Origin of the sequence: Xenorhabdus sp. KJ12.1 (assembly GCF_963876495.1) — a bacterium.
Lineage (GTDB): Bacteria > Pseudomonadota > Gammaproteobacteria > Enterobacterales > Enterobacteriaceae > Xenorhabdus > Xenorhabdus stockiae.
In genome coordinates this window covers 71,650-124,763 of sequence record NZ_CAWNQH010000116.1, presented here as the reverse complement: position 1 = coordinate 124,763, position 53,114 = coordinate 71,650, and the positions used below count along the sequence as shown (strand labels likewise).

At 45.1% G+C, this 53,114-nt stretch carries 40 protein-coding genes and 1 riboswitch; of the genes, 16 read left to right on the top strand and 24 right to left on the bottom strand.

What is annotated here, in order from left to right; genetic code table 11:
- The first annotated feature begins 250 nt into the window (after positions 1 to 250).
- From AACS92_RS19480 to purD, 3 genes are all read left to right on the top strand, one after another.
- A complete protein-coding gene (locus AACS92_RS19480; protein WP_193756892.1) occupies positions 251 to 517 on the top strand; it encodes a hypothetical protein in 267 nt (88 codons plus the stop codon).
- Between the two features lie 194 nt (positions 518 to 711).
- Positions 712 to 2,301: a bifunctional phosphoribosylaminoimidazolecarboxamide formyltransferase/IMP cyclohydrolase gene (gene purH, locus AACS92_RS19475; RefSeq protein ID WP_099109286.1), complete on the top strand. Its 1,590-nt coding sequence runs from the start codon at positions 712 to 714 to the stop codon at positions 2,299 to 2,301.
- A gap of 156 nt (positions 2,302 to 2,457) precedes the next feature.
- Positions 2,458 to 3,756, top strand: coding sequence for a phosphoribosylamine--glycine ligase (purD, locus tag AACS92_RS19470; RefSeq protein WP_099109279.1), 1,299 nt, complete (start codon positions 2,458 to 2,460; stop codon positions 3,754 to 3,756).
- 50 nt (positions 3,757 to 3,806) lie between these two features.
- Here purD and AACS92_RS19465 read toward each other — a convergent pair whose 3' ends face one another.
- The 5 genes from AACS92_RS19465 to hemE form a co-directional block, all read right to left on the bottom strand.
- Positions 3,807 to 4,460, bottom strand: coding sequence for a DUF1481 domain-containing protein (locus AACS92_RS19465; protein ID WP_099109278.1), 654 nt, complete (start codon positions 4,458 to 4,460; stop codon positions 3,807 to 3,809).
- A gap of 50 nt (positions 4,461 to 4,510) precedes the next feature.
- Positions 4,511 to 4,783, bottom strand: a complete 273-nt coding sequence (hupA, locus tag AACS92_RS19460; RefSeq protein ID WP_099109277.1) for a nucleoid-associated protein HU-alpha — start codon at positions 4,781 to 4,783, stop codon at positions 4,511 to 4,513.
- A 184-nt stretch (positions 4,784 to 4,967) separates the two neighbouring features.
- Positions 4,968 to 5,558, bottom strand: coding sequence for a YjaG family protein (locus AACS92_RS19455; protein WP_099109276.1), 591 nt, complete (start codon positions 5,556 to 5,558; stop codon positions 4,968 to 4,970).
- A gap of 76 nt (positions 5,559 to 5,634) precedes the next feature.
- Positions 5,635 to 6,312: a deoxyribonuclease V gene (gene nfi, locus AACS92_RS19450; protein ID WP_099109275.1), complete on the bottom strand. Its 678-nt coding sequence runs from the start codon at positions 6,310 to 6,312 to the stop codon at positions 5,635 to 5,637.
- 5 nt (positions 6,313 to 6,317) lie between these two features.
- Positions 6,318 to 7,382 carry a uroporphyrinogen decarboxylase gene (hemE, locus tag AACS92_RS19445; protein WP_099109274.1) on the bottom strand — a complete coding sequence of 355 codons (1,065 nt, stop codon included), beginning with the start codon at positions 7,380 to 7,382 and terminating at the stop codon, positions 6,318 to 6,320.
- A 425-nt stretch (positions 7,383 to 7,807) separates the two neighbouring features.
- On the opposite strand from hemE, the gene dcp reads away from it, so the two are divergent.
- Entirely contained in the window at positions 7,808 to 10,006 is a 2,199-nt protein-coding gene (gene dcp / locus AACS92_RS19440) for a peptidyl-dipeptidase Dcp (protein WP_099109273.1), read from the top strand.
- Positions 10,007 to 10,081: 75 nt separating this feature from the next.
- Here the strand turns inward: dcp and nudC are convergent, their stop codons facing one another.
- Positions 10,082 to 10,861 carry an NAD(+) diphosphatase gene (gene nudC / locus AACS92_RS19435; protein ID WP_099109272.1) on the bottom strand — a complete coding sequence of 260 codons (780 nt, stop codon included), beginning with the start codon at positions 10,859 to 10,861 and terminating at the stop codon, positions 10,082 to 10,084.
- Positions 10,862 to 11,120: 259 nt separating this feature from the next.
- Between nudC and AACS92_RS19430 the strand changes: the two genes are divergently transcribed.
- The 7 genes from AACS92_RS19430 (at position 11,121) to thiH (ending at position 17,760) form a co-directional block, all read left to right on the top strand.
- Positions 11,121 to 11,795: an HAD family hydrolase gene (locus AACS92_RS19430; protein WP_099109271.1), complete on the top strand. Its 675-nt coding sequence runs from the start codon at positions 11,121 to 11,123 to the stop codon at positions 11,793 to 11,795.
- 81 nt (positions 11,796 to 11,876) lie between these two features.
- Positions 11,877 to 12,001: riboswitch (TPP riboswitch) on the top strand.
- A gap of 142 nt (positions 12,002 to 12,143) precedes the next feature.
- On the top strand, positions 12,144 to 14,129 hold the full coding sequence (gene thiC / locus AACS92_RS19425) for a phosphomethylpyrimidine synthase ThiC (RefSeq protein WP_099109270.1): 1,986 nt from the start codon (positions 12,144 to 12,146) through the stop codon (positions 14,127 to 14,129).
- Positions 14,113 to 14,826 carry a thiamine phosphate synthase gene (gene thiE, locus AACS92_RS19420; protein WP_099109269.1) on the top strand — a complete coding sequence of 238 codons (714 nt, stop codon included), beginning with the start codon at positions 14,113 to 14,115 and terminating at the stop codon, positions 14,824 to 14,826. The genes thiC and thiE overlap by 17 nt, the downstream gene beginning before the upstream one ends.
- Positions 14,820 to 15,623, top strand: coding sequence for a HesA/MoeB/ThiF family protein (locus AACS92_RS19415; RefSeq protein WP_099109268.1), 804 nt, complete (start codon positions 14,820 to 14,822; stop codon positions 15,621 to 15,623). The genes thiE and AACS92_RS19415 overlap by 7 nt, the downstream gene beginning before the upstream one ends.
- Positions 15,620 to 15,832 carry a sulfur carrier protein ThiS gene (thiS, locus tag AACS92_RS19410; protein WP_099109267.1) on the top strand — a complete coding sequence of 71 codons (213 nt, stop codon included), beginning with the start codon at positions 15,620 to 15,622 and terminating at the stop codon, positions 15,830 to 15,832. Before AACS92_RS19415 ends, thiS begins: the two co-directional genes overlap by 4 nt.
- Positions 15,833 to 15,847: 15 nt before the next feature.
- The gene (locus AACS92_RS19405) at positions 15,848 to 16,615 is read left to right on the top strand and encodes a thiazole synthase (protein WP_099109266.1); all 768 of its coding nucleotides are present in this window, start codon (positions 15,848 to 15,850) and stop codon (positions 16,613 to 16,615) included.
- Positions 16,612 to 17,760, top strand: a complete 1,149-nt coding sequence (gene thiH / locus AACS92_RS19400; RefSeq protein WP_099109265.1) for a 2-iminoacetate synthase ThiH — start codon at positions 16,612 to 16,614, stop codon at positions 17,758 to 17,760. Before AACS92_RS19405 ends, thiH begins: the two co-directional genes overlap by 4 nt.
- 425 nt (positions 17,761 to 18,185) lie before the next feature.
- On the opposite strand, the gene AACS92_RS19395 is transcribed toward thiH, so the two are convergent.
- Together AACS92_RS19395 and malT are read right to left on the bottom strand one after the other, a co-directional pair.
- A complete protein-coding gene (locus AACS92_RS19395; RefSeq protein ID WP_099109263.1) occupies positions 18,186 to 18,791 on the bottom strand; it encodes a DUF1349 domain-containing protein in 606 nt (201 codons plus the stop codon).
- Between the two features lie 53 nt (positions 18,792 to 18,844).
- The gene (gene malT, locus AACS92_RS19390) at positions 18,845 to 21,562 is read right to left on the bottom strand and encodes an HTH-type transcriptional regulator MalT (protein WP_099109262.1); all 2,718 of its coding nucleotides are present in this window, start codon (positions 21,560 to 21,562) and stop codon (positions 18,845 to 18,847) included.
- Positions 21,563 to 21,919: 357 nt separating this feature from the next.
- Between malT and malP the strand changes: the two genes are divergently transcribed.
- Together malP and malQ are read left to right on the top strand one after the other, a co-directional pair.
- Positions 21,920 to 24,364 carry a maltodextrin phosphorylase gene (gene malP / locus AACS92_RS19385; RefSeq protein ID WP_099109261.1) on the top strand — a complete coding sequence of 815 codons (2,445 nt, stop codon included), beginning with the start codon at positions 21,920 to 21,922 and terminating at the stop codon, positions 24,362 to 24,364.
- 9 nt (positions 24,365 to 24,373) lie between these two features.
- Entirely contained in the window at positions 24,374 to 26,509 is a 2,136-nt protein-coding gene (malQ, locus tag AACS92_RS19380; RefSeq protein ID WP_099109260.1) for a 4-alpha-glucanotransferase, read from the top strand.
- Positions 26,510 to 26,608: 99 nt separating this feature from the next.
- Here malQ and malG read toward each other — a convergent pair whose 3' ends face one another.
- The 3 genes from malG to malE all read right to left on the bottom strand — a co-directional run bounded on the left by malG (position 26,609) and on the right by malE (position 30,406).
- The gene (malG, locus tag AACS92_RS19375) at positions 26,609 to 27,499 is read right to left on the bottom strand and encodes a maltose ABC transporter permease MalG (protein WP_099109259.1); all 891 of its coding nucleotides are present in this window, start codon (positions 27,497 to 27,499) and stop codon (positions 26,609 to 26,611) included.
- Between the two features lie 16 nt (positions 27,500 to 27,515).
- A complete protein-coding gene (gene malF / locus AACS92_RS19370; RefSeq protein WP_099109258.1) occupies positions 27,516 to 29,072 on the bottom strand; it encodes a maltose ABC transporter permease MalF in 1,557 nt (518 codons plus the stop codon).
- Positions 29,073 to 29,206: 134 nt separating this feature from the next.
- Positions 29,207 to 30,406: a maltose/maltodextrin ABC transporter substrate-binding protein MalE gene (gene malE / locus AACS92_RS19365; RefSeq protein WP_099109257.1), complete on the bottom strand. Its 1,200-nt coding sequence runs from the start codon at positions 30,404 to 30,406 to the stop codon at positions 29,207 to 29,209.
- 377 nt (positions 30,407 to 30,783) lie between these two features.
- Here malE and malK point away from each other — a divergent pair, with 377 nt between their 5' ends.
- Genes malK through AACS92_RS19350 form a run of 3 tightly spaced genes read left to right on the top strand, consistent with a single transcriptional unit; the run spans position 30,784 to position 34,110 of the window.
- Positions 30,784 to 31,893, top strand: coding sequence for a maltose/maltodextrin ABC transporter ATP-binding protein MalK (gene malK, locus AACS92_RS19360; RefSeq protein WP_099109256.1), 1,110 nt, complete (start codon positions 30,784 to 30,786; stop codon positions 31,891 to 31,893).
- A 34-nt stretch (positions 31,894 to 31,927) separates the two neighbouring features.
- Positions 31,928 to 33,205, top strand: a complete 1,278-nt coding sequence (locus tag AACS92_RS19355; protein ID WP_099109255.1) for a maltoporin — start codon at positions 31,928 to 31,930, stop codon at positions 33,203 to 33,205.
- Positions 33,206 to 33,225: 20 nt separating this feature from the next.
- Positions 33,226 to 34,110, top strand: coding sequence for a MalM family protein (locus AACS92_RS19350; RefSeq protein ID WP_099109285.1), 885 nt, complete (start codon positions 33,226 to 33,228; stop codon positions 34,108 to 34,110).
- A gap of 72 nt (positions 34,111 to 34,182) precedes the next feature.
- Here AACS92_RS19350 and AACS92_RS19345 read toward each other — a convergent pair whose 3' ends face one another.
- The 13 genes from AACS92_RS19345 to AACS92_RS19285 all read right to left on the bottom strand — a co-directional run.
- Complete coding sequence (locus AACS92_RS19345) at positions 34,183 to 35,682, bottom strand: radical SAM protein (protein WP_099109254.1); 1,500 nt, start codon at positions 35,680 to 35,682, stop codon at positions 34,183 to 34,185.
- Positions 35,682 to 36,974: a glycosyltransferase gene (locus AACS92_RS19340; RefSeq protein ID WP_241537912.1), complete on the bottom strand. Its 1,293-nt coding sequence runs from the start codon at positions 36,972 to 36,974 to the stop codon at positions 35,682 to 35,684. Before AACS92_RS19340 ends, AACS92_RS19345 begins: the two co-directional genes overlap by 1 nt.
- 2 nt (positions 36,975 to 36,976) lie before the next feature.
- Positions 36,977 to 38,353: a glycosyltransferase gene (locus AACS92_RS19335; protein ID WP_099109253.1), complete on the bottom strand. Its 1,377-nt coding sequence runs from the start codon at positions 38,351 to 38,353 to the stop codon at positions 36,977 to 36,979.
- A gap of 181 nt (positions 38,354 to 38,534) precedes the next feature.
- Entirely contained in the window at positions 38,535 to 39,830 is a 1,296-nt protein-coding gene (locus tag AACS92_RS19330) for a polysaccharide deacetylase family protein (protein ID WP_099109252.1), read from the bottom strand.
- Between the two features lie 90 nt (positions 39,831 to 39,920).
- Positions 39,921 to 44,144 (bottom strand): DNA-directed RNA polymerase subunit beta', encoded by a 4,224-nt coding sequence (gene rpoC / locus AACS92_RS19325; RefSeq protein WP_099109251.1) that lies wholly within the window; start codon positions 44,142 to 44,144, stop codon positions 39,921 to 39,923.
- Positions 44,145 to 44,292: 148 nt separating this feature from the next.
- Positions 44,293 to 48,321: a DNA-directed RNA polymerase subunit beta gene (gene rpoB / locus AACS92_RS19320; RefSeq protein ID WP_099109250.1), complete on the bottom strand. Its 4,029-nt coding sequence runs from the start codon at positions 48,319 to 48,321 to the stop codon at positions 44,293 to 44,295.
- A gap of 415 nt (positions 48,322 to 48,736) precedes the next feature.
- Positions 48,737 to 49,102 carry a 50S ribosomal protein L7/L12 gene (rplL, locus tag AACS92_RS19315; RefSeq protein WP_045972989.1) on the bottom strand — a complete coding sequence of 122 codons (366 nt, stop codon included), beginning with the start codon at positions 49,100 to 49,102 and terminating at the stop codon, positions 48,737 to 48,739.
- A gap of 63 nt (positions 49,103 to 49,165) precedes the next feature.
- Positions 49,166 to 49,663, bottom strand: a complete 498-nt coding sequence (rplJ, locus tag AACS92_RS19310; RefSeq protein WP_099109249.1) for a 50S ribosomal protein L10 — start codon at positions 49,661 to 49,663, stop codon at positions 49,166 to 49,168.
- Positions 49,664 to 50,017: 354 nt separating this feature from the next.
- Positions 50,018 to 50,722, bottom strand: coding sequence for a 50S ribosomal protein L1 (gene rplA / locus AACS92_RS19305; protein WP_099109248.1), 705 nt, complete (start codon positions 50,720 to 50,722; stop codon positions 50,018 to 50,020).
- 3 nt (positions 50,723 to 50,725) lie between these two features.
- Positions 50,726 to 51,154 (bottom strand): 50S ribosomal protein L11, encoded by a 429-nt coding sequence (gene rplK, locus AACS92_RS19300; RefSeq protein ID WP_038237931.1) that lies wholly within the window; start codon positions 51,152 to 51,154, stop codon positions 50,726 to 50,728.
- A 226-nt stretch (positions 51,155 to 51,380) separates the two neighbouring features.
- Positions 51,381 to 51,926: a transcription termination/antitermination protein NusG gene (gene nusG, locus AACS92_RS19295; RefSeq protein ID WP_099109247.1), complete on the bottom strand. Its 546-nt coding sequence runs from the start codon at positions 51,924 to 51,926 to the stop codon at positions 51,381 to 51,383.
- A gap of 2 nt (positions 51,927 to 51,928) precedes the next feature.
- Entirely contained in the window at positions 51,929 to 52,312 is a 384-nt protein-coding gene (gene secE / locus AACS92_RS19290; RefSeq protein ID WP_099109246.1) for a preprotein translocase subunit SecE, read from the bottom strand.
- Positions 52,313 to 52,684: 372 nt separating this feature from the next.
- A partial coding sequence (locus tag AACS92_RS19285) for an EF-Tu C-terminal domain-related protein (RefSeq protein WP_339373562.1) occupies positions 52,685 to 53,114 on the bottom strand: 430 nt, incomplete at its 5' end.

Here is a 53,114-nt window from a genome sequence, read left to right as displayed (position 1 = left end):
CAAAGCAGCAAGCTGCTTCCTGTTACCGCTCGACTTGCATGTGTTAGGCCTGCCGCCAGCGTTCAATCTGAGCCATGATCAAACTCTTCAATTAAAAGTGTTTGATGCTCAAAGAATCGTTACTGTTAGTTCGTAATGAATTAACTGTTTCAGTCACTCTTCAAGACTTGAATCTTTTTTTGCCTTTCGGCATGTCGATAGTGTCTTGCGAGTGCCCACACAGATTGTCTGATTATATTGTTAAAGAGCAATGGCAACCGAACCTTTCGTTCCGGGTTGCGAGGCTGCGTATCTTACGCTTTTTGCCTCCGGAGTCAAGCGTTTATTTCGCTTTCCTTCCGCTGGCCTTCGCGGCGTGTTGCAGCTCAGCGTCGGTCAGTGGTGGCGCATTATAGGGAGTTTTTCGGCCCTGACAATAGTTTTTTTGAAAAAAATTATCGTTTGCTGCATTACACAGCAAAAGGCCGTTTTATACCAAGTTACACACAATGTTATCAACAGAGCGATATTTTGGTAAAAATTGTCGAGCATCGCGCAAACGTTTGCGTTACAATCTGAGCGGAAAAAATCGCCATGTGCTTTTTTCTGCTTGTTTCGAAATGTTATTGTGAAAAGCTATTTTTTTCTTGAAATGGCGCTTTTCTGACCTAAATGGCAGATGTTTTTCTCAATAACACATTCTTGTTTGATGAAATCCAAGGGATCACACCAATGCAACAGCTTCGTCCAATCCGTCGTGCCCTGCTGAGTGTTTCTGACAAAGCGGGTATTGTTGAATTTGCTAAGGCCTTATCTAATCGCGGTGTTGAACTGCTTTCAACGGGAGGAACTGCTCGCCTGTTGGCTGAGGCAGGTCTGAATGTCACTGAAGTTTCCGACTATACTGGTTTTCCTGAAATGATGGATGGCCGGGTGAAAACACTTCATCCCAAAGTGCATGGCGGCATTCTTGGCAGACGCGGGCAGGATAATGAAGTGATGGAGCAACATCAGATTGCACCGATTGATATGGTGGTCGTTAATCTTTACCCCTTTGCCCAGACCGTCGCGAAACCGGATTGCTCTCTGGAAGATGCTGTAGAGAATATTGATATTGGTGGCCCGACAATGGTTCGCTCTGCGGCCAAAAACCATAAAGATGTTGCGATTGTTGTCAACGCACAGGATTACAACAAGATTATTGAGGAAATGGACAACCATCAGAACTCCCTCACTCAACCCACCCGTTTCGATTTAGCTATCAAAGCGTTTGAGCATACCGCTGCTTATGACAGTATGATTGCCAACTATTTTGGTAAACTGGTTCCGGCTTATCACAGCGATAACGATCAACCATCAGGAAAATTCCCGCGCACACTCAATCTCAACTTTATTAAAAAGCAGGATATGCGCTACGGTGAGAACAGCCATCAGGATGCTGCTTTCTATATAGAAGAGAAGATCACAGAGGCATCTGTCGCTACAGCAACTCAATTACAGGGCAAGGCACTTTCCTATAATAATATCGCAGACACTGATGCCGCTCTGGAATGTGTAAAAACTTTCTCCGAACCCGCCTGTGTTATTGTCAAACATGCTAATCCTTGCGGAGTGGCGATCGGAGCGGATATTCGTACTGCTTATGATCGGGCATTCAAAACCGACCCAACATCTGCATTTGGCGGGATTATCGCGTTTAACCGTGAACTGGATGCTGACACGGCTAAAATCATTATTGAGCGTCAGTTTGTCGAAGTTATTATTGCTCCTTCTATTAATAAAGAAGCACTGCCTATTCTGGCAACCAAACAAAATGTCCGCGTTCTATCATGTGGCGAATGGAATTCAGCGGTTGCCGGTCTGGATTTCAAGCGCGTTAATGGTGGTTTATTGGTACAGGATCGCGATTTAGGCATGGTAACAGAAGCAGAATTGCAGGTTGTTTCCAAACGCCAGCCAACAGAACAGGAAATGCAGGATGCCTTATTTTGTTGGAAAGTGGCTAAATTCGTTAAATCCAATGCTATCGTTTATGCCAAAGATAATATGACTATTGGCATTGGCGCAGGCCAGATGAGCCGAGTTTACTCCGCTAAAATTGCAGGAATTAAGGCCGGTGATGAAGGTCTGGAAGTTCAGGGATGTGCGATGGCTTCTGATGCTTTCTTTCCATTCCGCGATGGTATTGATGCAGCGGCTTCTGTCGGCGTGACTTGCGTGATTCAGCCGGGTGGCTCTATTCGCGATGATGAGGTCATTGCGGCTGCTGATGAACATGGTATTGCCATGATTTTCACCGGAATGCGTCATTTCCGCCACTAACCAGCCCTAACACTTATACCCAATGGATTTTAAGTTGCATCGCGACGGCAAGGAAACTCATCCCCGGGAGCATAGATAACTATGTGACTGGGGTGAGTGAGTGCAGCCAACAAAGAGTCAACTTAAAAGACGAAGGGTATATAATGAGAGATAATAATGAATATACTAATCATCGGTAGTGGTGGACGGGAACACGCACTTGCATGGAAAGCCGCACAATCTCCGCTGGCAGAGTTGGTTTACGTTGCTCCGGGCAATGCAGGAACGGCTCTGGAGCCTAATTTGAAAAATGTGGATATTGCCGCAACAGATATTGAGGGATTACTGGCATTTGCTCAAAGCCACCATATTGATCTCACAATTGTAGGGCCAGAAACACCGCTGGTGATTGGCGTGGTTGATGCTTTCCAGCAGGCTGGGCTGACAATTTTTGGCCCGACTAAAGCCGCCGCGCAATTGGAAGGGTCTAAAGCCTTCACTAAAGATTTCCTTGCTCGCCATCATATTCCAACTGCGGCTTACCAGAATTTCACCGAAATAAATCCCGCGCTCGCTTATCTGGAAAAAACAGGTGCTCCGGTTGTCATTAAGGCCGACGGGCTAGCGGCGGGTAAAGGCGTCGTTGTCGCCATGACAATGGAAGAAGCACAGAATGCAGTTAAAGATATGCTGGCAGGTAATGCGTTTGGCGATGCCGGTCACCGGATTGTTATTGAAGAGTTTCTGGATGGAGAGGAAGCCAGTTTTATTGTCATGGTGGATGGTAAAAATGTAGTTCCTATGGCAACCAGTCAAGATCATAAGCGGGTAGGTGATGGTGATACCGGGCCAAATACTGGTGGAATGGGGGCGTATTCCCCTGCTCCTGTAGTCACGGATGAGGTCCACCAGCGGGTCATGGAAAAAGTCATTTATCCGACCATTAAAGGCATGGCTGCTGAAGGAAATACTTATGTCGGTTTTCTGTATGCCGGTTTGATGATTGATAAACAGGGTGAACCGAAAGTCATCGAATTTAACTGCCGCTTTGGTGATCCTGAAACACAGCCTATTATGATGCGCCTACGCTCCGACTTAGTGGAGCTGTGTCTTGCCGGAGCAAAAGGCCAGTTAGACAGTAAAACCTCTGAGTGGGATAGCCGTTCTGCACTAGGTATCGTGCTAGCTGCAAACGGTTATCCGGCTGATTATTCTAAAGGCGATGTCATTAGTGGCCTGAATCAAGAACCGCAATCCAATGAACCACAAGCGGATGAAAAAGTTTTCCATGCCGGAACAGCGTTGAAAGATAAAGACGTGGTCACTGCCGGTGGCCGTGTTTTGTGTGTTACAGCATTGGGAGACAATATCGCGGAAGCTCAGACAAAAGCCTATCTGAGCGCAGAAAAGATTAACTGGAAAGGCTGCTTTTATCGCAAAGACATTGGCTACCGTGCTATTGCTCGTCTGAAATAACGATATTCAGAAAAAAAGCCAGAAATAAAAAGTCGACGAAAGTAACTGGATTACAGCTTATCTTTCGTCGGCTCCCAAAGACAAAAATCGTCATTGGCAACTAATAATAACTGATTACCTTCTGGTGCTTCCAGCCAGGCAATGGTGAGTATGCCATGACTGTTTTTACTTCTTTCTTCGAGCCATGCCTGTGACTGAGGGTCAAACTCAATAGATATTTTCTCCCCTGAACAGGTAGTCACTTCACCGTTCTGCCAGTGCCCCTGTATCAGTTTTACCTTCCCGGCAATGAGTACATCGCTGGTTTCTTTTATTCGGCTGGCATCAAACAATGACCTGATGATGTCATCGTTGGAAAGTTGCTCACGATGCCCATCAAACTCGCGTTGCATAAAAACAACGTTGTCGTTTTTATCTAACCTCAGGATTTCTTCTGTTGGGTTATTATTAAATACATTGCGGCGCATCTGCCATAAGTGACCCTGACGGTATTCGTAGAAAGTAACAGTGGTGTTTTTGTGTTGGTAAGGGCTGTAAACGCTCATGATAACCTGAGGTTTACTGTTTTGATCATTCAGACGCCATAAGCGGATAACGCCGCCATCGGTAATGAAGCCACTGGCATCGAAAGTGGGTTCTTTCGGCTTGACTGAGCAGGCGCTGAGCAATGAGATTAACCCCAATGCTAACAGCCCCTGTATCATCAACAAAAGGGGCGTTGACTTCCCCTCTTTTTTCTTTTTTCGCAATACGATTACTTGACTGCGTCTTTCAGAGCTTTACCAGCAGAGAAAGCAGGTACGTTTGCAGCTGCAATTTTGATTTCTTTACCAGTCTGTGGGTTACGACCAGTACGCTCTGCACGATGATTAACTTTGAAAGTACCAAAGCCAACCAGTTGTACTGCATCACCGCTTTTCAGAGATTCGGTGATTGCAGCCAAAGTTGATTCCAGGGCAGCTTTAGCCTGAGTTTTGGTCAGATCAGCACCTGCTGCGATTGCATCAACTAATTCAGTCTTATTCATAGATTATCCTTACAGTGTGTTTATCGTTTGCAAAGCATCGAGTGCGACGGATATGCCGATTTGACAGCACCCCTGCATACACGCACCGATAGCCACTTCTTTTCGCCCTCAATTTAGAACAGAGTGAGGGCAAATGTGAAGTCTTTAAATCCGGCAAATCAAGCACTAAGTCACGTTTTATAACTTATTGCTCTAAATTTATGCCGATATTGCTGACTCCGCACTCACGGAGGTCAGCCTTTAATCCTTTAATTAATTCTATGTCCCGTTCTTCGCAGTTCGCCAATAAACGGTAAATCTCCCATTGAATATCCCATTCCTCTTCAATGGCAGGCAATGCCTTTAATTCATCCTCTGTCATTTCCTGACCAGCCTGCGTCATTTCCAGCATGGCGACAGTACGGATGGATATTTCACTGACGGCTATTGCATGCTCTAACGTTGAACCACTCAAACGCGAATGAATGACTTCACCTAATGCAATACACGCATCAATTGCTGGATACACACCATAAATATCATAGCTATCTGCTGATGGGATAATGGCTTCCAATTTTTCCAGCTGGTTATCAAAATTTACTTTTGCATCTTTGACAACTAATGTTTCCCACACCAGATCAAGAATTCGGCGATATTGTGCAGGATCAACAAACTCAGTCTGATGGCAAAACGTGTGATAATTCGGATACATCCGCTCACATAGACTAGCCATAAAAGTTAGATGTTGCCAACTTTCAAGCTTCTCCAACCTCAGGTGAATCGGGTTTCTTAACATTAGTCGTTACTCATGATGCCTAATTTGCGCCGAAGTTTACCTGAAAATCAAGAATATCCACATATTTCCGCCTCAATTAAAGACTTTTCTGCATTGTTTGCCTAAAAAACGCTCTATTTGAGGCTATTCCATCAGCCCAACGGGTCGGTTCAGGTAACCTATATCCTTTCATACAGTGTTCAACCCAACCAATGGCGCTGTCAATATTGACCTTATGACCAATGGAAATATAGAGTGGATTACACCTTTTTTTACTCCGCCAGACCAAACCTATCTGTTCACCATGATCGATCAGTGGCTGACGGCTTCCTACCACTTCTCCGACAGGAGCATGTTCACCACAAAGGCGACTTTTAGCTACCCCGATTGTCGGAACATCCACCAACAACCCAAAATGGCTGGCAATGCCGAAACGTCTTGGGTGAGCTATCCCCTGACCATCAACCATCACCAAATCAGGACGTAAGTTTAACTTACCCCATGCTGCGATCAATGCCGGATATTCACGAAATGAGAGTAAACCGGGAATATAGGGAAGTACAGTCGCCATTCTCGCGATCTGGTATTCTGCCAGCTTAAGAGAGGGATAATGTAAAACAGCGATGGCGGCACGGGTTATCGTGCCGTTTTCTTCAAACCCAACGTCAGCACCTGCAATGAATTCCGGGATAAAAGAAGCTGGCAGCACATCATGGCGAATCACCAATTGTGCTTTCTCTATCTGTTCTTGACGTAGTGCTTTAGTGTTGTACATAGATTTTATTGATGGTATTTCGCTGATAACCGGTGCACTGCTTCGACAAAAGCCCCTGCATGCTCTGGCGGAACGTCCTGATGAATACCATGCCCCAGATTGAAAACATGCCCATTACCTGTACCAAAGTCTTGCAGGATAGTCGAAACTTCCTGTTCAATCCGCGCTGGCTGAGCATACAGCATAGATGGGTCCATATTCCCCTGTAGGGCGACTTTATCTCCGACACGACGGCGTGCATCAGCAATATTCGTTGTCCAGTCCAGCCCAAGAGCATCACAGCCAGTTGCAGCCATCGCCTCAAGCCATTGCCCTCCCCCTTTTGTAAATAGGGTGACAGGTACTCTACGGCCCTCATGCTCGCGGATCAGCCCATCGACAATCTTATGCATATATCGCAGGGAAAACTCCTGATAATCGCGCTGGGACAAAACTCCGCCCCACGTATCGAAAATCATGACAGATTGTGCGCCTGCTTTAATCTGAGCATTCAGATATAGAATAACGCTATCAGCCAATTTATCCAGCAACAGATGAAGTATCGCCGGCTCAGCATACATCATGGCTTTGATCTTAGTAAACGCCTTACTGCTTCCGCCTTCGACCATATAGGTTGCCAGTGTCCACGGGCTGCCGGAAAAACCAATCAGAGGAACCTGCCCTGCCAGTGCCTTGCGTATCGCACGGACAGCATCCATGACATAACCCAGCTCCATCTCCGGATCAGGAATAGGTAACATTTCTACATCAGCATGGTTAAGGATTGGCGACTGAAAACGCGGGCCTTCACCAGCTTCGAAATACAACCCTAATCCCATTGCATCAGGAATGGTCAAAATATCGGAAAACAGAATGGCCGCATCCAGAGGAAAACGTCGCAAAGGCTGAAGAGTCACTTCACAGGCCAGTTCAGTATTTTTGCATAACGAGATGAAATCTCCCGCCTCCTGCCGTGTTGCTTTATATTCAGGTAAATATCGTCCTGCCTGCCGCATCATCCATACCGGAGTGATATCAACTGGCTGACGCAATAAGGCACGCAGATAACGGTCGTTTTTCAACTCATTCATGACAGGCTCCCTTGATTATCGACAAAAAGCGCCCGCATGATAACACGTCAAAAGCCTAACTTCCGTCGTGACTGCCAATAAATAAACGTTCGGTCATCAATCAACAACCTAAGATGAAAAAAATTTATGTATGGGTTCACAAAACCAGGAACAAGAGCTAGGCACTCCGGTCTATTGCTCTCATTATGTTAACCTTGTGTTACAGATATGTAGCGCACAGGCAATCTGGTATCTCACATTGCCATAATCCTTCACCGTTCGCGCTTTTCAGTTAATCGTTGGATGAATTGGTTTACGTTAGTTAATTGACAGTCGTTAATGGGCTTTAGTTAAGCGGCCATCGTCACTCGACTGTCTCAAAGCTCTTATAAAGTCATTTTTATTGATAAATAACCTATAAAATTTACATGGAGGAGTTTCGACTGATGCGTTTATCCATTTTAGTACTGGCTATTGGCTTAGCATTAGGCACTCAGGCACAAGCCGAAGAAAATAAACGGGGCTCTGGCCACACTAGCGTATCTGGTGGTCAGATAAAGGAGGTAAGTGTGATCAATGAAGTTGACCAACAACAAGATAAGAATAATCCTTTCTTCTATACCAGCGTACTCCCCTTCCAGGCTCCTCCGTTTGATAAAATAAAAGAAACAGACTACTCACCTGCAATCACGGCCGGTATTAAACAGAAGCTGGAAGAAGTGGAGAAGATCGCCAATAATCCCGCCCCGCCTGACTTTGAAAATACCTTTATCGCACTGGAGAAATCCGGCACAACGCTGGAGCGGGTAACAAACGTATTTTGGGCGATGACCTCAGCCAATACGACTGACGGGTTACAAAAACTCAGTGAGGAAATGTCACCAAAGCTGGCGGCAATGAATGATGAGATTATGCTGAACAGTAAACTGTTCAATCGCATCAAAACCATTTACCAACAGCGCGAAAAACTGAATCTGGACGCAGAATCGCTCCGTCTGGTAGAAGTCATTTATAAGCAATTCGAATTAGCGGGTGCCAATTTATCTGATGCTGACAAAATAAAAATGAAAGCATTAAATCAGGAATCGGCAACCCTTCGTACTCAATTTACCAATAAATTGTTAGCAGCAACCAAAGATGGCGCTCTGACGATTAAGGATAAAACTCTGCTGGCCGGGCTATCCGATGGCGAAATGGCTGCGGCTGCACAGGCTGCCAGTGAGCGTAAGCTGGATAATCAATGGTTGTTCGTATTACAGAACACAACCCAACAACCGATTCTGCAAGATCTGAAAGATCGCGATACACGTAAGGCGTTATTCGAAGCATCGTGGAACCGAGCGGAAAAAGGGGATGATAACGACACACGCCAAACGCTGTCCCGATTAGCGAAAATCCGTGCTGAGCAGGCTAAGATACTAGGTTTCAAAGATTACGCATCATGGAAGCTGCAAAGCCAGATGGCAAAAACACCGGAAGTCGCATTGAAGTTTTTACGTGATATTGTCCCTGCTGCAACTGCACGCGCTGAACGTGAAGCAAAAGATATTCAGGCCGTGATTGACCAGCAAAAAGGCGGCTTCAAAGTGGAAGCATGGGATTGGCCGTTCTATGCCGAACAGGTACGCAAGGCAAGGTATGATTTGGATGAGTCCCAGATTAAGCCCTATTTCGAACTGAATAACGTCCTGAATAACGGCGTGTTCTACGCCGCCAACCTGCTATATGGCATTACCTTTAAAGAGCGTAAAGACATTCCGGTTTATCATCCCGATGTCCACGTGTATGAAGTTTTCGATAAGGACGGGCAACAACTGGCGTTGTTCTATTCCGATTACTTTAAGCGTGACAATAAAGCCGGTGGCGCCTGGATGAGTAATTTTGTCGATCAGTCCAGACTCTTCGGAACCAAACCGGTAATTTACAACGTTGCCAACTTTACTAAACCGGCTCCGGGCCAGCCAGCACTGTTATCGTATGATGACGTGATCACAATATTTCATGAATTTGGACATGCATTACACGGCATGTTTGCTGATCAGGAATACCCGACTCTGTCAGGAACCAGTACTGCTCGTGACTTTGTGGAATTCCCGTCACAAATTAATGAATACTGGGCCCGTGATCCCAAGGTATTTGCGAATTACGCCAGACATTACCAAACTGGCGAAGTCATGCCGCAGGCACTGATGGATAAAATCAATCAGGCGGATAAGTTTAACAAAGGTTATCAAATGACCGAGTTACTATCAGCCGCACTGCTGGATATGCACTGGCATATGCTGGCCGCAGATAAGCCGCAGCAGGATGTGAATAAATTTGAAGCCGCGTCTTTGCAAGAAGACAATATCCACCTCAACTACGTGCCACCGCGCTACCGTTCCAGTTACTTCAAACACATTTGGGGCGGTGGTTATGCTGCCGGTTATTATGCCTATCTGTGGACAGAAATGCTGGCCGACGATGCGTTTGCATGGTTTACCGAGCATGGCGGTCTGACAAAAGAAAACGGTCAGATTTTCCGCGATAAGATACTGTCACGCGGTAATAGTACAGATCTGGAAAAACTGTATATCGACTGGCGAGGTAAGCCACCAAGTACTGAATCTATGCTGAAAAACCGGGGTCTTACGGAACAAAAATAATCAAATATAGTTAAAGGCTGAGAGTTACCTGATAGAAAAAATCGGGTAACTCTCATGATTTGTAAGTATTCACTATCAATACTGGCGACAGCTCTGACGACATAGTGCGACCGTTTCCTCAATCAGACGGCGGGCAATCGTATCAGGCCCGGGGATCAGGGGAAGATCATCATATCGATACCAATCCGCACTGATCAGCTCAACGGGGTCATGTTCAATATCACCACTCTCATAATCAGCCAGAAACCCCATCATCAATGAATGAGGAAAAGGCCACGGTTGAGAAGTCACATAACGCAGGTTACGGATTTTTATTCCACTCTCTTCCATCACCTCACGATGTACCGTCTCCTCCAGTGTTTCACCCACTTCCACAAACCCAGCCAGCACGGTATGAATACCATTGCGATGACGCTGATGTTGTGCCAGTAGAATGTGATCTTCACGGCGGATACCCACAATAATGCAGGGAGCAATTTGCGGATAATAGCGTTCATCGCAATGGTGGCACAGGCAGGCCCACTCGTGCTCAGTCTGCTGCATTTCATGACCGCAATACCCACAGTAACGATGTGAGCGGTAAAACTCCGCCAACTGGACTCCGCGCCCTACCAACTGAAATAATTGAGGATCCTGTTCTGCAATCCGGCGGGGAGAATACATCTCTGATGCCATCTTATGACGGATGAGCCACACTACTTCTCCCAACCACTCGCCAATCACGTAGGCGACAAGGCCCTGCAATGACCAGCTCTCAGCAGTACCCAGTGGTAAGTCTCCCTGCGGAAGCCAAACTCTGTTTTCAAGACTGACAATCCACCAGCCTCGTTCTATACCTGTCAGTTTTTTTTGCATCATTGGTTCCATCATGTGTTGTGTCATATGCTGCGTTAATTAAGAATATATTAACCAAGTCAGTGTTAATTAAATGTTAACCAAGATTAACATCATTACAGCATACTCCTCTTCATCGTATTCTGTCTGCAATCTGTTATATTAACAATGCTTCTGAATGTGCATATTTTCGGGTGTTCATTAAGCCGTAGCAATAAAATATTTGATTCTCTTTCAATCGACCTTATCCTGTCGATTTCAGATTTGAGGAATAACAACTATGTCACAGCAGGTTGCCATATTTGATCTGGACGACACCCTGATCCGTGGGGATTCCAGTCTACTCTGGACGAATTATTTATGGGAAAAGCAGATCATTACTGACCCCCGCTTTATAGAAGCAGACCAGAAAATGATATCGGATTACAGTGCAGGGAAACTGAATATGCAGGAATATCTGTCAGTCAGTTTACAAGCCCTCTGCCAAATACCCCATGAACAAGTTGATATCTGGCTGACAGATTTTGTAGAAACGACAATCAAACCTCTCTTCTACCCCGCAGCGAAAACACAATTAGATATTTACCGCCAACAAAATATTCCCGTCATTATCATTTCTGCTACTGTTTCTTTCGTGGTGAAAAAAATCGCGGCTGTATTTGGCGTAAAAACCGCCATGGGGATTGATATGGTCATGAAAGATGGCTGTTATACCGGCGATATTGAAGGTGTCCCAACTTTCCGGGAAGGGAAAGTTACCCGCTTACAGCAATGGCTGACAGAACAGAATTTATCGCCACAACATATCTCTTTTTACACAGACTCATCGAACGACTTGCCGATGTGTTTCTTTGCCAGTGAAGTATTTACCGTGAATCCGGATGTAAAATTGCAGTCAGCAGCAGAAAAACATGGTTGGAAGCAATTGAGCTGGGCGTTAGCGCCACGGAATTAATATTAATACCTGACATCGGGCCAATACAAAAGGCTCGGTTTTCCGGTTGCAGTTTCCATAATCCCCTTTATACTCTGGGGTGTTTTCTTGTCGGAGTGCCTAGCGTTCAGCGTATATCACGGTGGACACAGGCTGAGACCGTTTATTCGGGATCCGCAGAACCTGATCGGGCTAATACCCGCGAAGGGAACAAGAGTAATCCCTCTGCTGATATGCTTTATTGCTTCTGTACAGATCTTCTGCCAGATAACACTGTTCAGCAATCATCATTACTCCCTGCGAGCTCCAGACAAGCAATTTTCTCAACTTAAGCCTGATTACAGGCGATCACACAGTCAGGAATTTGCTATGTCTAATGCTATTACTAATGATACCGTCACCTCCAGCGCAGATATTATCCCTACAACTGATATCTCCCCTAAAACTCATCCGGCACGTCCACGTAAAGCCCAACGGGATGCCGCACAGGAATTTATCAATTCAATTCAGGGTGTTACCTTCCCCAATTCACGTCGTATCTATCTGGAAGGTTCACGCGAGGATATTCAGGTTCCTATGCGTGAAATTCAGGTATCTCCTACACTGGTTGGCGGGACAAAAGAAGCGCCCCAATTTGAGGAAAATGAACCCGTACCTGTTTATGATACTTCCGGCCCTTATGGCGACCCTGAAGCCGTACTGGACGTACACGCAGGTTTACAGAAAATCCGCCAGCCGTGGATTGAAGAGCGCAATGACACAGAGCCTGTCACAACCCTCAGCTCTGATTTTACCCAACAGCGCCTAGCGGATGCCGGACTGGATCATCTGCGTTTTCACCATCGTCCCCACCCTTTGAAAGCGAAAATTGGCGAACGCGTTACCCAATTACACTACGCTCGTAAAGGCATTATCACGCCGGAGATGGAATTTATCGCCCTGCGGGAAAATATGGGGCGTGAACGTATCCGCGGTGAAGTGCTTCTCCAGCAGCATCCGGGGCAAAGTTTCGGTGCCAACTTACCGGAAAACATTACGCCGGAATTTGTGCGACAGGAAGTCGCTGCGGGCCGTGCGATTATTCCTGCCAACATTAACCACCCAGAATCTGAACCGATGATTATCGGGCGCAATTTTCTGGTGAAAGTGAATGCCAATATCGGTAATTCTTCCGTCACCTCTTCCATTGAAGAAGAAGTTGAGAAGCTGATCTGGTCTACCCGCTGGGGCGCGGATACCGTAATGGATCTTTCCACCGGGCGCTATATCCACGAAACCCGTGAATGGATACTGCGTAATAGCCCGGTGCCAATTGGTACAGTCCCCATCTATCAGGCGCTGGAAAAAGTCAATGGCATTGCGGAAAACCTGACGTGGGAAATGTTCCGCGATACGTTACTGGAACAGGCGGAACAGGGAGTCGATTACTTTACTATTCATGCCGGCGTTCTGCTGCGCTATGTTCCGATGACCGCCAAACGACTGACAGGCATTGTTTCCCGTGGTGGCTCCATTATGGCGAAATGGTGTCTCTCTCATCATCAGGAAAACTTCCTCTATACCCATTTCCGTGAAATTTGTGAAATCTGTGCCGCCTACGATGTTTCCCTTTCTCTGGGAGACGGCTTACGTCCCGGTTCCATTCAGGATGCCAATGATGAAGCACAGTTTTCCGAACTACATACACTGGGTGAACTGACCAAAATCGCCTGGGAATATGATGTTCAGGTGATGATCGAAGGGCCGGGACATATTCCGATGCAATTAATCCGCCGCAATATGACGGAAGAACTGGAACACTGCCACGAAGCGCCTTTCTACACATTAGGGCCACTGACAACCGATATCGCGCCGGGTTATGACCATTTCACCTCCGGTATTGGTGCAGCTATGATTGGCTGGTTCGGCTGTGCCATGCTCTGTTATGTCACGCCTAAAGAGCACCTTGGCCTGCCAAACAAAGAAGATGTGAAACAAGGGCTAATCACGTACAAAATCGCAGCTCATGCGGCAGATTTAGCGAAAGGCCATCCCGGTGCTCAAATCCGCGATAACGCCATGTCAAAAGCGCGTTTTGAATTCCGCTGGGAAGACCAGTTTAATCTGGCCCTTGATCCTGACACCGCCCGCGCTTATCACGATGAAACATTACCTCAGGAATCCGGTAAAGTTGCCCATTTCTGCTCCATGTGCGGGCCGAAATTCTGCTCAATGAAAATTACACAGGATGTGCGGGACTATGCCGCAAAACTGGAACAACAATCGGGTATGGAACAGATGTCCGAAGAATTTCGGATACATGGCAGCGAACTGTATCACCGGGCTGAGGATATCAACGATGTTAAATCAGTCTGAAGCGATTTTATCTGAAACCGTTTGCCCTGAAACAGCCTCCTTTGCTCCAACCGAACACCGGTTGGGGTTATATCCCGTGGTGGACTCACTGATATGGATTGAGCGGTTACTGGAAGCCGGTATCAGAACGCTGCAACTGCGTATTAAAGATCTGCCCGAAGATCAGGTAGAGCATGACATTCGGCAGGCGATTGCGTTAGGGAAGCAATACAACGCGCGCCTGTTTATCAACGACTACTGGCGTCTGGCAATCAAACACCATGCTTATGGCGTTCATCTGGGGCAGGAGGATTTAGATATTGCTGATCTCAGTGCCATCCGACAAGCCGGGCTTCGGCTGGGGATCTCCACTCATGACGAGCAGGAACTGGCGCGGGCAAAAGCCTTGCGCCCATCCTACATTGCACTGGGGCATATCTTCCCGACCACAACCAAAGAGATGCCCTCATCACCACAGGGTTTAATCGCCCTGAAACATCAGGTAGCACTCACCCCTGAATTCCCGACAGTGGCTATTGGTGGTATTTCACTGGAACGAGTCCCTGATGTGGTCGCGACCGGTGTCGGTGGTGTAGCGCTGGTCAGTGCTATCACCAAAGCAAAAGACTGGCGACAGGCGACAGCCAGGTTGCTTCATTTAGTTGAAGGGACATCTGACAAAAACGTTGAAGAAAATGATCGGAGGCGCTTATGTTGAACGATCAGGAATTTATGCGATACAGCCGTCAATTATTACTGGAAGATATCGGCCCGGACGGGCAGGAAAAATTAAAAAACGGCAAAGTGTTAATCGTCGGGATGGGGGGATTAGGCTCTCCTGCCTCACTCTACCTCGCGGCAGCAGGAGTAGGGCACCTTTATCTTGCCGATGATGACAAATTACATATTTCAAATCTGCAACGTCAGATCCTCTATCGCACGGCTGATATTCCCGCAGGTAAGGCCACTCTGGCGGCACAAAAACTGGCTGATCTGAACCCATTGGTTAATACAACCGTTATTAATGAACGACTGGATAAAAAATCACTGACAAACCTCGTCCGGCAGGTCGATCTGATACTGGATTGTAGCGATAACATGGCAACCCGACATGCTATTAACGCCGCCTGTATCGAAACTGGTAAACCTCTTATCAGTGGCAGCGCCGTCGGTTTCAGTGGTCAGTTGATGGTATTCGAACCACCTTATCAGCATGGCTGCTATGCCTGCCTCTATCCCGATCAGGAAGAGCCTCAGCGTAACTGCCGCACTGCGGGTGTTTTAGGGCCGGTGGTCGGTGTGATTGGAACGTTACAGGCGCTGGAAGCCATTAAAATGCTGGCGGGTCTCCCTTCTTATCTGAATGGAAAACTGCGACTGTTTGATGGCAGAAAACAGAACTGGAGTACGTTACAACTAACCCCCTCACCACAATGTCCGGTATGCGGAACACGCCCAATCATTGATAAAACTGCAGGCACAGATAAAACCGTTTCAGGAACAGAAATCGCATGAACATTATTGTCAACGATCAAACGATCACATTGGATACGCCGACAGATAATCCCATGACAGTTCAGCAATTACTGGAACATATGCAACGTACCCAGTCAGGTACTGCACTGGCTATTAACCAGACCATCATCCCCCGCTCAGAATGGCGCACCCACCAGCTCAATGACGGGGATAATATCCTGCTGTTTCAGGCCATTGCGGGGGGCTAATGCCGGAGGTTAACCATGTTAAAAATTGCTGATACCACCTTTCATTCCCGTCTGTTTACAGGCACAGGAAAATTTGCCAATGCCGGACTGATGATTGAAGCCATTCGCACCTCCGGTAGCCAGTTAGTCACAATGGCGATGAAACGGATTGACCTGCAAGGCAAAGATGATGGCATTCTCATTCCCTTGCAGGAGCTGGGGGTTAAACTCCTGCCCAATACTTCCGGAGCAAAAACCGCAGAAGAAGCGGTTTTTGCTGCCCGCCTTGCGCGGGAGGCGCTGGGCACTAACTGGGTCAAACTGGAAATCCACCCTGACGTGAAATATCTATTACCTGATCCGATAGAAACCCTGAAAGGAGCGGAACAATTAGTCAGGGAAGGTTTTGTAGTTCTGCCTTACTGTGGCGCAGATCCGGTTCTGTGCCGCCGTCTGGAAGAAGTGGGTTGTGCCGCTGTCATGCCATTGGGAGCGCCTATTGGTTCAAATAAGGGCTTACTCACTCGGGATTTTCTGCAAATTATCATTGAGCAGTCCAATGTTCCTGTGGTTGTCGATGCCGGTATTGGTGCTCCAAGCCATGCACTGGCAGCCATTGAAATGGGAGCCGATGCTGTCTTGGTCAATACTGCAATCGCCGTTGCCCGTAATCCGGTTAAAATGGCGCAGGCATTCAAAACCGCCATTGAAGCAGGCGAACTCGCTCATCAGGCAGGAGTGGCAAGCCAGAAATTCCATGCAGAAGCCTCCAGTCCACTGACCGATTTTCTGGGGGCTTTATGAGCAGCAATACCGTGGCAGAGCAGACTTTCCGCCATCGCTGGCAACAGTTGGACTGGGATGACATCACGCTGAGCATCAATAGTAAAACCCGCCATGATGTTGAGCACGCTCTAAATAGTGAGCGCCTGACACTGAATGATTTTATGGCACTGCTCTCACCCGCAGCCCTTCTCTACCTTGAACCATTAGCTCAGCAGGCACAACAATTAACCCGTCAGCGATTCGGTAATACCGTGGGATTTTATATCCCACTTTACCTTTCCAATCTGTGCGCCAATGACTGTACCTATTGTGGTTTTTCCATGAGTAACCACATCAAACGTAAGACGCTCAATGAACAGGAAATTGAGGCTGAATGTCAGGCGCTGAAAAAGCTGGGATTTGAGCATATTCTGCTGGTAACAGGGGAGCATCAGAAAAAGGTCGGCATGGATTATTTTCGCCATTACCTTCCCTTAATACACCGCTATTTCAGTTCAGTCACAATGGAAGTTCAGCCATTGGCGCAAGAGGAATATGCCGAACTGAAAACACTGGGATTAGATGCTGTACTGGTCTATCAGGAAACCTACCACGAACCGAGTTATCAGTTGCACCATCTCAAGGGAAAAAAACAGGATTTTCACTGGCGGCTGGAAACCCCTGAGCGGCTAGGGCGGGCGGGCATTGATAAAATTGGTCTGGGCGCATTAATCGGATTATCACCTCACTGGCGAACTGATTGCTATATGGTGGCAGAACATCTGTTTTTCCTGCAAAAACAGTTCTGGAAAAGCCGTTATTCCATCTCCTTTCCACGCCTGCGTCCCTGTGCTGGCGGGATTAAGCCCGCATCCCTGATGAATGATGCAGAACTGGTACAACTGATCTGTGCATTCCGCCTGCTGGCACCGGATGTTGAACTTTCACTTTCTACCCGTGAGTCACCTTATTTCCGCGATCATGTTGTACCTCTGGCGATAAACAGTGTCAGTGCTGGTTCTAAGACTCAGCCGGGTGGTTATGTCGAAAGTGATCATCACGAACTGGAGCAGTTCTCTCCGAATGACCACCGCTCTGTGCAACAGGTTGCCGAAGCACTGGTCAGATCGGGCTTACAGCCAGTCTGGAAAGATTGGGATAATTATTTGGGAAGGCAGGGATAAGAAATAAGCTCATGTCCCTCATCCACATTGCATAGCACATTGGGTGAGGGATAATCGCCTCTATACTTATTTAAAGAAACCTTTTTCATTCAGATATCTTTTTATTTTTTTTCGGTATTTACAAACTGATAAAACCAATACCAAGAAGCTACTATAAAAAATAAATTTAACGATACTTCCCGCAATGACAATACAGAATAAAACCCCGATAACCATAAAAAAATTAAAGATATTTTCCATTATCCATTTTAAAAATGTAAGTATGCATTTTATGATGTGATAAATGCACTCCAGTAGTGCCGCGAAAAACTCCAACAAATCTTCCATTTGCATCTCCTTTTCCGTAATACCTTTATTTTACTTTTTATATTCGGGCATTAATCCATCATAAAAGCATTTTATCTGACCGGTTTGTAGCCATTCCACTAACTCAAATCATGCAAAGGCTTGTTCAAGGCTGGCATTAGCTTGAATTCAGAGAACTTCACCTGCAATCCTTCTCTTTCTGGTGAACAACACATTGCACCAACAAACACTCGTTGCCCATTATGTTGGTTAATAGTAAAAGGGGATAACCGCAACAAAGGCCACTGCTTACCATCTGTGGAATATTGCAGCCGGATAGCACCTTCCTGATAGGTCAGCCGCAACCAGAATTTCTCAGCGTTACCCGGAAAAATCCCCATCGCCCAGTCAGAATAAGGAGAGGTTAATACACTGCCGATTGTTGCCTTGCCATCGGCATATTCAATACCGGCTTTCAGCCAATGCTGTTCATCCACCAGCAACATAACGCCAGCCTGATCGTATAACTGCTCAAAACGCCCTTCAATACAGAGCTGAAACGTGAACCCTTCGGTAATAAGTAAATCGTCAACATAGCAGCCAAAAACATAGCCACTGTGGCGCTGAAAGCCATACCATGTATCACGCCAAAAGTCGGTTTTATTATCAGTTACCACGCTCAGTGCATTATCCTGACGTTGCCATGAAGCAGGCTCATTAAGCCAATGACAGTGCGATAAATTCATCAGTAGCCCCTTTTTATTTATGAAATCATCAGAGATATCACCTTGAGAACATTTTACTGAACACCTAATCCCATCATTTTCATTAAATTCTGCGCCTGTTGAATCGCTTCCTGACGATGAGTAATACCCATTTTTTGATACAGATTGCGGATATGTGTCTTAATCGTCGTCGCGGCCACTTCCAGTTCAGTCGCAATTTGTTCATTGCTGTAACCAGAATAAATTAATCCTAATACCTGCCATTCACGTTGGGTTAATGGGCTATTGCGGATAAGTTCAGGTACATCAGGATGAGTAAGAAGCTGTTCAACAAATGTTTCATCAAAATGCGCAAATTTATGCCGATGCTGACGATTAATTTCACGCAGAATACGCTGTGCACGATGTTGTTCAAAATCAGGCAGGATATTGAGCTGGATAAGCTGGCGTAATTGCAGAGCCATCAACTCACCCTCAAGCACAAAATGACTGATAAAGCCCGTGCGATTAGCCAATTTCAGCGCTTCTATCAGCACCTGTTGCGCTTCAGCCTTGCGACCAAGCTGCCAGTGGAGCAGGTTGCACAGCAACAAATTGCGGTTTAAATCACTGACCAACTCCAGTTTTACCGCATACTGATTCAGCATGTTTAAAATGCTTTCCGCCTCTTCATACTGACCAAGCAATATCTGAGCACGGGCAATATTACGCCACTGATTCTGATTGAAGTGATTACTGAAACTTTCGGGTTTTTCTGCCTGAGCCAGCCATTGAGCCACTGAAATATGATCCTCCAGATGCTGCCAGATAATGATCCGCAATTTATCCGTATTCGTTCTCCAGTCCCGATGATAATGCCCATTACTCAACAAATTTTCACAACGGGTTAAATGGCGGCGGGCATTATCGATATCTCCCCGGATTAACGAACATTTCACCAGTTGAGACAGACATTGCAATTGTTGCTGAGGCTGAAAGTTAGACAATACCTCCAGACCATGCCGGGCCGCTTCCTCTGATTCATCAATACGTGCCCAACACCACAGAAGCTGGGAGCGAATACGCAACAGAAACTCATGCATCGGTAGCTGTTCCATATGTTGTTCACGAACCAGATCAAAAGCGTGTTTTTGGGTTTCATAAGCGCCCTGTAAATACCCCTGCGCCAGTAAAATTTCACTTTGCTGTAATAATGCCCATAAAGCATAGTGGTAGACATGACAGCGGCGGGCCAACTGCTCCGTCTGCTTCATCAATGCTAATGCCTGAGACAGCGCCCCCTTACAGTGCAACACTTCCCCTTTCACTGACATTGCGACAATACGGCCATATTCATTATCAGGCAGCAGAGCAGCCAGTGCTTTTTCAGCCAGTAAATCAGCGTCATCCGGTCGGCCATCATTAATCGCAACCTGAGCACGCAACGCGTCAAACTCTCCCAGTAGTTCAGCCTCAATCGTTATTTGTTTTTGCTTCAACGATTGCTCTGCCTGATTCAGTAACGCATTAACCTCATAATGACGATGCTGACTCTGCGCCAGCCATGCCTGTAACAGCACCAGACGCGGGTTTTCCAAGAGCTGTTCATAAGGCAACGCATTCATGCACTCTTCCAGTAGCGACAGTTGACTCTGGTTGAACAGTTCCCATGCATATTGCAGCAAAATATCGCACAATAACTTCGTATCCCCTGCTGCCAAAGCATGATGAATGGCTTCTCCCGGATACCCCTGCATCAACCAGCCTTCTGCCGCCATACTATGCAGCTTAGGCAAATCAGATGCCATTTCCCAATGACAACGCTGCCGAAGAAATGTTGCGAACAAGGGATGAAAACAAAACCATTCTCCGAAATCATCCATGCGCTGGATAAATAACCCCTGACGCTCAATATCTTCAAGGCGTTGCTGACCATTCTCCATGCCCGTCAGACAAACAATTAACCCATCATTCATTGAACGCAGGATAGAACTACGCAATAAAAATTCTCGCGTTCCCTGATCAACACGGTTTAAAACTTCATCCACCAAATAATCGGATAAATGGCCAGCATTAATACCTGAGAGGCGTTTGGCCGATATTTCTGCTGTATTACCAGCCTGACGGGCAGACAGAGCAATCAACTGCAACGCTGTTGCCCAACCGGCCACGTCATGACATAACTGCCTGCAATTATCCGCATCCAATGGGCTGGGCAGACGTTTATCAAAAAATTGCTGAGCCTCCTGATAGTTAAATGCTAACTGCTGGCTGTCAAACTCCAGTAATTGCTCACGTACCCGCAAGTTAGCAACTCCCAGAGACGGTAATTGACGGGAGAGAATAATCAGCGTGAGATTTTCCGGCTGATGACGGAGAAAAAAACGTATGGCTTCATGGATGAGATTATTTATTATCAGGTGATAATCATCGATCACCAGAAACAATGACTGTTTCCATTCATTCAATTCAATAAACAACTGTGCGAACAGCGCCGATAAATTGGCATACTGGTGTTTCTGCGCCAAAACCTCACTTTTGACACAATGCCCCTGTGTGGCCTGTTGAATCGCAGCAATCAGATAACTGGCAAAACGCTCCGGCTGATTATCACTATCATCCAGAGAATACCACCCCAGATTACCCTGCCCTGCCGACCACTGTGACATCAGCGTAGTTTTACCATATCCTGCCGGACTGGTTACTAATACCAAACGATAATTCTGTGCTTCATTGAGCTGCGCCAGCAGGCGCTCACGCATGACCATATGATTGAGGCGAAGGGGTCGACTGAGTTTCGATGGGATAAGCATTGATTTCCTCCCCTCACAAGCAATGAGTAGAACTGATCCCTGTAACCTTGTTGTCATGTTATTGAGAAATACAAATCAGTAACATTCATAAATAAACACCCAAATTTAGAGAAACGTGCGCCATTTGCAATTAGGTTAATTGATTAGATTGTGTTAAGTTGCACCCTGTCACATTCTTTAACTGAAACGTTTCTTTTTCCTGAATAAATTGCGAAAGCGCACGAAAAAATAGCTACGCCCTGATACTCATCCCCGCGAATATCCTGACAGGATGATGTTTCTTGTTCACTGAACCTTCAGCATATCAGACTCAATAATCTGCATATTTTCCTTATTCAGTGACAGGATGAAGACGCCATGAAAAAGCCCCAACTTGATAAAGCCGAATTCCAGGCTGCGCTGACCCGACAGTTACAACGCTTTGGCCTTGATTTAGCACAGGGAATAACAACACATCAGTGGTGGCAAACTATCAGTGCCACTCTTTTGGAATTACTGCCTGCTTATCGCCAAAATAATCACCATCAAATTGATAATCTTCCCCTTCCTGATGGCTCAAAAGGCAAACAACGGCATGTAAACTACATATCAATGGAGTTCCTGATCGGTCGTTTAACGGGTAACAACCTGCTGAATCTTGGCTGGTATGATGATGTTCAGGCGTATTTAGCCGAATATGGTGTGGTATTAAGTGATGTGCTGGAAGAAGAAATTGATCCTGCCTTGGGTAATGGTGGTTTAGGCCGTCTGGCCGCTTGTTTTCTTGATTCAATGGCGACAATTAATCAACCGGCAATCGGCTACGGCCTTAATTATCAGTATGGGCTGTTCCGGCAATCCTTCGAACAAGGGTTACAAATTGAAACTCCGGATGACTGGGAGCGCAATACCTATCCATGGTTTTACCGCAATATACAACTAAACGTTAATGTGAGTTTCGGTGGTGAAGTGGTCACAACAACCGATGGTGGTGAAATCTGGCGACCGGCTTTTACCCTGACCGGGGAAGCGTGGGATCTGCCTGTCGTTGGTTATAATAATGGTGTTATACAGCCGCTGCGCCTGTGGCAAGCAACATATGATAATCCCTTTGATTTATCACTGTTCAATGATGGGCAGTTCCTTCATGCGGAACAGCAGGGCATAGAAGCCACCAGCCTGACCAAAGTTCTTTATCCGAATGATAACCATCAGGCTGGAAAACGCCTCCGCCTGATGCAGCAATATTTTCAGTGTGCCTGCGCTGTAGCTGATATTCTGCGTCGTCACCAGCTGGCTGGTCGGAAAATACAGGCGCTACCGCAATACGAAGTGATACAGCTCAATGATACCCACCCCACAATCGCCATTCCTGAAATGATGCGTCTGCTGATTGATGATCACCAACTAGATTGGGATACAGCATGGAGCATTACCGGGCAAACCTTCGCTTATACTAACCACACCCTATTACCGGAAGGTTTGGAACGTTGGGATGAACATCTCATCATCGAATTACTGCCGCGCCACCATCGTATTATTCAAGAAATAAACAATCGTTTTCGTCAAACGGTGGAACAAAACTGGCCGGGTAACCAACAAATATGGGAAAAACTGGCAGTCATCCATGATAATCAGGTAAGAATGGCTAATCTTTGTGTTGTAGCCTGCTTTGCGATTAACGGTGTTGCCACATTACATTCATCTTTAATTGTGACGGATCTCTTCCCTGAATATCACCAATTGTGGCCTCAAAAATTCCATAACGTTACCAATGGCGTTACACCTCGTCGCTGGTTAAGACAGTGTAATCCAGCACTCTCTTCACTGATTGATCAGACATTAGGCCATGAATGGCTCAGTGATATTACTGAACTAAAAAGACTCGAACCCTACTCTGCTGATGCTGCTTTTCGTGAGGCTTATCGCACCGTCAAACAGAACAATAAAATCCGCCTTTCCAACTACATCAATAAAACAATGGGGCTTAAGCTAGACCCTCATGCCATTTTCGATGTACAGATCAAACGGCTGCATGAGTACAAACGCCAGCATTTGAACCTGCTGCATATCCTCTCACTTTATCGACAGATTCAGGAAAATCCGGCACTGGATATTTACCCGCGTGTTTTCCTGTTTGGGGCTAAAGCAGCTCCCGGCTACTATCTGGCAAAAAATATTATTTCAGCTATCAATCACGCAGCCGCAAAAATCAACCATGATCCGATCGTACGCGATCGCATAAAAATTGCCTTTATTCCTGATTACAATGTTTCGAAAGCTGAATTGATGATCCCAGCTGCCGATGTATCAGAACAAATCTCCACAGCAGGAAAAGAAGCCTCCGGTACTGGTAACATGAAACTTGCCTTGAACGGAGCACTAACTATTGGAACTCTGGATGGTGCAAATGTCGAAATTGCCGAACAGGTTGGCAACAACAATATTTTTATCTTTGGACATACAGTAGAAGAAGCAAAAACCTTACTGAGAGAGGGCTATGACCCCCAAAATATTCTCCAACAAAATAAGCAATTACAACAAATACTGAATTCTCTCGCCAGCGGTGAGTTCAGCCATGGAGATAAACAGGCATTTGATTTAATGCTACACAGCCTGATCGATGGTGGTGACCCTTATTTAGTATTAGCTGACTTTGCTTCTTACGGTGCCGCACATCAGCAAATTGATGAACTCTACCGTAATATCCCGTCTTGGACACAACGTACGATCCTTAATACTGCCCGTATGGGAACATTCAGTTCCGACAGAACTATTCAGGATTATCAACAACGTATCTGGCAGGTTAAGCAGGTAAAATAGAAGATCATAATGGAAAACAAAAGCCTCGATGATTTAGCAACAGAAGCTGGTATTGTCACTGAATATATTAATGCCTATGGCAAACCACAGGCTATTCCTTCTCAGATAAGGCATAGGATCCTGCAAGCCATGGGGGAAAATATACCGGTCAAAAGGCCGGTTTCTGATCCATCAGTTTCAACCTTACCCACAGTGAAAGTATTAATTATTGGCCAGTCATTCACTTTTAATCTGAATACCTCTGCCCAATATCAGTGGCAAATACAGACAGAACAAGGGATAAACCTGCGTGGAAATTGCCAATATCAACTGACACTGCCAGCCTCTTTGCCTTTGGGTTATCACACGCTTAGTTTAATCCCTTCATCAAGCCCCAAAGACGCGGTACAACGCCATGTTATGCAGATCATCATCGCTCCGGAACGCTGTTACGAACCAGAATCACTGATAAAAGGAAGCAAATTGTGGGGAGCCTGCATCCAGCTTTATACCCTGCGATCCGAAACTAATTGGGGAATGGGTGATTTTGGCGATCTGAAAAAAATGTTACGGGAACTGGCACAACGCGGCGGCGCTTTTATTGGCCTAAACCCGCTACATGCGATGTATCCTGTCATGCCTGAAAACGCCAGCCCTTATAGCCCTTCATCCCGCCACTGGTTGAATATCATTTATATTGATGTCAGTCAGGTAGAAGATTTCCAATCCAGTGCCAATGCTCAAGAGTGGTGGATGATGCCGGAAACCCAGCACAGAATTCAGAGTGTTCGCCAAACAGAATGGGTTGACTATTCCAGTGTGATGGCACTGAAAATGACAGCGTTGCGTTTGGCTTATCAACAATTCAATACTCGAAATGATACCGATCCCCTATATCTCTCATTCCGTCAATTCATTAATCAAGGTGGTAAAAGCCTGTACTCTCAGGCTGTCTATGATGCTCTACATTACAAACTATACAGTGAAAGTCACACCTATTGGGGTTGGCCCATCTGGCCTGAAAAATACCGCGACCCAGATAGTGATACTGTACTGAAGTTTTGTCACTCTCACCCACAAGAAGTGGAGTTCTTTCTTTGGTTACAATGGATTGCAGACAGGCAACTGGCTGATTGTTTACGTGAAAGTAAGAACCATGCTATGCCGATTGGTATTTATCGTGATCTGGCTGTTGGCGTGGCGCAAGGTGGTTCAGAAACCTGGGGTAACCGGGAACTCTATTGTATGGAAGCATCTATTGGTGCGCCGCCTGATATCATGGGACCACTAGGGCAAAATTGGGGGCTTCCTCCAATGAATCCTCATATATTACAGGCTCAGAATTATCAGCCTTTTATTCAATTACTGCGTAGTAATATGCGGCACTGTGGAGCATTACGCATTGATCATGTTATGGCACTGCTCAGGCTTTGGTGGATCCCTCAGGGAGAAACCGCAGCTCAAGGCGTTTATGTCCATTATCCTGTTGATGATTTACTGGCGATACTGGCATTGGAAAGCCAGCGCCATTGTTGCATGGTGATAGGCGAAGATTTAGGAATAGTACCAGAAGAGATTGTTGGAAAATTACGTGACCGTGGTATCTATTCTTATAAGGTTTTTTATTTCGAGCGCGACGGGCAAGGTGAATTTAAACCACCTGAGAAATATCAGACACAGGCCATGGCAACTATCACTACCCATGATTTACCGACATTAGGTGGGTTTTGGCAAAGTGGTGATCTGAAACTGGGTGAATCAATTGGGTTATATCCTGATAAGGCATTACTCACTGAGTTATATAATGAACGCGAACATTGTAAGCAAAAGCTATTACAGAGTTTAAATCATCATGGTTATCTCTCCGAATCAGCAAATATAGCAAACACGCTTACCTCATTGCAGCCAAAAATATCTTCATCACAGATACCAACATCCGTTAATCAAGGAATACACTATTATCTCGCTAGCTGTACCAGTGCCTTGTTGGGCTTACAACCTGAGGACTGGCTGAGTATGGAAAATCCGGTCAATGTCCCGGGTACAACTATGGAATATCCTAATTGGAGACGTAAATTAACCGTCACATTGGAAGACATGTTCAAAAATACAGACATAAATAATTTATTGGAAACAATAGATAAGCACAGAAGAAGAGTGTCATAACAACAGACAAAACAGGCAAAAAATATTGAACTTCGTACCCTTTATTCAGGTACGAAGTTTTGCTTTATCTTTACTCTTTGATAAATTTCAAACAGACCGTCACCCTTTCACACCACCAGCAGTCAATCCCCCAACTAACCAACGCTGGGCAAGCAAGAAAACTACTGTAATAGGTATAGCAGAAAGTACAGCGGCGGCGGCAAAGTCACCCCAGAGGTAATTTTGTGGGTGGAGATATTGCTGCATCCCCACAGCTAATGTGTAATTATCCACATCCCTTAACAATAACGATGCAACTGGTACTTCAGTAATCGCACCAATAAAAGACAGGATAAATACCACTGCTAATATCGGTACAGAAAGCGGTAACAATATCAAACGGAAAACCTGCCACGATGTAGCACCATCCAGCATGGCCGCCTCTTCTAAAGAACGATCTAACGTTTCAAAATAGCCTTTTATCGTCCACACATGCAGCGCAATTCCTCCCAGATAGGCAAAAATCACACCACCGTGGGTATTCAGACCGAGAAAAGGGATATATTCCCCCAAACGATCAAACAAAGCATACAAGGCCACCAATGACAAAACAGCGGGAAACATTTGAAAAATCAGCATGCCTTTCAATAAGGTGTTTTTGCCACGAAAACGCATACGAGCAAAAGCATAAGCACACGTTGTTGACAACGCAACAATGCCAGTCGCAGTAATTAATGCGACTTTTACAGAGTTCCATAACCACAGTATTACTGGGAACGGAGGAGGAGTAATGCGCCCATCAGAGGATTCAACACTGTAACCCAGCGCCAGTTTCCAGTGTTCCCAAGAAATCGACTCAGGGATCAAACTGCCCGTCGCGAAATTCCCCGGTCGTAAAGAGATAGCAATGACCATGAGTAATGGAAATAAAATCGAGGCGATAAAAATCAGCATGAATATATGCGTTGCCCATATTCGCCACCGCTGTGATCTAGATTGGACCATCGCCATGCCACTACCTCCTTAATCAATCAAATTTAATTCGTGTCGTTTTCAGATTAATGATTGCCAAAGCCCCCACCAACAAGAAGATTAACGTTGCTATCGCCGCTGCTAATCCAAAGTCCTGCCCTCCATCACCCTCAAAAGCAATACGATAGGTATAGCTGACTAATAGATCGGTATAACCCGCTGGTGTCGTTGTCCCAACATGATCCGGCCTGCCGTTGGTAAGCAATTGAATAAGAACAAAATTATTGAAGTTAAAAGCAAAACTGGCAATCATCAATGGTGTCAGAGGCTTAATTAACAAAGGAAAAGTGATATAGCGGAAATTCTGTAGCGGCCCTGCACCATCCATCGCGGAGGCTTCGTACAGATCATCAGGTATCGCTTTCAGCAGCCCCATACAAAGGATCATCATGTAGGGATACCCCAGCCATGTATTAACAATAATCAACATGGTCCTGGCCAGAGTCGGGTCAGTAAACCAATCCGGTTTCAAACCAAACAGCCCATTGAGCAGTAGATTCACCTCACCAAAACTCTGGTTAAATAATCCTTTAAAAATCAGGATAGAAATAAAGGAAGGTACAGCATACGGTAAGATAAGTAATACACGATAAATAGCTCTGCCTTTAAGAGCGTCCCACTGCACAATGCAAGCCAGAATCATGCCCAGTGCCACAGTCAATATTACCGTCAACAGAGAAAAGAGCACCGTCCAGACAAAAATGGAGAGAAAAGGTTTTTGAATCCCTTCATCCTGAATAACCCGCAGGAAATTTTTCCAACCAATGGAAACCGTAAACCCCGGACTCAACGTCTCATTACCCCATTCCCCTTTTGCATCAATGGATTGGTAAAAACCCGTCTCCATATTCGGGCGATATTTGACACCTGTCTGATTATTAATGAGGGTGTGTCCATCTTTCTCCAGAGCATAAAGGGAATGTATACCGGAAAACTGCCGTAAAGAACTCATGCGCAATCTACTGTTATCCGGCAGAAGTACTGTTATTTGCCCTAATGCCTGCCGGTTCTGCGTAATGGTACGCAACGTGGCAGCGTCATGATTAAAGGGGGTTACCTGTTCATATAATGGTAGAATGATTTTTTCTTTATCAGATAAAGAAAAAGGCTCAGATACCAATACATTCGAACTATCAGCGACATTTAATACCAAAATCCACTGTTGATCCTGGGGGTAAAGTTTGAAATTAAATGACTGGCCTGTTTGATATTGTCTACTCATCAATACAGCCTGAGCCCGCTCAAGGGTAAGTTGGTTGGTACTGCTATAGTTTGTAAAAGCAATCGTAATGGTACAAACAAGCGGGAACAGAACAAACAATAACATCGCAGCAATACCCGGGTAGGTATAACGCCAGGCATAAGACTTACTATTAGCGAAAACATAAACACCACTACCCAGTAATACCAGTATCAGAATCGCAAACAGGTATTCCCCTTGTGCGTACATCAACACAATCAAATAACCGGTAAAAAACAGGCTCAGCCCCACCGCAAACCATTTCAGGACAGAACGTGGCCACCATACATTTTTGTTCAACCTTGCTGACATTATGCACTTCCTGTTACTAGAAATTTATTACCTGCGAGCCTATTCCCACGAACCTGTTTTACTGAGATTCAATGAGAAAATCTTTCCTCCGATAAATAAAAAGCCTCCTTCAAAAGAAGAAGACTAATGCACGTTTATTTTACAATTCGAGCCTCTGCATCATTGAGAGCCGCATCTACAGGTTGTCGGCTGCTGATTGCATTAAGTACTGCACTACGCATGGCGTACCAAAAACTACTCATTTGTGAAATATTCGGCATGATTTCACCTTTCTTGGCATTGTTCATCGTGGCAGCAATGCGTGGATCTTTGGCAAGAATATCCTGATAAGACTTCAACGCTACCGCACCCAGCGGCTTATCTTTATCCATCATTGCTAAGCCATCATTAGTCAGCAGGTAGTTTTCCAAAAACTCCTTGGCCAGCTCTTTATTGGGGCTGGCTGCGTTAATTCCTGCGCTTAAAATGCCAACAAAAGGTTTAGAAGGTTGGCCTTTAAAAGTCGGCAGCAGAGTAACACCGTAATTAATTTTACTTTTGTCGATGTTCCCCCATGACCAAGGACCATTAATAGTCATTGCTGTCGTACCTTTATTAAAGGCAGCTTCAGCAATGGAATAATCGGTATCAGCACTAAGGTGTTTGTTTTTTACCAGACTGACTAAAAATTCCAGACCGGCTTTAGAACCAGTATGATTTACCCCGCTATCTTTAATATCGTAGGTATCCCCCTGCCTCTTAAAAGCATATCCACCATCAGCAGCAATCAGGGGCCAGACGAAATAAGGCTCCTGAAGATTGAACATGATCGCATTTTTCCCCTGCTTTTTTAGCTCGTTATCTAACATAGGAATTTCTTCCCATGTTAAGGGTGGTGACTTAACTAAGTCTTTATTGTAAATAAGAGAAAGAGCTTCAACCGCAATAGGGTAGCCAATCAATTTGCCTTCATAACGAACTGCATCCCAGGTAAAGGGAAATAGTTTGTCCATAAAATTCTTATCAGGCGTAACCTCCGCCAGTAATCCCGACTGTGCGTAGCCCCCAAAGCGGTCATGTGCCCAGAAAATGATATCCGGACCATCTCCCACCGCCGCAATCTGAGGATATTTTTCTTCCAGTTTATCAGGATGTTCAACACTGACTGAAATTCCCGTATCCTGCATAAATCTGTCACCAACCTGCGCCAGACCGTTATATCCCTTATCCCCATTGATCCAAATTACCAGCTTACCTTCTTCCAGTTTTGCGAAAGCAGGAACAGAAAGTACCCATGTAGATAAAACGGAAAGCATCAGTGCACGAGCACCTATTTTTGAGATTCTTTTTGTCATCATTCCGTCCTTTTCAGTATTTGCTGATTTAAGATGAATTTTTCACTACACCGCCAGAAAATATTTCACAGTGTGCAATTAATAGAAAGCAGACTCATCCTCCCCCTGTCTACGCCTCTCATCAAATGAGTGTGAACGTGATTACAAAAGCACTGTAAACCATGCCACCAGCCTTAAAAACGCACCAATTTCTGGAACTAAAATCACATTTTATTTCGTGAAATATCAAGGGATTTTGTAATCCTACTAATCTCATCCTCCTAATCCCTCCTCCATAAAAAACGATAAAATGGAGGATTTTTATTCCTGTTATTTTGCACACAATCCGGCCATCTACTTTTCACTACAAACCAGGATGGCAACTCCGAGGGAAACACATGTCCAGCGTCACACTTCGTAATGTATCTAAGGCTTATGGTGAAAATGTTATTTCCAGAAATATCAATCTTGAGATTGATGAAGGGGAATTTGTGGTTTTTGTTGGTCCATCGGGATGTGGAAAATCGACTTTATTAAGAATGATTGCCGGTCTGGAAGATGTTACGTCCGGTGAAATGCTGATTGCAGGCCAAGTAATAAATGATGTACCGCCCGCTAAACGTAGTATCGGCATGGTTTTTCAATCTTATGCACTTTACCCCCATTTATCCGTAGCAGATAACATGTCTTTCGGCCTGAAACTGGCAGGTATTAAAAAAAGTGAGATTCAAAAACGGGTAGAGAAAGTCGCAGAAACTCTCCAGCTAGCTCATCTATTGGATCGCCGTCCAAAAGCACTATCCGGTGGCCAGCGTCAGCGAGTGGCTATTGGCCGTACTCTGGTCGCCGAACCCAATATTTTTCTACTGGACGAACCTCTCTCCAATCTGGACGCTGCCCTGCGAGTTCAGATGCGTATCGAAATTTCACGTCTGCATAAGCGTCTACAACGCACCATGATCTACGTCACCCATGATCAAACCGAGGCCATGACATTAGCAGACAAAATCGTTGTATTGGATGCCGGCAATATTGCTCAGGTTGGTAAACCTCTCGAAATTTATCACTACCCGGCTAACCGTTTTGTAGCCAGCTTCATGGGTTCTCCAAAGATGAATTTCTTACCAGTCAAAGTCTCTGCAACCGCTGTTGATCAAGTACAGATCAGCCTGCCTAATGGGCAACATGTCTGGCTTCCGGTAGAAAGTAAGGGAGTTACCATCGGGAGTAATGTGTCTCTGGGTATCCGACCGGAACACCTTTTACCCAGCGATGTCGCTGACGTAACGCTGACAGGAACTGTACAGATAGTAGAGCAGTTAGGAAGTGAAACTCATATCCATATCCACATATCAACCATCCGTCAAAATCTCGTTTATCTCCAGCCTGATATTGTTCTTGTAGAAGAAGGGGCGACCTTCACTATCGGATTAGCCCCTCATCGTTGTCATCTGTTTCGGGAAGACGGAACAGCATGCCGGCGCCTATACAGAGAACCAGGGGTTTAAAACCTCGCTATAAAAAAATAACAGGAGAACAATTATGCGCATCTTACCTCTCTCATTACCTTTGCTTGCTGGATTATTTTCCATGCAGGCCGCTGCGGTAGACTTCCACGGTTATGCCCGTTCAGGTATCGGCTGGACAGGACGTGGCGGTGAGCAAAAATGTGCTCAAAGTACAGGGGCACAGAGTAAATACCGCCTCGGAAATGAATGTGAAACCTATGCTGAATTAAAATTGGGGCAAGCACTATGGCAACAAGAAGATAAACGCTTCTATTTCGATACTAATCTGGCCTACAGCGCGGCTCAGAAAAGCGATAATGAATCGGTCAACCCAGTATTCCGTGAAGTGAATGTACAGGGAACTAACCTGATTGACTGGTTGCCAGGTTCAACACTGTGGGCCGGTAAGCGTTTTTATCAACGTCATGATGTACATATGATCGATTTCTATTATTGGGATATTTCTGGTCCCGGAGCCGGTTTGGAAAATATTGACCTTGATTTTGGCAAACTTTCTCTCGCCGTGACACGCAATACTGAAAGTGGCGGTTCATATCACTGGGTTGATAATAAAAATCAAAATACCGAAACCTCTAATGATGTTTTTGATGCCCGGCTTGCTGATCTCCCCATCAACAGCGGTGGTGTACTCGAATTAGGTGTTGATTACGGGCGGGCTAATCCACGTAAGGGTTATCATTTGGCCAAAAACGCTTCTAAAGATGGGATAATGCTGACGGCTGAACATACCCAAAGCATGTTGGATGGGTTCAATAAACTTGTTGTTCAGTATGCGACTGACTCTATGACTTCCAATAATAATGGTCGTTCCGCGGGAGCCAGTACCGACAATAATGGTCATATGCTGCGCGTGATAAATCATGGAGCCATCAATCTGGCTGAAAAATGGGACTTAATGTACGTCGCTATGTACCAAAATATTGATCGCGACAATCGTAACGGCACCACTTGGTATACCGCCGGTATCCGCCCGATGTACAAATGGACACCAACCATGAGTACGTTAATGGAGGTTGGCTACGATAATGTCAAATCTCAGCGTACCAAAGCGATTAACGACCAGTACAAAATCACTCTGGCCCAACAATGGCAGGCAGGCGATAGCATCTGGTCCCGTCCGGCGATTCGTTTGTACACCACTTATGCTAAATGGAATGAAAAATGGGGTTATGCCAACAAAACTCCCGGTTATAACGATGGGTTAGCTTATCGTGATACAACTGAGCACCATTTCAGCCGTGGTAAGAATGATGAGTTCACGTTTGGTGCTCAATTTGAAGCCTGGTGGTGATTGTGGTTAAGGGTGAAACGATGAAAACCAAACTAATTACTCTCTTCTATTACAGTATTCTCTCCTGCATAAGCCTCCCCTTAGTAGCTTATGCCGCAGGTACTGTCTCTGAGAAGACTATGATTAACCCGGAAGTAAGCAACAACGTAGCTTATTCCATACCTGCTTCTGTTTTACAGAAGCAGGTATGGAAACCGATGAAGCTCCCAGCAATGCACACAATTGTACTCAGTCAGACTTCACCTCAGATTAACGAAGGAAATATTCAGGGAGCAATTGCCACTCTTGCTTTACCGGCCAGTCAGGGTGCCCTGAAAATCACGTTGAGCAGCCTGATAAAAGATAAGCAGGTCTATTTACCTAACGTGTTGGTATTTGATGAAAAATTTCAGCCTGTTGCACTTTATGCAAGCCATTCTTTTTCCTATCAACAACCGGGGATCTTCTCGGGGGAACGGGTTGAAAGAACATTAAAAATAACGCCAGTATCAGGGCAGAAAAATATATATTTGCTGATTTACACTACCCATGCAGACCTGCAAACATCGACAAAAATGGTTGACCCAGCCAAAGCCTATGCTCAGGGAGTAGGTAACGCGGTTCCCAATATTCCAGACCCAATAGCTCGCCATACTGATACCGGAATTTTAACGCTGAAAGTGACGTCAGAACGAACTACCGAAAACGTATTAGCTGATCATACTTTTGTAGATCCAAATCCTAATAGGGTGCCTAAATCTATTTCCGGTGAAACAGAACAGCACTTCAATGAGGCTATCAAGAAAGCGATCAAAAATGGAGATATAAATAAGGCACTGACTCTGTTAGATGAAGCTGAACGCCTTGGTTCATCAAGTGCACGAGAAACATTTATCAAAATGATAAAGAGTAAAAGATCTACCTGAACCGGTACAAATTAAAGCCACCCGTTTAGTAGGAAGAAAACGGATGGCTTTAATCATTATTACTCATCATATTTAGTCATTAAATTCTGTATTTACGATTGACTCAACCAGTACTTTACCACTACGCGTGAGTTTAATTTTGTCATCATCAAAAAATAGCAACTGACGCTCTGCCAAATCACATAATTTATTATAAATACGTTTGTTTTCTTTTATCGCATGACCAAATCTTTGCCGGTGAATATCATTGTCTACCGGCTGGCAGGTCGATAACGCCATTTTAATAGCATTCGCTTCCTGCCTTTCTGCTGACATACCCGTCACAGAAGCAACAGGCAAAATATGATTATTCACTGCTTCGCGATAACACTTGTAATCGGTGAGGTTCACCATTTCAGCGGAACGGCATTTAGAACTGCCACCCAATCCAATAGCAACTTCCGGATGTTGTTTATCCTGATCAGTAATAATGCCTTTCCACTTTTCTGGCTCTGTATCTTTGCGATAAAAATACATTGTCGGATGTTCAGAGTAATGGCTATCAAATAAATTATCGATAACATTGCGCATCTGATATTGCTCACCAAGGCTTGGAAACATATTTGTAGAAAGTTTACTGCCTTTATTGGCTCCGGTATCAATACGGTTTGTTCCAGCAGATGTTGTTTCAACTGGTGTAATTTCAATTGGCACCATTTTCTTTTGCCACAAGGCTTTTTTTTCCTCTGAGACACCGGTCCGCGTTTCCATGAAATCTTTTATATGCAGCTTCGAGCAGACAATATGAGACAACTCCAGTTCCAGCGCTTTTCTGATGTCATACTCAACATCTTCAACTCTCTGTTGTAATAAACCATAAATTAAATCTACGCTGGTCCACTCAATACCGGTTTCTCTGGCGTTTTTTATTACCTCAAAACATTCCCAGGAAGAGTGCTTCCTGCCAGAAGAATAAATAATATCATCGTTGAAAGACTGAGCACCAAAAGACAGTTTACTGAACCCTAGTTTGTGCAGAAAAGCCAGATAATGGCTGTCTAAAGTGCCCGGCTCTCCTTCGAATCTTAGTGTTGCATGACTAAAGTTAAAGTGTTCCCGATAAAACACCATTAACCGTTCCAATTCATCAAAAGGTAATAGCGATGGAGTCCCTCCGAAAATATTAAATTCACCGATTGGCACACTCGCCAGATTAGGCACTTTTTGTAACCACATTCTGGCTTCCATGATATTGAGGTCGACGACTTCCTTAAATACCTGAGATGACTCTTCTCTGTGTGTCCTGACCACAATCTTAGGAAACTGGCAAAAATGGCAAATATATCGGCAGGTAGGTATATAGGCCCAGAGATGAATGGGATATCCGGTAGAAAGTTCACTATTCAATGCTTCAAGAAAACGTTGATGCGGGTAATTTTCAATATCTCCGGGAAAAATATGACACCCGAATGGGTCACGATAAACATAAGAAAGAAGGGATTGATTACGCTTATCAGAAAGTACATCAATAATATCGGGCCGTGGATATTTTTCGTCTATCTTATTCAGTGAATACAGTGCTTGCTCTATCATCAGAAAACCCCTCCATTAGCAAAATAGTTATGGGCTGTTCCTGATTCCCTGTCCTCACAGAAGTAGTAAACATAATTAATAAATTTATCTGGCTGCTGCTTCAGAATAGCGTCGAGACAAGGCGGTAACTCCGGCGGATAACCTATACTTTGATCCACATGTTTACGCAGGCTGGCGAATATTTGCTGTCTGAATTCGAAATAAAGCCGGTAGGATGGCGTTTTATAAGCGTGTATCGGTTTAAAATCGATAATACGGGCGGTCGATTTTATTTCATGAATGCGTTCATACAGTTTCTGAGCCACCAGAGCCGTAAAAAAATCAATGATGGCGTCTTTCTGTAATAAATCAGGATTAAGCAATAAAGGTAATATAATATTTTTAGGTACATAATCTTTAATAGAATAATCCCATGCCATTTTCCCTTCTTCTGGTGTGAGATCTCCATACGGTATATTTTCATCCGGTGGTCGGATATCTTTCATGGTTATAATGCCATCAGCCCCATAAGCCTTGCCGATGATCACTTCACCCAGCAAATTATCGACCCGCCTGCTATTAATCTCAACTCTGGAGTAGTGCGCATAAGTTGGCTTACCACCATAAGCAATAACTTTAATACCGAAATCCCAGTCATCCGACAGGTGTTGCACAAACGCGCCATCATGTAATTGGTAAAAAATTTCGATGCCACCCACCTTATCGTATAAGTCCCTTTCAACAGCAAAACCTTTACCATCAGGAAACCCACCAAATAGAGAGAAAGAAAACTCACGACAAAGTAATGTCTTTCTTATCTGTTCATACAAAACAGGACGATGTAAAAACTTTTCGGGATCATAGAAATAATTACACGTCCCCAAATCAGCCTTATCCATCGTCATTTTTTTTATGAGCTGATAAATCCATTGGTTATCAACCGTACAATCTGCATCAGCAGACAGAATATAAAAACGTTGCTCCAGCTGATATTTATTATCCCGCTCTTTACTCCTCTGACTGGCAAAATCCATTCCGCATTTTCTGGCGGAAGAAACCCCCTGCTCTTTTTCTTCTATAACATACAGATTCAATAACGGATTAGCTTCTCTAAATTCTTTAATAACGTTCAGGGAGTTGTCTGTTGAATTATTATCAACTATAACAACCTCATAAGTGTCCTTATTTAATTCCCCTGATTCATCATATTGGTTAAAAAGAGAAGTTAATACAATATTCAATCTTTTCTCTTCATTAAAGACAGGTAACACAACAGAAATAACGACATCTTTTTCCATCACTTCATTCATCATATTCACCTTTTATCTGAAAAGAAAATGTCATCCAGAATACGATGAGACAATAACTCCCTTCCTAATTTGTAATTATGCTCCGCATATCTTTTCATATTTACTGGATCTTTGAGAAATGCATAAACTTCATTAATAAACTCTTTATCCGGCACTCCATCATTTTCTTTGCTGATATTCATCACTGGAGAAAGGAAACCCTTATTACCATACACCTCATCATAATATTCATAGCTGGTCGTGATATAACATTTACTTTGACAGATTGCTTCCCCGATAGGGTTCCCGTAGCTATCATAATCATATGAAGTCAAGAATGATATTAAATCTGCTGAATGTATCAGATCCTCAACTGTAAACTCGGATGTATTATGGTAAAAATCATGGCATAAGCTACCGACAAAGATAACATAATCTTCTACATCATAATTTTTCACCATATCTCTTAACTGATGATAATGACATACATCTTCATTGATATTACCCGCCACAAGTAAATATATTTTTATATCATCCTGACTGAATAGTCTGTTAAGCTCTTTGATCAGGATAATATCTCTGTCCAATCTCTTCTGTGGAATAATCCTGGTGATTCTTGATATAACCACATCATTTTTACTGATACCAAATCGATGCCTGATATTTTTCCTAGAAGTCAGGCGTTCAAAGTCATAACTATTAGGTAGGACATTGATATCTAAATCATATCCACACCATTCTAATAAATGTGATTTTGAAGTCTGGTTTAAAGTAAAGTATTTTATATACGGTGAGTCAACAGGTTTTATTGCAAATTCGTAAGGTGGTGCGCCATATTTCTCAGCGGATGTCTCACTATTCCACATCAAATCATGATCACGCCAAAAAACAAATTTATCAAGATCAAATTGTTGCCCATATTTATCGATAGCTTTATACAAGGCTTTGGTATAAACAATATTTTCTGGAATAGTTCCATTTTCTACAATGAGATAACCAATACGATTTTCCAGCCAGAATTCCAGAATTGAATCCGAAAGCGCATCAGAAACTTTTTCGACCCTTTCTTTTAAGTTTCTTAATTCACCATCTTCAATCACTTTATTATTTCTTATCATGACATCAAAAACATCAGTAAGAAAATTAATATTATAATCAGGAAGATAAAAAATATTTACAACTCTAACCAATTCTAATAACTCACCAAATAATGAGCACTCATCTTTATATTCCTTATTAAAATTTCCTTTATCAATTTTTATATCATAACCTAAATCCATGAAAATTCTTTTCTTACTGTTTTTCAAAAAACCTGCAAGTTTAATTGATTCAACAACAATTCCGGACATCGGAACACCATCAAAGGAGATTATCAATACATTACAAGAACCGTCAATATTCACTTTCACCTCCACATAATTTAATAATTAAATGGAAACAATAATATATAATATTTTGAAGTTAAACTGACAGGGTATTATTTCATGAAAACATGATCAAAAATAGCGAACTGTGATATTTCTAATAAAAATCCATTAATACAGTGAGTTCTATATACTTATTTTAATAATCGTTCTAAATATATCATTTTTTACTATTTATCTTAGAAAAAGGAATATCTCTTGGTTTATTGGCTATCATTTTCGCCATTTTTTCAATGGAATCTGTCCGCAATATATATAACCGTCTCAAGGAAAAAGGATTATCTCCCAATTTAACTTTTCCCTGCACAGTTGTAACCGCCAAATGAAAACCTGCATTTCTAGCCGCTTTCATCGCTGACATATTATAGCCGCCAAAAGGGTAGGAAAGATAAATTACATGGGGGTTAAATTGTGATAATGCCCGGCGAGAACGTTCGAAATCATACAGAATATTCCGGTATGAACGCTTGAATAATATGGGCTTCTTATTTTTACCTAATCGATGCAAGAAATGAGTATGGGATTGAAAATCAAAAACATCCTGCATAGATAACAATTCATTAAGACTCAAAAATTGTAGGTTATTGGGATTCCATTTCTGAGGATGGCGTTTGATTCGGGATGAAATGATAAAAAGTGTCGCCTTTTGTTCATTTTTTTTCAGTATTGGGTAAGCATACCGATACACTGACTTCAATCCATCATCAAAAGTCAAAGCAACGACTTTCGCCGGCAGGTTAACTACTCCTTTCAAGTACCCTTCCAGCTCATAGAGTGAAATCGTGGTATAACCAGCCTGTTTTAAGTAATCCATTTGATTACTGAAGGCGTTCAAAGATGTGGTTGTTGATGTGTGCAGAAAACGCTTATTCTCTTTCTCCTCAAGGATATGATGGTATGTCAGCACGGGTATGCCATTATCCTGTTCAGCATCCTGAGCACGAATATAACCCAGACGTCCTCCCAGATTAATTTCATACCAGATATTATGCTTAATATCCTGTACCTTATCCTGAATTGGATAACGGAGATCTGCTGCCAGTACTGCAATTGGCTTACTATCGGCTTTCAGCGTGCTGTAAACCTTCGTTGACTGAAAGGTAGCTAAACCCTGAGTGATTTTATTATTGAAGATGGGGAAAGGATCACGGGGAAATGAGGCTTTTTTTATTTCTTTTAAATGGTTTTTAGCAATGTAACCTTTCCCATTACCAAACCTAAATACGTAATAATCACTGTCTTCTCCTTCATCCTGAGCTACTTTCAGGCTCTGCCCTTTCCTGAAGATGCCAACCTGAATCACATGTTCTCCGATCAAGGCATAAATTTCGCTGTCTCTGATTACCTCCATATAACGATAGCTTTCCCCATCAGGCTGATACGCTGCGACCTGATTAGAGAAAAAGAAGAATGACAGCAAGAAAATCATGGCAGCAACATTAACGATTTGTCTCATTCTGTTTTCCATCCAAAATAAAAATGCCCTCTACCAGAGAGGGCATTTTATGATTAGTGATACGAATGATGTATCCTACTCATCATGGTATTACTCGTTGGAGCTACTACCGAAACCTGCGTTCAACAATTCAGCAAGGTTTGCAGTGGCTTCGTCAACAGTCACTTGTGGTGCTTCAACCACTTCGTTCTGGTGACGACGACGCATACGATCCTGATGGTAAGCATAACCTGTACCCGCAGGGATCAGACGACCCACAATGACGTTCTCTTTCAGGCCACGCAATTCATCACGTTTACCAGCAACCGCTGCTTCAGTCAGTACGCGGGTTGTTTCCTGGAACGACGCCGCAGAGATGAAGGATTCTGTTGCCAGTGATGCTTTGGTAATACCCAACAAATCACGGTGGAAGGTCGCAGGGACTTTGCCATCTTGATCCAGTTTACGGTTAGCAACTTTAACGCGTGCGTATTCAACCTGCTCGCCTTCAAGGAATTCAGAGCTTCCCGCGCTTGCAATGGTCACTTTACGCAGCATCTGACGAACGATAACTTCAATGTGTTTATCGTTAATCTTAACGCCTTGCAGACGGTAAACTTCCTGAACTTCGTTAGTGATGTAACGAGCAACGGCATGAACGCCACGCAGACGCAGAATGTCGTGTGGAGATTCTGGGCCATCGGAGATCACGTCACCACGTTCAACAACCTCACCTTCGAATACGTTGAGCTGACGCCATTTAGGGATCATCTCTTCGTAAGCATCACTACCATCCAGTGGGCTGATTACCAGACGGCGTTTACCTTTGGTTTCTTTACCGAAGGAAACGATACCGCTGATTTCTGCCAGGATAGCAGGCTCTTTCGGACGACGTGCTTCGAACAGGTCTGCAACGCGTGGCAGACCACCGGTGATATCTTTAGTACCGCCAGATTCCTGAGGAATACGCGCCAGCGTGTCACCCGCAGAGATAGATATGCCATCTTCCAGCTGAACAATCGCTTTACCCGGTAGGAAGTACTGAGCAGGCATATCTGTACCTGGGATCAGAACGTCGTTACCCTGAGCATCAACGATTTTCAATGCCGGACGCAGGTCTTTACCGCTACCGGTACGCTCTGCACTGTCCAGAACCACCAGTGATGAAAGGCCGGTCAGTTCGTCTGTCTGACGGGTAATGGTCTGGCCATCTACCATGTCAGAGAACTGGATGATACCGGACACTTCACTCACGACTGGCATGGTGTGTGGATCCCAGTTAGCAACGGTTTCACCGCCGGCAACTTTCTCGCCATCACCTTTTGACAATACGGAGCCGTAAGGCACTTTATAGCTTTCTTTAGTACGACCGAAATCGTCAATCAGGCGCAATTCGGTATTACGGGAAGTAATAACCAGTTTGCCCGCTGAGTTGGTAACGAATTTCGCGTTGGTCAGTTTCAATTGACCTTTGTTACGTACCTGAATGCTGGATTCTGCTGCCGCACGAGATGCCGCACCACCGATGTGGAACGTACGCATCGTCAGCTGTGTACCCGGCTCACCGATTGACTGTGCCGCGATAACACCAACTGCTTCACCTTTGTTGATGATATGACCACGAGCAAGGTCACGTCCGTAACAGTTCGCACAGACACCGAAGTCAGTTTCACAACTAACTACAGAACGTACTTTCACGCTGTCAACGGAGTTTTCTTCTAACAGATCACACCATTTTTCGTTCAGCAGAGTGTTACGTGGAACCAGAATGTCCGCAGAACCCGGTTTCAGAACGTCTTCCGCAGTCACACGACCCAGTACACGCTCACGCAGAGGTTCTTTAACGTCACCACCTTCGATAACCGGAGTCATCATGATGCCATTATGAGTACCACAGTCATCTTCAGTAACAACCAGATCCTGAGCAACGTCAACCAGACGACGGGTCAGATAACCGGAGTTCGCAGTTTTCAGTGCGGTATCCGCAAGACCTTTACGAGCACCGTGGGTTGAGATGAAGTACTGAAGTACGTTCAGACCTTCACGGAAGTTCGCGGTGATTGGGGTTTCGATGATGGAGCCATCTGGCGTTGCCATCAGACCACGCATACCCGCCAACTGACGAATCTGAGCAGCAGAACCACGAGCACCGGAGTCGGCCATCATAAAGATGTTGTTGAAGGAAACCTGTTGTTCTTCTTCGCCCTTGCTGTTAATCACAGTTTCAGAAGAGAGGTTTTCCATCATCGCTTTAGCAACACGTTCGTTTGCCGCCGCCCAGATATCGATAACTTTGTTATAGCGTTCGCCCGCAGTTACCAGACCTGACTGGAACTGTTCCTGAATTTCAGCAACTTCAGCTTCTGCTTCCGCGATGATGCCTTCTTTCTTCTCAGGAATAACCATGTCGTCAATACCTACGGATACCCCTGAACGGGCAGCGTAAGCAAAACCGGTATACATGGTCTGGTCAGCTAAGATAACGGTTGGTTTCAGGCCCAGCACACGGTAACAGGTATTCAGCATCTTAGAGATTGCTTTTTTACCCAGTGGCTGGTTAATCAGTGAATATGGCAGACCACGCGGTACAATCATCCACAGGATGGCACGACCGATAGTGGTATCAACCAGACCTGTATTAACCGTAACGTTGCCTTCGCCATCTCTCACTTCTTCAGTGATACGAACTTTGACACGGGCATGCAGAGAAGCCAGACCTGCGCGGTATACGCGTTCTGCTTCTTTAGGACCGGTCAGAACCATGCCTTCGCCTTTCGCGTTAACACAGTCACGGGTCATGTAGTACAGACCCAGTACAACGTCCTGAGATGGAACGATGATTGGTTCACCGCTCGCCGGAGACAGGATGTTGTTGGTAGACATCATCAGCGCACGCGCTTCCAACTGGGCTTCCAGTGTCAACGGTACGTGAACAGCCATCTGGTCACCATCGAAGTCGGCGTTATAAGCCGCACACACCAATGGGTGCAACTGAATAGCTTTACCTTCGATCAGAACCGGTTCAAATGCCTGAATACCCAGACGGTGAAGGGTTGGTGCACGGTTCAGCAGAACCGGATGCTCACGGATAACCTCATCAAGGATATCCCATACAACCGCTTCTTCGCGCTCAACCATTTTCTTAGCTGCTTTGATGGTAGTCGCCAGACCACGCAGTTCCAGCTTGCCGTAGATAAATGGTTTAAACAGCTCCAGTGCCATCTTCTTAGGAAGACCACACTGATGCAGGCGCAGGTATGGACCTACGGTAATTACAGAACGGCCTGAGTAGTCAACACGTTTACCCAACAGGTTCTGACGGAAACGACCCTGTTTACCCTTGATCATGTCAGCCAGGGATTTCAGAGGACGTTTGTTGGAACCTGTGATTGCGCGACCACGACGACCGTTATCCAGCAATGCATCAACCGCTTCCTGCAACATACGTTTTTCGTTACGTACGATGATGTCTGGCGCAGCCAGATCCAGCAGGCGTTTCAGACGGTTGTTACGGTTGATAACGCGACGATACAGATCGTTCAGGTCAGACGTTGCGAAACGGCCGCCATCCAGAGGAACCAATGGACGCAGATCCGGTGGCAGAACTGGCAGAACAGTCAGAACCATCCACTCTGGTTTGTTACCAGACTGAATGAAAGCTTCCAGCAGCTTGATGCGCTTGGTCAGTTTCTTACGCTTGGTTTCAGAGTTAGTTTCGTTCAGCTCTTCACGCAGAGTTTCACATTCGTTTTCCAGATCGATGTTTTTCAACAAAGATTGGATCGCTTCTGCACCCATTTTTGCGTCGAACTCATCACCGAACTCTTCCAGTGCATCCAGATACTGCTCCTCAGTCAGGATCTGACTGCGCTCAAGACTGGTCATGCCGCCTTCTACAACCACATAGGATTCGAAGTACAGTACGCGTTCGATGTCGCGCAGTGGCATATCCAGCAGCAAGCCGATACGGGATGGCAGTGATTTCAGGAACCAGATGTGAGCAGTCGGAGATGCCAGTTCAATGTGACCCATACGTTCACGGCGAACTTTAGTCTGAGTGACTTCAACACCACACTTCTCACAAATCACACCACGGTGTTTTAAGCGCTTGTATTTACCACACAAGCATTCGTAATCTTTTACCGGCCCGAAAATACGCGCACAGAAAAGACCGTCACGCTCAGGTTTGAACGTACGGTAGTTAATGGTTTCCGGCTTTTTTACTTCCCCGAATGACCACGAACGGATCATATCTGGAGAGGCCAGAGCAATTTTGATCGCATCAAACTCTTCGGTCTTGGTTTGCGCTTTCAGAAACTTCAATAAGTCTTTCACGAAATGGCTCCTGTCGGAGTTAGACCTGTTAGGTGAGTGGCCCATGCCACTCCCCCCTTGTAACCAGTGTAACCACTGGCTGGCAGACTGCCCGATCCTATGTTATTTCAACATAAGGCGGGCAGTGCCAGCGGAAAACGATGATTTATTATTCGTCTTCCAGCTCGATGTTGATACCCAAGGAACGGATTTCTTTCAGCAATACGTTGAAAGACTCCGGCATACCTGGTTCCATCTGGTGGTTACCGTCCACGATGTTTTTATACATCTTGGTACGACCGTTAACGTCATCAGACTTAACGGTAAGCATTTCTTGCAGAGTATAGGCAGCACCGTATGCTTCCAGTGCCCACACTTCCATCTCCCCGAAACGCTGACCACCGAACTGTGCTTTACCACCCAGCGGCTGCTGAGTAACCAAGCTGTAAGAACCGGTAGAACGGGCGTGCATCTTGTCATCAACCAAGTGGTTCAATTTCAGCATGTACATGTAACCAACGGTTACCTGACGCTCGAATTGCTCACCAGTACGGCCGTCAAACAGTGTGATCTGACCGGAAGTCGGCAGGCCACCCAGTTGCAACAGCTCTTTGATTTCAGTCTCTTTCGCACCGTCGAAGACTGGCGTTGCGATTGGCATACCTTTTTTCAGGTTCTCAGCCAGACGCATGACTTCGTCGTCAGTGAAAGTATTCAAATCAACTTTCTGACGGGTGTCATCACCCAGATCATAAGCTTTCTGGATAAATTCACGCAGTTTGGCAACTTCCTGCTGCTGTTTCAGCATTGCATTGATCTTGTCACCAATGCCCTTCGCCGCCATACCCAGGTGAGTTTCCAGAATCTGACCGATGTTCATACGTGATGGTACGCCCAGCGGGTTCAGTACGATGTCAACAGGAGTACCGTTTTCATCGTAAGGCATGTCTTCGATTGGGTTGATCTTAGAGATTACACCCTTGTTACCGTGACGACCTGCCATCTTATCACCAGGCTGGATCTGACGTTTCACTGCCAGATAAACCTTAACGATTTTCAGTACGCCAGGTGCTAAATCATCACCCTGAGTGATCTTACGGCGTTTAGCATCCAGTTTTTTCTCGAACTCAGCTTTCAGTTCGTCATACTGTTCTGCCAACTGTTCCAACTGATTCTGTTTATCTTCATCAGCCAGACCCAGTTCTAACCAGCGCTCACGTGGCAGCTTGTCTAATTTTTCCGCTTCAATTCCACCGGCAACCAGTGCGGTACGAATACGGGCAAACAGACCAGCTTCGAAAATACGCAGTTCTTCAGTCAGGTCTTTCTTCGCCTGACGCAACTGCATTTCTTCGATTTCCAGAGCACGCTTGTCTTTTTCTACGCCATCACGGGTAAAGACCTGTACATCGATAACAGTACCGGAAACACCGTTTGGTACACGCAGTGATGAATCTTTAACGTCAGACGCTTTTTCACCAAAGATCGCACGCAACAGTTTTTCTTCTGGCGTTAACTGAGTTTCACCTTTAGGTGTCACTTTACCGACCAGAATGTCGCCACCTTTCACTTCCGCACCGATATAAACGATACCGGATTCGTCCAGTTTAGACAGCGCTGCTTCACCTACGTTAGGGATGTCAGCAGTGATCTCTTCAGGCCCCAGTTTAGTATCACGGGATACACAAGCCAGTTCCTGAATATGAATAGTAGTGAAACGGTCTTCCTGAACAACACGTTCAGATACGAGGATGGAGTCCTCGAAGTTATAACCATTCCATGGCATGAACGCCACGCGCATGTTCTGACCCAGTGCCAGCTCACCCAAATCGGTGGATGGACCATCAGCCAGAACGTCACCACGTTCTACCATTTCGCCCAGAGATACACATGGCATCTGGTTGATACAGGTATTCTGGTTAGAACGGGTGTACTTGGTCAGGTTATAGATATCAATGCCCGCTTCACCAGCGTACATTTCATCTTCATTAACCTTAATCACGATACGGGATGCGTCAACGTACTGAACCACACCGCCACGTTTAGCAACGGAGGTTACACCAGAGTCAACTGCTACCGCACGCTCCATACCTGTTCCGACCAGCGGCTTGTCTGCACGCAGAGTTGGAACCGCCTGACGTTGCATGTTCGCACCCATCAATGCACGGTTGGCGTCATCGTGTTCAAGGAATGGGATCAGGGAAGCACCTACGGACACGATCTGTTGTGTCGAAACGTCCATGTACTGAACCTGATCACGGCTGAACAAGCTGGATTCGTCATAATGACGGCAAGTTACCAGTTCTTCGATGAAGTGGCCTTCTTCGTCCAGTGCGGAGTTAGCCTGCGCAATAACGTAGTTACCTTCTTCAATCGCTGACAGGTAATGAATCTCATCTGTTACCACGCCATCACGTACTAAACGATAAGGGGTTTCAAGGAAACCATATTCGTTGGTACGAGCATAAACGGACAGGGAGTTAATCAGACCGATGTTTGGACCTTCAGGCGTTTCGATTGGACATACACGACCATAGTGAGTCGGGTGTACGTCTCGAACTTCAAAGCCTGCACGTTCACGGGTCAGACCGCCCGGGCCCAAAGCAGAAATACGACGTTTATGAGTGATTTCAGACAGTGGGTTGTTCTGGTCCATAAACTGAGACAGCTGGCTGGAACCAAAGAACTCTTTCACTGCTGCTGAAATTGGCTTAGCGTTGATCATATCCTGAGGCATCAGGGTATCCAGATCGCCCAGAGACAGACGCTCTTTCACCGCACGCTCTACACGTACCAGACCTACACGGAACTGGTTTTCAGCCATTTCACCAACGGAGCGGATACGACGGTTGCCCAAGTGGTCGATATCATCCACTTCGCCTTTACCGTTACGGATATCGATAAGCTTCTTCATGACATCAATGATGTCAGCTTTGCTCAGGATACCGGAACCTTCAATCTCTTCACGATCCAGTGAACGGTTGAACTTCATACGGCCAACAGCAGACAGATCATAACGATCTTCAGAGAAGAACAAGTTCTCAAACAGGTTTTCTGCTGCTTCACGTGTTGGTGGTTCACCCGGACGCATCATGCGGTAGATTTCAACCAATGCGCTCAGGCGGTCGTTGGTTGGATCAATACGCAGAGTCTCGGAGATGTATGCACCGTGGTCCAAGTCGTTGGTGAACAGGGTCTCAATGGTTTTATGACCAGATTGGCTCAAACGTGCCAACAGATCCAAAGAGAGTTCCATGTTAGCAGCACAGATGATTTCACCCGTATTCTGATCGATGTAATCTCTTGCAACAACTTTACCCGCGATATATTCAACAGGCACCTCAATGCGGTCTACCTGATCTTTTTCTAACTGGCGGATATGACGTGCAGTGATACGACGGCCTTTTTCAACATAAAGTTTGCCGTTCGCTTCAATATCAAATGAAGCTGTCTCACCACGCAGACGTTCTGGTACCAGAGTCATCTGCAATTTGTTGTCGCGAATTTCGAACGTGGTCTTGTCGAAGAACAGATTCAGAATGTCTTCGCTCGTGTAATCCATCGCGCGCAGAATAATCGAAGCCGGTAATTTACGACGGCGGTCGATACGCACAAACAGGTTATCTTTAGGATCGAATTCGAAATCCAGCCATGAACCACGGTAAGGAATGATACGTGCATTATACAGTACCTTACCGGATGAATGGGTTTTACCCTTATCGCTGTCAAAGAAAACGCCTGGGCTACGATGTAACTGAGATACGATTACGCGCTCAGTACCGTTGATAACGAAAGTACCGTTATCAGTCATGAGTGGAATTTCACCCATGTAGACTTCTTGTTCTTTGATGTCTTTTACTGTGCCTTCAGGCGCTTCACGCTCATAAATCACCAGACGCAGTTTAACGCGCAGTGGAGCGGAATAAGTCACGCCACGGATCTGACACTCTTGAACATCAAAAACAGGTTCGCCAAGACGGTAGCTTACATATTGCAGTTCAGAACTGCCGCTGTAGCTCTGAATTGGGAACACAGAACGGAAGGCCGCTTCCAGTCCATTCTGGCCTTCAGGATCTTGCTCGATAAACTTCTGGAACGAGTCAAGTTGGATAGAAAGAAGGTATGGTACATCCAAAACTTGTGGACGTTTACCAAAATCCTTACGAATACGTTTTTTCTCGGTATAGGAGTAAACCATAGGGTTCCTCAGCTCGCTGATAAGTGACCCACTCTGTCCGCCCTTAAGGACAGCACTCTGCAACACTATTTTTTCGAACAGAAAATAGAATATTTTCCGTAATACTCATTGCTATTACTCTTAAATCATTTCATTGCGTTACCTTACTACCGAGCTACCCGAGTGGATCGTAGCTGAGAACACAGTATATTAAGTCGTCAATAGGAAGGAGTATTTTGGGTTGATGAGTAGCCAAACAGTGTGAAATGCTACTAACACCCTGCATGTGCTCTGTAAGGCAATCTTTTTGTAAAGTAATCCTTGTAAAACAAAGTCCTTACAAAACGACAAGCTGCCTTACAGCGCAAAAAGGCTGGCGATTAAAAAATCGCCAGCCGCCAGCCTTGAAAATCAGGCTGCGAACTTCAAACTGATCTTACTTGATCTCAACAGAAGCACCTGCTTCTTCCAGAGATTTTTTCAGAGCTTCAGCGTCGTCTTTGCTGATGCCTTCTTTCAGTGCTGCTGGTGCGCTTTCAACCAGGTCTTTAGCTTCTTTCAGACCCAGGCCAGTTGCGCCACGTACTGCTTTGATTACAGCAACTTTGTTAGCGCCAGCGCCAGTCAGGATTACGTCGAATTCAGTTTTTTCTTCAACTGCTTCAGCAGCACCACCAACTACAGCAACAGCTGCAGCAGCAGAAACGCCGAATTTTTCTTCCATCATGCTGATCAGTTCAACAACGTCCATTACAGACATTTCTGCAACTGCGTCCAGAATTTGTTCTTTAGTGATAGACATAACAAGTGTTCCTAAAATTCAGAAATAATTTATACGTTAAAAAGCAACGAAGGAAATAAGCAATTAAGCAGCTTCTTTCTGATCGCGTAGCGCAGCCAGAGTGCGAACCAGTTTGCCTGCAGCGGCTTCTTTCATGGTTGACATCAGGCGTGCGATTGCTTCTTCGTAAGTTGGGAGTGTAGCCAGACGATCGATGTCCGAACCTGGGATAAACTCACCTTCAAAGGCTGCTGCTTTAATCTCGAATGCTGGGTTCGCTTTCGCGAAATCTTTGAACAGACGAGCAGCTGCGCCCGGATGTTCGTTAGAAAAAGCAATCAAGGTTGGACCAACAAACGCTTCTTTCAGGCACTCATACTCAGTACCTTCAACAGCACGACGCATCAGAGTGTTACGAACAACACGCATGTAAACGCCAGCTTCGCGACCTGCTTTACGCAGTTCAGTCATTTTATCTACAGTAACGCCGCGAGAATCCGCAACAACCGCAGACAGCGCGCCTTTGGCTACTTCGCTGACTTCAGCAACAATCGCTTGTTTGTCTTGAAGATTTAGTGCCATTAGCTTCTTGCTCCTGGATTAACCGGGCAAACCCGGGACTCACTTCACTCAGAACATGAAATATGCCTGAGCGCTGAAACACGGTGAGCAGAATCCAGAAATTAAATTTCATTTGGCTCTGTCACCGTCTACGCAGGATATTAAGTAAGTAATTTATCTACGTACTTACGCCTGCGGTCTTGGACGGGGCTTGGATTAGGCCAAGCTCCAACCGAAAACTGTGATTTGCCCTGAACAAATTTTATGTACCAATTATTATAAATTGTTATAAATCTGTTCAGTCAAATTCGAAGCGTCAGATTTTAGACAAATCTGACGCTGAGGTAAAGCGTTATTCGCTTTCAGCCTAAATTATTAAGCTGTTACGGTGTTCAGACCAGACTGGTCAATCGCAACACCTGCGCCCATGGTAGTGGACAGGCTAACTTTCTTAACGTAAACGCCTTTAGCTGAAGATGGCTTCGCTTTTTTCAGCGCAACCAGCAGAGCTTCCAGGTTTTCTTTCAGTTTGTCAGCGTCAAAGTCAACTTTACCGATGGTAGTGTGGATGATACCGTTCTTGTCATTACGGTAACGAACCTGACCAGCTTTAGCGTTCTGTACAGCTTCAGCAACGTTAGGAGTTACAGTACCAACTTTCGGGTTTGGCATCAGACCACGTGGGCCCAGGATTTGACCCAGCTGGCCAACAACGCGCATTGCATCTGGAGATGCGATAACTACGTCGAAGTCCATCTCGCCTTTCTTAATCTGTTCAGCCAGATCTTCCATACCTACCAGTTCTGCGCCAGCAGCTTTAGCCGCTTCAGCGTTTGCACCCTGGGTAAATACAGCAACACGTACTGAACGACCGGTACCGTGTGGCAGTACAGTTGCGCCACGAACGTTCTGGTCAGATTTACGAGCATCGATGCCAAGATTAACAGCTACGTCAACGCTTTCTACGAACTTAGCAGTAGCCAGTTCTTTCAGCAGAGCAACGGCTTCGTTGATGTCGTATTGCTTAGTTGCATCAACTTTTTCACGAATAGTGCGCATGCGCTTAGTCAGTTTAGCCATTGATTAACCCTCCACTACCAGGCCCATGGAACGAGCAGTACCTTCGATTGAACGCATCATCGCGTCAACGTCAGCACCAGTCATATCCGCAGCTTTAGTTTCAGCAATTTCACGAATCTGAGCGCTGGTTACTTTACCAACTTTGTCTTTGTTCGGTTTGCCGGAACCAGATTTAACGCCAGCTGCTTTTTTCAGCAGAACGGCCGCTGGTGGGGTTTTGGTAACGAAAGTGAAAGAACGGTCTGCATAAACAGTAATAACAACTGGAATTGGCAGGCCTTTTTCAATGCTTTCAGTTTTAGCATTGAACGCTTTACAGAATTCCATGATGTTAACACCCTGCTGACCCAGTGCTGGACCAACTGGTGGGCTTGGGTTAGCCATACCCGCTGCAACTTGCAGCTTAACGTAGGCTTGTACTTTCTTAGCCATCTATATTTCCTCTATATGGGTATTATCGCCTCTGGAAAGAGGCTCCCCTAACGTTTCAGGCCCCGCCTAATAACTAAATCAGGCAAAACCACAAAAATTATGTCTGTCATCAGACTTATTGCCTATTCGGATAAACTAAAATAGCCCCCGAACAAAAACAAAAGGCGCGAAATTGTATGCTAATTTCACACCCTTTGCAAGCAAAATAGCTCAATTAAGCATCAAATCAAGCTTTCTCGACTTGACTGAAATCCAGCTCAACTGGCGTAGCACGACCAAAGATAGAAACCGAAACTTTCAGGCGGCTCTTCTCGTAATCGACTTCTTCTACAACACCATTGAAGTCTGCAAATGGACCATCGCTGACGCGGACCATTTCGCCTGGTTCGAACAAAGTTTTTGGACGTGGTTTATCACCAACCTGCTGAAGACGATTCATAATCGCATCGACTTCTTTATCACTGATTGGTGCAGGACGGTCAGATGTACCGCCAATAAAACCCATTACGCGAGGTACACTGCGAACCAGATGCCATGTTGCATCGTTCATTACCATTTGTACCAAGACATAGCCCGGGAAGAATTTACGCTCGCTTTTACGACGCTGGCCACTGCGGATCTCAACAACTTCTTCTGTCGGCACCATAACTTCACCGAAAGAGTCTTCCATATCGTGTAATTTGATATGTTCACGCAGAGATTGGGCTACGCGACCTTCAAACCCAGAAAATGCCTGTATGACATACCAACGCTTTTTTGGGGATTCAGACATTCTTAAAACCTCAGGCCTGTAATAAATGAAACTAAACGCACCAGAATACCATCAAGCCCCCACAAAATCAGCGACATGACAGCCGTTACTGCTGCAACAATCAGTGTTGTATGCAGGGCTTCCTGGCGAGTTGGCCAAATGACTTTACGCATTTCGACGCGAGATTCGCGGGCAAATGCTAATGCAGCTTTACCTTTCGCAGTCAACAATGCAACTGCTCCTGCAAGGGCAACAATAGCAACAACGGCTATCGCGCGCAGGGGCAGGTTATACTCCCGGTAATAGTAATTACCCACAATAGCAACCACCAGCAGCACTGCTACCAATAGCCATTTTGCTATATCAAGACCACGCCCGCTTTCTTGAGCATTGCTATTCGCACTCATAAACCAACCTGTAACTATATGTAAGTAACTATGATGTAAATAGATAGCCAGCTTGCCTCGCAAGAGCAAAACAAATCAGACCGAACCCAAAAATAATTGTAATTGTATCTGACTCGGCGTCATAATTCAGCAGGACTTTTTGTATCCGTTTGCCCGAAAACGAACTTATTAAGAAGAGTTCTCTTAAAGCTGCTTGTCTGAAAACAGGTGGATACCAAAGCCTATCCGTTGTATCAGAGCCTATCTCACCAATAATTCAGTACAGTTATTTGATGTACCCATCGACAACTATTGATGAGATAGGTTCTTCTTAAGACAACGTATAAAAAGGGCATCTATCGATGCCCTTCCAAAATGAACACATTAAAAAAATTATGCGATCACTTTAGCAACAACACCAGCACCTACAGTACGGCCGCCTTCACGGATTGCGAAACGCAGACCTTCGTCCATTGCGATTGGAGCAATCAGAGTAACGATCATATTGATGTTGTCACCTGGCATTACCATCTCAACGCCTTCTGGCAGTTCGATAGTACCGGTTACGTCAGTTGTACGGAAGTAGAACTGTGGACGGTAACCTTTGAAGAATGGAGTATGACGGCCACCTTCATCTTTGCTCAGGATATACACTTCAGATTCGAAAGTAGTGTGTGGCTTGATTGAACCTGGTTTAGCCAGTACCTGACCACGTTCGATTTCGTCACGCTTAGTACCACGCAGCAGAACACCAACGTTCTCACCCGCACGGCCTTCGTCCAGCAGTTTGCGGAACATTTCAACGCCAGTACAAGTTGTTTTC

What these genes read in the sequence shown, in the direction of transcription:
- AACS92_RS19480 (WP_193756892.1), top strand. Translation starts at nt 251, where the DNA reads ATGGCAACCGAACCTTTCGTTCCGGGTTGCGAGGCTGCGTATCTTACG.
- purH (WP_099109286.1), top strand. Translation starts at nt 712, where the DNA reads ATGCAACAGCTTCGTCCAATCCGTCGTGCCCTGCTGAGTGTTTCTGAC.
- purD (WP_099109279.1), top strand. Translation starts at nt 2,458, where the DNA reads ATGAATATACTAATCATCGGTAGTGGTGGACGGGAACACGCACTTGCA.
- AACS92_RS19465 (WP_099109278.1), bottom strand. Translation starts at nt 4,460, where the DNA reads ATGATACAGGGGCTGTTAGCATTGGGGTTAATCTCATTGCTCAGCGCC.
- hupA (WP_099109277.1), bottom strand. Translation starts at nt 4,783, where the DNA reads ATGAATAAGACTGAATTAGTTGATGCAATCGCAGCAGGTGCTGATCTG.
- AACS92_RS19455 (WP_099109276.1), bottom strand. Translation starts at nt 5,558, where the DNA reads ATGTTAAGAAACCCGATTCACCTGAGGTTGGAGAAGCTTGAAAGTTGG.
- nfi (WP_099109275.1), bottom strand. Translation starts at nt 6,312, where the DNA reads ATGTACAACACTAAAGCACTACGTCAAGAACAGATAGAGAAAGCACAA.
- hemE (WP_099109274.1), bottom strand. Translation starts at nt 7,382, where the DNA reads ATGAATGAGTTGAAAAACGACCGTTATCTGCGTGCCTTATTGCGTCAG.
- dcp (WP_099109273.1), top strand. Translation starts at nt 7,808, where the DNA reads ATGCGTTTATCCATTTTAGTACTGGCTATTGGCTTAGCATTAGGCACT.
- nudC (WP_099109272.1), bottom strand. Translation starts at nt 10,861, where the DNA reads ATGCAAAAAAAACTGACAGGTATAGAACGAGGCTGGTGGATTGTCAGT.
- AACS92_RS19430 (WP_099109271.1), top strand. Translation starts at nt 11,121, where the DNA reads ATGTCACAGCAGGTTGCCATATTTGATCTGGACGACACCCTGATCCGT.
- thiC (WP_099109270.1), top strand. Translation starts at nt 12,144, where the DNA reads ATGTCTAATGCTATTACTAATGATACCGTCACCTCCAGCGCAGATATT.
- thiE (WP_099109269.1), top strand. Translation starts at nt 14,113, where the DNA reads ATGTTAAATCAGTCTGAAGCGATTTTATCTGAAACCGTTTGCCCTGAA.
- AACS92_RS19415 (WP_099109268.1), top strand. Translation starts at nt 14,820, where the DNA reads ATGTTGAACGATCAGGAATTTATGCGATACAGCCGTCAATTATTACTG.
- thiS (WP_099109267.1), top strand. Translation starts at nt 15,620, where the DNA reads ATGAACATTATTGTCAACGATCAAACGATCACATTGGATACGCCGACA.
- AACS92_RS19405 (WP_099109266.1), top strand. Translation starts at nt 15,848, where the DNA reads ATGTTAAAAATTGCTGATACCACCTTTCATTCCCGTCTGTTTACAGGC.
- thiH (WP_099109265.1), top strand. Translation starts at nt 16,612, where the DNA reads ATGAGCAGCAATACCGTGGCAGAGCAGACTTTCCGCCATCGCTGGCAA.
- AACS92_RS19395 (WP_099109263.1), bottom strand. Translation starts at nt 18,791, where the DNA reads ATGAATTTATCGCACTGTCATTGGCTTAATGAGCCTGCTTCATGGCAA.
- malT (WP_099109262.1), bottom strand. Translation starts at nt 21,562, where the DNA reads ATGCTTATCCCATCGAAACTCAGTCGACCCCTTCGCCTCAATCATATG.
- malP (WP_099109261.1), top strand. Translation starts at nt 21,920, where the DNA reads ATGAAAAAGCCCCAACTTGATAAAGCCGAATTCCAGGCTGCGCTGACC.
- malQ (WP_099109260.1), top strand. Translation starts at nt 24,374, where the DNA reads ATGGAAAACAAAAGCCTCGATGATTTAGCAACAGAAGCTGGTATTGTC.
- malG (WP_099109259.1), bottom strand. Translation starts at nt 27,499, where the DNA reads ATGGCGATGGTCCAATCTAGATCACAGCGGTGGCGAATATGGGCAACG.
- malF (WP_099109258.1), bottom strand. Translation starts at nt 29,072, where the DNA reads ATGTCAGCAAGGTTGAACAAAAATGTATGGTGGCCACGTTCTGTCCTG.
- malE (WP_099109257.1), bottom strand. Translation starts at nt 30,406, where the DNA reads ATGACAAAAAGAATCTCAAAAATAGGTGCTCGTGCACTGATGCTTTCC.
- malK (WP_099109256.1), top strand. Translation starts at nt 30,784, where the DNA reads ATGTCCAGCGTCACACTTCGTAATGTATCTAAGGCTTATGGTGAAAAT.
- AACS92_RS19355 (WP_099109255.1), top strand. Translation starts at nt 31,928, where the DNA reads ATGCGCATCTTACCTCTCTCATTACCTTTGCTTGCTGGATTATTTTCC.
- AACS92_RS19350 (WP_099109285.1), top strand. Translation starts at nt 33,226, where the DNA reads ATGAAAACCAAACTAATTACTCTCTTCTATTACAGTATTCTCTCCTGC.
- AACS92_RS19345 (WP_099109254.1), bottom strand. Translation starts at nt 35,682, where the DNA reads ATGATAGAGCAAGCACTGTATTCACTGAATAAGATAGACGAAAAATAT.
- AACS92_RS19340 (WP_241537912.1), bottom strand. Translation starts at nt 36,974, where the DNA reads ATGATGAATGAAGTGATGGAAAAAGATGTCGTTATTTCTGTTGTGTTA.
- AACS92_RS19330 (WP_099109252.1), bottom strand. Translation starts at nt 39,830, where the DNA reads ATGAGACAAATCGTTAATGTTGCTGCCATGATTTTCTTGCTGTCATTC.
- rpoB (WP_099109250.1), bottom strand. Translation starts at nt 48,321, where the DNA reads ATGGTTTACTCCTATACCGAGAAAAAACGTATTCGTAAGGATTTTGGT.
- rplL (WP_045972989.1), bottom strand. Translation starts at nt 49,102, where the DNA reads ATGTCTATCACTAAAGAACAAATTCTGGACGCAGTTGCAGAAATGTCT.
- rplJ (WP_099109249.1), bottom strand. Translation starts at nt 49,663, where the DNA reads ATGGCACTAAATCTTCAAGACAAACAAGCGATTGTTGCTGAAGTCAGC.
- rplA (WP_099109248.1), bottom strand. Translation starts at nt 50,722, where the DNA reads ATGGCTAAACTGACTAAGCGCATGCGCACTATTCGTGAAAAAGTTGAT.
- rplK (WP_038237931.1), bottom strand. Translation starts at nt 51,154, where the DNA reads ATGGCTAAGAAAGTACAAGCCTACGTTAAGCTGCAAGTTGCAGCGGGT.
- nusG (WP_099109247.1), bottom strand. Translation starts at nt 51,926, where the DNA reads ATGTCTGAATCCCCAAAAAAGCGTTGGTATGTCATACAGGCATTTTCT.
- secE (WP_099109246.1), bottom strand. Translation starts at nt 52,312, where the DNA reads ATGAGTGCGAATAGCAATGCTCAAGAAAGCGGGCGTGGTCTTGATATA.